At 53.0% G+C, this 57,671-nt stretch carries 55 protein-coding genes (2 of these 55 cut by a window edge); 40 read left to right on the top strand and 15 right to left on the bottom strand.

What is annotated here, in order from left to right; all coding sequences use genetic code 11:
* On the bottom strand, positions 1-552 hold the 5' portion of the coding sequence (locus K8W53_RS17170; RefSeq protein ID WP_000433131.1) for a LysE family transporter. 81 nt of this gene lie to the left of the window's left edge; 552 of the gene's 633 nt are visible here — the first part of the coding sequence; its start codon is at positions 550-552; its stop codon lies beyond the left edge, outside the window.
* 231 nt (positions 553-783) lie between these two features.
* Between K8W53_RS17170 and yahO the strand changes: the two genes are divergently transcribed.
* Positions 784-1,059: a DUF1471 family periplasmic protein YahO gene (gene yahO / locus K8W53_RS17165; RefSeq protein WP_000848026.1), complete on the top strand. Its 276-nt coding sequence runs from the start codon at positions 784-786 to the stop codon at positions 1,057-1,059.
* Between the two features lie 135 nt (positions 1,060-1,194).
* Here yahO and prpR read toward each other — a convergent pair whose 3' ends face one another.
* Positions 1,195-2,820, bottom strand: coding sequence for a propionate catabolism operon regulatory protein PrpR (prpR, locus tag K8W53_RS17160; protein ID WP_023224701.1), 1,626 nt, complete (start codon positions 2,818-2,820; stop codon positions 1,195-1,197).
* Positions 2,821-3,085: 265 nt separating this feature from the next.
* Here prpR and prpB point away from each other — a divergent pair, with 265 nt between their 5' ends.
* From prpB to prpE, 4 genes are all read left to right on the top strand, one after another.
* Positions 3,086-3,973, top strand: a complete 888-nt coding sequence (gene prpB, locus K8W53_RS17155) for a methylisocitrate lyase (protein ID WP_000052221.1) — start codon at positions 3,086-3,088, stop codon at positions 3,971-3,973.
* Positions 3,974-4,095: 122 nt separating this feature from the next.
* The gene (prpC, locus tag K8W53_RS17150) at positions 4,096-5,265 is read left to right on the top strand and encodes a 2-methylcitrate synthase (protein WP_001285878.1); all 1,170 of its coding nucleotides are present in this window, start codon (positions 4,096-4,098) and stop codon (positions 5,263-5,265) included.
* 39 nt (positions 5,266-5,304) lie between these two features.
* Entirely contained in the window at positions 5,305-6,756 is a 1,452-nt protein-coding gene (locus K8W53_RS17145) for a bifunctional 2-methylcitrate dehydratase/aconitate hydratase (RefSeq protein ID WP_000107068.1), read from the top strand.
* A 40-nt stretch (positions 6,757-6,796) separates the two neighbouring features.
* Positions 6,797-8,683 carry a propionate--CoA ligase gene (gene prpE / locus K8W53_RS17140; RefSeq protein WP_023224700.1) on the top strand — a complete coding sequence of 629 codons (1,887 nt, stop codon included), beginning with the start codon at positions 6,797-6,799 and terminating at the stop codon, positions 8,681-8,683.
* A 103-nt stretch (positions 8,684-8,786) separates the two neighbouring features.
* Here the strand turns inward: prpE and hemB are convergent, their stop codons facing one another.
* Positions 8,787-9,761, bottom strand: a complete 975-nt coding sequence (hemB, locus tag K8W53_RS17135; protein ID WP_023224699.1) for a porphobilinogen synthase — start codon at positions 9,759-9,761, stop codon at positions 8,787-8,789.
* A gap of 512 nt (positions 9,762-10,273) precedes the next feature.
* On the opposite strand from hemB, the gene K8W53_RS17130 reads away from it, so the two are divergent.
* Positions 10,274-13,096 carry an autotransporter outer membrane beta-barrel domain-containing protein gene (locus K8W53_RS17130; protein ID WP_023224698.1) on the top strand — a complete coding sequence of 941 codons (2,823 nt, stop codon included), beginning with the start codon at positions 10,274-10,276 and terminating at the stop codon, positions 13,094-13,096.
* A gap of 85 nt (positions 13,097-13,181) precedes the next feature.
* Positions 13,182-13,805, top strand: a complete 624-nt coding sequence (gene iprA, locus K8W53_RS17125) for a hydrogen peroxide resistance inhibitor IprA (RefSeq protein WP_000950242.1) — start codon at positions 13,182-13,184, stop codon at positions 13,803-13,805.
* A gap of 44 nt (positions 13,806-13,849) precedes the next feature.
* On the opposite strand, the gene ampH is transcribed toward iprA, so the two are convergent.
* Complete coding sequence (gene ampH, locus K8W53_RS17120) at positions 13,850-15,007, bottom strand: D-alanyl-D-alanine-carboxypeptidase/endopeptidase AmpH (protein WP_000830783.1); 1,158 nt, start codon at positions 15,005-15,007, stop codon at positions 13,850-13,852.
* 346 nt (positions 15,008-15,353) lie between these two features.
* Here ampH and sbmA point away from each other — a divergent pair, with 346 nt between their 5' ends.
* Together sbmA and yaiW are read left to right on the top strand one after the other, a co-directional pair.
* Entirely contained in the window at positions 15,354-16,574 is a 1,221-nt protein-coding gene (sbmA, locus tag K8W53_RS17115; RefSeq protein ID WP_000477024.1) for a peptide antibiotic transporter SbmA, read from the top strand.
* 14 nt (positions 16,575-16,588) lie between these two features.
* On the top strand, positions 16,589-17,683 hold the full coding sequence (gene yaiW, locus K8W53_RS17110) for a surface-exposed outer membrane lipoprotein YaiW (RefSeq protein WP_001271418.1): 1,095 nt from the start codon (positions 16,589-16,591) through the stop codon (positions 17,681-17,683).
* A gap of 37 nt (positions 17,684-17,720) precedes the next feature.
* Here the strand turns inward: yaiW and K8W53_RS17105 are convergent, their stop codons facing one another.
* Entirely contained in the window at positions 17,721-18,029 is a 309-nt protein-coding gene (locus K8W53_RS17105; RefSeq protein WP_000763139.1) for a YaiY family protein, read from the bottom strand.
* Between the two features lie 267 nt (positions 18,030-18,296).
* On the opposite strand from K8W53_RS17105, the gene K8W53_RS17100 reads away from it, so the two are divergent.
* The gene (locus K8W53_RS17100) at positions 18,297-18,512 is read left to right on the top strand and encodes a DUF2754 family protein (protein WP_023224697.1); all 216 of its coding nucleotides are present in this window, start codon (positions 18,297-18,299) and stop codon (positions 18,510-18,512) included.
* Between the two features lie 25 nt (positions 18,513-18,537).
* Here K8W53_RS17100 and ddlA read toward each other — a convergent pair whose 3' ends face one another.
* Complete coding sequence (gene ddlA / locus K8W53_RS17095; protein ID WP_023224696.1) at positions 18,538-19,632, bottom strand: D-alanine--D-alanine ligase; 1,095 nt, start codon at positions 19,630-19,632, stop codon at positions 18,538-18,540.
* A 77-nt stretch (positions 19,633-19,709) separates the two neighbouring features.
* Between ddlA and K8W53_RS17090 the strand changes: the two genes are divergently transcribed.
* The 5 genes from K8W53_RS17090 to adrA all read left to right on the top strand — a co-directional run bounded on the left by K8W53_RS17090 (position 19,710) and on the right by adrA (position 24,237).
* Complete coding sequence (locus tag K8W53_RS17090; RefSeq protein ID WP_000480788.1) at positions 19,710-20,423, top strand: extensin family protein; 714 nt, start codon at positions 19,710-19,712, stop codon at positions 20,421-20,423.
* 168 nt (positions 20,424-20,591) lie between these two features.
* Positions 20,592-21,803 (top strand): multidrug efflux MFS transporter, encoded by a 1,212-nt coding sequence (locus K8W53_RS17085; RefSeq protein WP_023224694.1) that lies wholly within the window; start codon positions 20,592-20,594, stop codon positions 21,801-21,803.
* Positions 21,804-22,099: 296 nt separating this feature from the next.
* On the top strand, positions 22,100-22,360 hold the full coding sequence (gene iraP, locus K8W53_RS17080) for an anti-adapter protein IraP (RefSeq protein WP_001518423.1): 261 nt from the start codon (positions 22,100-22,102) through the stop codon (positions 22,358-22,360).
* A gap of 352 nt (positions 22,361-22,712) precedes the next feature.
* Positions 22,713-23,033 (top strand): phosphate starvation-inducible protein PsiF, encoded by a 321-nt coding sequence (gene psiF / locus K8W53_RS17075; RefSeq protein ID WP_017441686.1) that lies wholly within the window; start codon positions 22,713-22,715, stop codon positions 23,031-23,033.
* 91 nt (positions 23,034-23,124) lie between these two features.
* Positions 23,125-24,237: a diguanylate cyclase AdrA gene (adrA, locus tag K8W53_RS17070; protein WP_058654830.1), complete on the top strand. Its 1,113-nt coding sequence runs from the start codon at positions 23,125-23,127 to the stop codon at positions 24,235-24,237.
* 14 nt (positions 24,238-24,251) lie between these two features.
* Here the strand turns inward: adrA and proC are convergent, their stop codons facing one another.
* Positions 24,252-25,061: a pyrroline-5-carboxylate reductase gene (gene proC / locus K8W53_RS17065; protein WP_023203012.1), complete on the bottom strand. Its 810-nt coding sequence runs from the start codon at positions 25,059-25,061 to the stop codon at positions 24,252-24,254.
* Between the two features lie 139 nt (positions 25,062-25,200).
* On the opposite strand from proC, the gene K8W53_RS17060 reads away from it, so the two are divergent.
* The 5 genes from K8W53_RS17060 (at position 25,201) to ppnP (ending at position 27,887) form a co-directional block, all read left to right on the top strand.
* Positions 25,201-25,656 carry a YaiI/YqxD family protein gene (locus tag K8W53_RS17060; RefSeq protein ID WP_000158137.1) on the top strand — a complete coding sequence of 152 codons (456 nt, stop codon included), beginning with the start codon at positions 25,201-25,203 and terminating at the stop codon, positions 25,654-25,656.
* A gap of 184 nt (positions 25,657-25,840) precedes the next feature.
* Positions 25,841-26,386 carry a shikimate kinase AroL gene (gene aroL / locus K8W53_RS17055; protein WP_000983570.1) on the top strand — a complete coding sequence of 182 codons (546 nt, stop codon included), beginning with the start codon at positions 25,841-25,843 and terminating at the stop codon, positions 26,384-26,386.
* Positions 26,387-26,412: 26 nt separating this feature from the next.
* Positions 26,413-26,604, top strand: a complete 192-nt coding sequence (gene yaiA / locus K8W53_RS17050; RefSeq protein WP_001143161.1) for a protein YaiA — start codon at positions 26,413-26,415, stop codon at positions 26,602-26,604.
* Positions 26,605-26,854: 250 nt separating this feature from the next.
* Positions 26,855-27,532 carry an AroM family protein gene (locus K8W53_RS17045; RefSeq protein ID WP_001276437.1) on the top strand — a complete coding sequence of 226 codons (678 nt, stop codon included), beginning with the start codon at positions 26,855-26,857 and terminating at the stop codon, positions 27,530-27,532.
* Between the two features lie 70 nt (positions 27,533-27,602).
* On the top strand, positions 27,603-27,887 hold the full coding sequence (gene ppnP, locus K8W53_RS17040) for a pyrimidine/purine nucleoside phosphorylase (protein WP_023224693.1): 285 nt from the start codon (positions 27,603-27,605) through the stop codon (positions 27,885-27,887).
* Between the two features lie 37 nt (positions 27,888-27,924).
* Here ppnP and rdgC read toward each other — a convergent pair whose 3' ends face one another.
* A complete protein-coding gene (rdgC, locus tag K8W53_RS17035; RefSeq protein ID WP_000964305.1) occupies positions 27,925-28,836 on the bottom strand; it encodes a recombination-associated protein RdgC in 912 nt (303 codons plus the stop codon).
* Positions 28,837-28,961: 125 nt separating this feature from the next.
* On the opposite strand from rdgC, the gene mak reads away from it, so the two are divergent.
* Positions 28,962-29,870 carry a fructokinase gene (mak, locus tag K8W53_RS17030; RefSeq protein ID WP_023203014.1) on the top strand — a complete coding sequence of 303 codons (909 nt, stop codon included), beginning with the start codon at positions 28,962-28,964 and terminating at the stop codon, positions 29,868-29,870.
* Positions 29,871-29,889: 19 nt separating this feature from the next.
* On the opposite strand, the gene araJ is transcribed toward mak, so the two are convergent.
* The 3 genes from araJ to sbcD form a co-directional block, all read right to left on the bottom strand.
* Entirely contained in the window at positions 29,890-31,062 is a 1,173-nt protein-coding gene (gene araJ / locus K8W53_RS17025; RefSeq protein WP_000755630.1) for an MFS transporter AraJ, read from the bottom strand.
* 172 nt (positions 31,063-31,234) lie between these two features.
* Entirely contained in the window at positions 31,235-34,375 is a 3,141-nt protein-coding gene (gene sbcC / locus K8W53_RS17020; RefSeq protein ID WP_023224691.1) for an exonuclease subunit SbcC, read from the bottom strand.
* On the bottom strand, positions 34,372-35,574 hold the full coding sequence (gene sbcD, locus K8W53_RS17015) for an exonuclease subunit SbcD (RefSeq protein ID WP_023224690.1): 1,203 nt from the start codon (positions 35,572-35,574) through the stop codon (positions 34,372-34,374). The genes sbcC and sbcD overlap by 4 nt, the downstream gene beginning before the upstream one ends.
* Positions 35,575-35,788: 214 nt before the next feature.
* On the opposite strand from sbcD, the gene phoB reads away from it, so the two are divergent.
* The 5 genes from phoB to malZ all read left to right on the top strand — a co-directional run bounded on the left by phoB (position 35,789) and on the right by malZ (position 42,995).
* On the top strand, positions 35,789-36,478 hold the full coding sequence (gene phoB / locus K8W53_RS17010) for a phosphate response regulator transcription factor PhoB (RefSeq protein WP_000113921.1): 690 nt from the start codon (positions 35,789-35,791) through the stop codon (positions 36,476-36,478).
* Positions 36,479-36,547: 69 nt separating this feature from the next.
* Complete coding sequence (gene phoR, locus K8W53_RS17005; protein WP_023224689.1) at positions 36,548-37,843, top strand: phosphate regulon sensor histidine kinase PhoR; 1,296 nt, start codon at positions 36,548-36,550, stop codon at positions 37,841-37,843.
* Between the two features lie 408 nt (positions 37,844-38,251).
* Positions 38,252-39,571 (top strand): branched-chain amino acid transporter carrier protein BrnQ, encoded by a 1,320-nt coding sequence (gene brnQ, locus K8W53_RS17000; protein WP_023224688.1) that lies wholly within the window; start codon positions 38,252-38,254, stop codon positions 39,569-39,571.
* Positions 39,572-39,645: 74 nt separating this feature from the next.
* Positions 39,646-41,016: a proline-specific permease ProY gene (gene proY / locus K8W53_RS16995; RefSeq protein ID WP_023224687.1), complete on the top strand. Its 1,371-nt coding sequence runs from the start codon at positions 39,646-39,648 to the stop codon at positions 41,014-41,016.
* Between the two features lie 161 nt (positions 41,017-41,177).
* Positions 41,178-42,995 carry a maltodextrin glucosidase gene (gene malZ, locus K8W53_RS16990; RefSeq protein ID WP_023224686.1) on the top strand — a complete coding sequence of 606 codons (1,818 nt, stop codon included), beginning with the start codon at positions 41,178-41,180 and terminating at the stop codon, positions 42,993-42,995.
* Positions 42,996-43,066: 71 nt separating this feature from the next.
* Here malZ and K8W53_RS16985 read toward each other — a convergent pair whose 3' ends face one another.
* Complete coding sequence (locus tag K8W53_RS16985) at positions 43,067-43,669, bottom strand: peroxiredoxin (RefSeq protein ID WP_000244731.1); 603 nt, start codon at positions 43,667-43,669, stop codon at positions 43,067-43,069.
* A gap of 209 nt (positions 43,670-43,878) precedes the next feature.
* Positions 43,879-44,460, bottom strand: a complete 582-nt coding sequence (acpH, locus tag K8W53_RS16980; protein WP_023224685.1) for an ACP phosphodiesterase — start codon at positions 44,458-44,460, stop codon at positions 43,879-43,881.
* Positions 44,461-44,553: 93 nt separating this feature from the next.
* Here acpH and queA point away from each other — a divergent pair, with 93 nt between their 5' ends.
* The 9 genes from queA (at position 44,554) to K8W53_RS23920 (ending at position 52,444) form a co-directional block, all read left to right on the top strand.
* Positions 44,554-45,618: a tRNA preQ1(34) S-adenosylmethionine ribosyltransferase-isomerase QueA gene (gene queA, locus K8W53_RS16975; RefSeq protein ID WP_001266530.1), complete on the top strand. Its 1,065-nt coding sequence runs from the start codon at positions 44,554-44,556 to the stop codon at positions 45,616-45,618.
* A 196-nt stretch (positions 45,619-45,814) separates the two neighbouring features.
* Complete coding sequence (tgt, locus tag K8W53_RS16970; RefSeq protein ID WP_023224684.1) at positions 45,815-46,942, top strand: tRNA guanosine(34) transglycosylase Tgt; 1,128 nt, start codon at positions 45,815-45,817, stop codon at positions 46,940-46,942.
* 22 nt (positions 46,943-46,964) lie between these two features.
* A complete protein-coding gene (gene yajC / locus K8W53_RS16965; RefSeq protein WP_000007628.1) occupies positions 46,965-47,297 on the top strand; it encodes a preprotein translocase subunit YajC in 333 nt (110 codons plus the stop codon).
* A 27-nt stretch (positions 47,298-47,324) separates the two neighbouring features.
* Positions 47,325-49,172 (top strand): protein translocase subunit SecD, encoded by a 1,848-nt coding sequence (gene secD / locus K8W53_RS16960; protein ID WP_000934811.1) that lies wholly within the window; start codon positions 47,325-47,327, stop codon positions 49,170-49,172.
* Between the two features lie 10 nt (positions 49,173-49,182).
* Entirely contained in the window at positions 49,183-50,154 is a 972-nt protein-coding gene (gene secF, locus K8W53_RS16955; RefSeq protein ID WP_000046629.1) for a protein translocase subunit SecF, read from the top strand.
* A 144-nt stretch (positions 50,155-50,298) separates the two neighbouring features.
* Positions 50,299-50,664 carry a VOC family protein gene (locus tag K8W53_RS16950; RefSeq protein WP_000793035.1) on the top strand — a complete coding sequence of 122 codons (366 nt, stop codon included), beginning with the start codon at positions 50,299-50,301 and terminating at the stop codon, positions 50,662-50,664.
* 25 nt (positions 50,665-50,689) lie between these two features.
* Positions 50,690-51,382, top strand: coding sequence for a helix-turn-helix transcriptional regulator (locus tag K8W53_RS16945; RefSeq protein WP_000198318.1), 693 nt, complete (start codon positions 50,690-50,692; stop codon positions 51,380-51,382).
* A 169-nt stretch (positions 51,383-51,551) separates the two neighbouring features.
* On the top strand, positions 51,552-51,899 hold the full coding sequence (yajD, locus tag K8W53_RS16940) for an HNH nuclease YajD (protein WP_000974818.1): 348 nt from the start codon (positions 51,552-51,554) through the stop codon (positions 51,897-51,899).
* Positions 51,900-52,336: 437 nt separating this feature from the next.
* Positions 52,337-52,444, top strand: coding sequence for a type I toxin-antitoxin system toxin Ldr family protein (locus K8W53_RS23920; RefSeq protein WP_000176312.1), 108 nt, complete (start codon positions 52,337-52,339; stop codon positions 52,442-52,444).
* An 83-nt stretch (positions 52,445-52,527) separates the two neighbouring features.
* Here the strand turns inward: K8W53_RS23920 and K8W53_RS16930 are convergent, their stop codons facing one another.
* Both K8W53_RS16930 and K8W53_RS16925 read right to left on the bottom strand, forming a co-directional pair.
* Positions 52,528-53,391, bottom strand: coding sequence for a nucleoside-specific channel-forming protein Tsx (locus K8W53_RS16930; protein ID WP_000752021.1), 864 nt, complete (start codon positions 53,389-53,391; stop codon positions 52,528-52,530).
* 299 nt (positions 53,392-53,690) lie between these two features.
* Positions 53,691-54,230, bottom strand: a complete 540-nt coding sequence (locus tag K8W53_RS16925; protein WP_000198488.1) for a DUF3251 domain-containing protein — start codon at positions 54,228-54,230, stop codon at positions 53,691-53,693.
* Positions 54,231-54,381: 151 nt separating this feature from the next.
* On the opposite strand from K8W53_RS16925, the gene nrdR reads away from it, so the two are divergent.
* From nrdR to thiL, 5 genes are all read left to right on the top strand, one after another.
* A complete protein-coding gene (nrdR, locus tag K8W53_RS16920) occupies positions 54,382-54,831 on the top strand; it encodes a transcriptional regulator NrdR (protein WP_000543533.1) in 450 nt (149 codons plus the stop codon).
* Between the two features lie 3 nt (positions 54,832-54,834).
* Positions 54,835-55,938, top strand: coding sequence for a bifunctional diaminohydroxyphosphoribosylaminopyrimidine deaminase/5-amino-6-(5-phosphoribosylamino)uracil reductase RibD (gene ribD / locus K8W53_RS16915; protein WP_001150218.1), 1,104 nt, complete (start codon positions 54,835-54,837; stop codon positions 55,936-55,938).
* 88 nt (positions 55,939-56,026) lie between these two features.
* Positions 56,027-56,497: a 6,7-dimethyl-8-ribityllumazine synthase gene (gene ribE, locus K8W53_RS16910; RefSeq protein ID WP_001021372.1), complete on the top strand. Its 471-nt coding sequence runs from the start codon at positions 56,027-56,029 to the stop codon at positions 56,495-56,497.
* 20 nt (positions 56,498-56,517) lie between these two features.
* Positions 56,518-56,937: a transcription antitermination factor NusB gene (gene nusB / locus K8W53_RS16905; RefSeq protein ID WP_000801129.1), complete on the top strand. Its 420-nt coding sequence runs from the start codon at positions 56,518-56,520 to the stop codon at positions 56,935-56,937.
* A gap of 78 nt (positions 56,938-57,015) precedes the next feature.
* Positions 57,016-57,671, top strand: partial view of a thiamine-phosphate kinase gene (gene thiL / locus K8W53_RS16900; protein WP_023224682.1) — the 5' portion only. 322 nt of this gene lie beyond the right edge of the window; 656 of the gene's 978 nt are visible here — the first part of the coding sequence; its start codon is at positions 57,016-57,018; the stop codon falls past the right edge of the window.

Here is a 57,671-nt window from a genome sequence, read left to right as displayed (position 1 = left end):
CTGTATTCGCCCATAAGCGCGGCGGACTGCGGGGAGCGAAAAGGCCTGGCTGAGAAAAATACGCCAGATAACGGATGACAGCACAATTCCGGCCCAGGCCATTAACCTTGCCCATGTGGGCGTTTCTGCGCTAAGCGTTACGGAAAAAATACTGATAAAAAACAGTACGGTTTGCGGATTGGATAAATCGGTCATTAATCCCCGGCGAAAGAAAATTGTCCACGGGGCGGCAATCGGCGTCTGGAGCGTGCTCATTTGCGGCGTCGCCTGGTGGCGAATACTGTTCCAGGCGAACCATAATAAATAGGCGCCGCCGACAATTTTGATAAGAGAAAATACCGCTTCGCATTGCGTAATGAGCGTCGCCAGACCGAAAAGCCCCAGCCCGGAATAAAAGGCGTCTCCCGTGGCGACGCCCAGGCCGGTGATGACTCCCGCCCGGCGTCCTGATGCGAGGCTGGTTTGCACCACCACAAACAGATTCGCGCCGGGATTAAAAAAGGTTAACACAAACAGACTGACGGTAAGCACAACGGCATGAAACGGCTCCATAGACAACTCTTCCCATAGCCTCAAGAAATAACGTTCATCTTATTAATAGTCAAACCAGATGATTGCGAGTGAGATCACAAAGCAGGGGCGTTTTAATCCGCGTTGTTACGCCGACTGAGCGGGGGCTGACTGGATTTTTCCAGCAATCTACACTACTTATTTAATCAGTCCGAACGGCCTTTTTGTTCTGATAAAGCGATGATGGCGTAATAATAAAACGAGGGTTTTGCTATGAAAACTGGCTACAAGGTTATGCTTGGCGCATTAGCGTTTGTCGTGACAAACGTTTATGCCGCAGAAATCATGAAAAAAACGGACTTTGATAAAGTCGCCTCCGAATACACGAAAATTGGCACGATTTCCACCACCGGGGAAATGTCGCCGCTGGACGCCAGAGAAGATTTAATCAAAAAGGCGGATGAAAAAGGGGCGGATGTGGTGGTGCTGACGTCCGGGCAGACAGAAAATAAAATTCATGGTACGGCTGATATTTATAAAAAGAAATAAAAGCGTTGCATCATAAAAATACCCGCCTGGGTTTCCGGCGGGTATATTTATTCCTGGCAACCGGCATCCGTTTTGCCGGATGACGGCCTGCAGTAAACGTAGCGCCATCAGGCATTCAGGACGCTGTCATTTGTCTTAATTACCCGACTGGTCTTTGGCTCCTGCTTTTAAACGACGCCACAGAGTGGTGCGGCTAATCCCCAGATAACGCGCCGCGGCGCTCTTATCGCCCTTAAAGCGCGCCAGTACATCCTGTAACGTGTGCGCATCCACGGTTGAAGGCGTCAGCTCTGCTGTGTTCACCATAAGCTCAGGTAATAACTGCCGCATAAATTGCCTGTCCAGCGTTGGCGCGGGATCGACGCTTAAAAAAAGCGCCAGGCGCTCCATCATATTACGCAGTTCGCGAATATTACCGGGCCAGCGCCAGGCCAGCAAAAGCGGCTGACACTGTGTCAATCCATGACGTATCGATTCGGTAAACGGAATTTCCATTGCCGCCAGCGACTGTTTTAAAAAGCTTTCCGCCAGCGGCAAAATATCAGCCTGCCGCTCGCGCAAAGGAGGAAGCGTCAGACGCAGAATACTCAGGCGATAAAAGAGATCGGGGCGAAAACGTCCTTGCATTATTTCCCGATCCAGATCGCAATGCGTAGCGCTGATCACCCGGACATCCACCGGGATCGGCTGGTGTCCGCCGACGCGAGTGACGGCTTTTTCCTCCAGTACGCGCAAAAGTCGGGTTTGTAACGGCAAGGGCATTTCGCCGATTTCATCCAGAAACAGCGTGCCGCCGTGTGCGATTTCAAATAGCCCCGCCCGGCCTCCTCGTCGTGAACCGGTAAACGCACCCTCTTCATAACCAAACAGTTCCGCTTCCAGCAACGACTCGGTAATCGCGCCGCAATTGACGGCGACAAAGGGAGGGGATGGCTTATTCTGACGGTGAGGCTGGCGGTGAAAAAACGTCTGGTGAATCGCCTGCGCCGCCAGCTCTTTTCCGGTCCCTGTTTCCCCCTGAATCAGCACTGCAGCACGGGAGCGGGCATAGAGCGTAATCGTCTGGCGGAGCTGCTCCATTTGCGGCGACTGGCCGCGTATATCGCCCAGTTCATACCGGGTTTGTAATCCCTTGCCGGATGGGTAATCCACGCGCTGTCGCCGTGTCAGACGGGTCATATCCAGCACATCATGAAAAGCCTGACGAACGGTCGCCGCGGAATAAATAAAGATGGCGGTCATACCCGCTTCTTCCGCCAGATCGGTAATTAATCCCGCGCCGACGACGGCCTCAATACCGTTGGCCTTAAGTTCGTTAATTTGCCCGCGCGCGTCCTCTTCGGTGACATAGCTTCGCTGTTCAAGACGGAGGTGAAACGTTTTCTGAAAGGCAAGTAAAGCCGGAATGGTCTCCTGATAGGTCACGATACCGATAGACGAGGTGAGCTTTCCCGCTTTCGCCAGCGCCTGTAATACATCGAATCCGCTGGGCTTGATGAGGATCACCGGTATTGACAGGCGACTTTTTAAATAGGCCCCGTTCGAACCCGCCGCGATAATCGCGTCGCAGCGCTCGGTCGCCAGTTTTTTGCGAATGTAGGTCACCGCCTTTTCAAAGCCGAGTTGAATAGGCGTGATGGTCGCCAGATGATCGAATTCCAGGCTGATATCCCGAAACAGTTCGAACAGACGCGTTACGGAGACCGTCCAGATCACCGGTTTATCGCTATTATCGCGCGGAGCGCTGTGAGCAGTCGTCATCGCAGTAGGTTCATCTTTAAGGGGCGATTTTTTGTTTTAAACGTGTTTCATAAATGTTGCAATGAAACGGAGCGATTCGTTTCATGAAACGTTAGCTGACACGTTTTTCTTTTCCCTTAATCGCGCTTATTCATAACAGGAATAACTGTAATTACCTGTTTTTAAATCTCATTGTATTTAATTTTCTCGCAGCCTCTTTGCCTGGCATAGCCTTTGCTTTGGTGAATACATTCTGAGTAACAATTTACTAACATGAGGACGAGATATGTCTTTACATTCGCCGGGGCAGGCATTTCGCGCCGCGCTCGCTAAAGAGAATCCATTACAAATTGTCGGCGCTATTAATGCCAACCATGCTCTGTTGGCCCAACGGGCCGGGTATCAGGCTATCTATCTTTCTGGCGGCGGCGTAGCGGCGGGCTCGCTCGGACTGCCGGATCTGGGGATTTCTACGCTGGATGATGTGTTAACCGATATCCGGCGCATCACGGATGTTTGCCCGCTGCCGCTGTTGGTGGATGCGGATATTGGCTTTGGCTCCTCCGCCTTTAATGTCGCGCGGACGGTAAAGTCCATAGCCAAAGCGGGCGCCGCCGCGCTGCATATTGAAGACCAGGTTGGCGCTAAGCGCTGTGGACACCGTCCAAACAAAGCGATCGTCTCGAAAGAGGAGATGGTAGACAGAATTCGGGCGGCAGTGGATGCGCGCACCGATCCGAACTTTGTGATCATGGCGCGTACCGATGCGCTGGCGGTGGAAGGGCTGGAGGCGGCTCTCGATCGCGCGCAGGCTTACGTGGACGCGGGGGCTGACATGCTGTTCCCGGAGGCGATCACCGAACTGTCGATGTACCGCCAGTTCGCCGACGTGGCGCAGGTGCCGATCCTCGCCAACATCACTGAGTTTGGCGCGACGCCGCTATTTACGACCGACGAGTTGCGCAGCGCACACGTGGCGATGGCGCTCTATCCGTTGTCGGCGTTTCGCGCCATGAACCGCGCCGCAGAAAAAGTCTATACCGTGCTGCGCCAGGAAGGGACGCAAAAGAACGTGATCGACATCATGCAGACCCGCAACGAGCTGTACGAAAGCATCAATTACTACCAGTTCGAAGAGAAGCTGGACGCGCTGTACAGGAATAAAAAATCGTAGCCTGTAGGCCTGATAAGGCGAAGCCGCCATCAGCCAATGCCGGATGGCACTACGTTTAACCCGCCTACGGTACGGCCTACACGCCTCAATACCCTACACATTAAAAAAATGACGAGGACACTATGAGCGACACCACGATCCTGCAAAATAATAACCATGTCATTAAGCCTAAAAAATCGGTCGCGCTTTCCGGCGTACCTGCCGGAAATACCGCTCTGTGTACCGTGGGAAAAAGCGGTAACGATCTGCACTATCGCGGTTACGACATTCTCGATCTGGCGGAGCACTGCGAATTTGAAGAAGTCGCGCATTTACTGATCCACGGAAAATTACCGACCCGCGACGAGCTGAACGCGTATAAAAGCAAGTTAAAAGCGCTGCGCGGATTACCCGCCAATGTCCGTACCGTTCTGGAAGCGTTACCGGCGGCCTCGCACCCGATGGACGTGATGCGTACCGGCGTTTCTGCGCTGGGCTGCACCCTGCCGGAAAAAGAGGGACATACCGTCTCCGGCGCGCGCGATATTGCCGATAAGCTGTTGGCCTCGCTCAGCTCTATCCTTCTTTACTGGTATCACTACAGCCACAACGGCGAACGTATTCAGCCGGAAACCGACGATGATTCCATCGGCGGCCATTTCCTGCATCTGCTGCATGGTGAAAAGCCAACCCAAAGCTGGGAAAAGGCGATGCATATTTCGCTGGTGCTGTATGCCGAGCATGAGTTCAACGCCTCGACGTTTACCAGCCGGGTGATTGCCGGGACCGGCTCGGATGTTTACTCCGCGATTATCGGCGCGATTGGCGCGCTGCGCGGCCCGAAACACGGCGGGGCGAATGAGGTGTCGCTGGAAATTCAACAGCGTTATGAAACGCCGGACGAGGCAGAGGCGGATATCCGTAAACGCGTGGAAAACAAAGAGGTGGTGATTGGCTTTGGACATCCGGTTTACACCATCGCCGACCCGCGCCATCAGGTGATCAAACGGGTGGCGAAACAGCTTTCAGAAGAAGGCGGCTCGCTGAAGATGTACCACATCGCCGACCGTCTGGAAACGGTGATGTGGGAGACCAAAAAGATGTTCCCGAATCTCGACTGGTTTTCGGCGGTCTCCTACAACATGATGGGCGTCCCTACCGAAATGTTCACCCCGCTGTTTGTCATCGCCCGCGTTACCGGCTGGGCGGCGCACATTATTGAACAGCGTCAGGACAACAAAATTATTCGCCCCTCTGCCAACTATACCGGGCCGGAAGATCGTCCGTTTGTCTCGATAGACGATCGTTGCTAACTCACTCTTATTAAAAATAAAACGCAGGAAACGTACCCTATGTCTACCCAAGAACTGAACATCCGCCCAGACTTTGACCGTGAAATCGTTGATATCGTTGATTACGTTATGAATTACGACATCACCTCAAAGGTGGCGTACGACACCGCGCATTACTGCCTGCTCGACACGCTCGGCTGTGGTCTGGAAGCGCTGGAATACCCGGCCTGTAAAAAATTGCTTGGGCCAATCGTGCCAGGCACGGTGGTGCCCAACGGCGCACGCGTGCCGGGCACCCAGTTTCAGCTCGATCCGGTACAGGCAGCCTTTAACATTGGCGCGATGATCCGCTGGCTCGATTTTAACGATACCTGGCTTGCCGCCGAGTGGGGCCATCCTTCTGATAACCTCGGCGGTATTCTGGCGACGGCTGACTGGCTGTCACGCAACGCCGTCGCCGCCGGCAAAGCGCCGCTGACCATGAAACAGGTATTGAGCGGGATGATCAAAGCCCATGAAATTCAGGGCTGCATCGCGCTGGAAAACGCCTTCAACCGTGTCGGGCTTGACCATGTGCTGCTGGTGAAAGTGGCCTCGACTGCGGTGGTCGCTGAAATGCTGGGGCTGACGCGCGATGAGATCCTCAACGCGGTATCGTTGGCGTGGGTCGACGGCCAGTCGCTGCGTACCTATCGTCATGCGCCGAATACCGGTACGCGCAAATCCTGGGCGGCGGGAGATGCGACTTCGCGCGCGGTACGTCTGGCGCTGATGGCGAAAACCGGCGAGATGGGCTATCCCTCGGCGCTCACCGCCAAAACCTGGGGCTTCTACGACGTTTCATTCAAAGGTGAAACGTTCCGTTTCCAGCGTCCTTACGGCTCCTACGTGATGGAAAACGTGCTATTCAAAATTTCTTTCCCGGCCGAATTCCACTCGCAAACCGCCGTCGAAGCGGCGATGACGCTGTACGAGCAGATGCAGGCCGCGGGCAAAACGGCAGCGGATATCGAGAAAGTGACCATCCGTACCCACGAAGCCTGTCTTCGCATTATCGATAAAAAAGGCCCACTCAATAACCCGGCGGACCGCGATCACTGTATCCAGTATATGGTCGCCGTGCCGCTGCTGTTCGGACGGTTAACCGCGGCGGATTATGAAGACGAGGTGGCGCAGGACAAGCGTATTGACGCCCTGCGCGAGAAAATCGTGTGTTATGAGGACCCGGCGTTTACCGCCGACTATCACGACCCGGAAAAACGTGCTATCGGCAATGCGATCACCGTGGAGTTTACTGATGGCTCACGCTTTGGCGAGGTTGTCGTGGAGTATCCGATTGGTCATGCGCGTCGCCGCGCCGACGGTATTCCGAAGCTTATCGAAAAATTTAAAATTAACCTGGCGCGTCAGTTCCCGACTCGCCAGCAGCAACGCATTCTGGATGTCTCCCTGGACAGAGCCCGCCTGGAGCAGATGCCGGTTAACGAATACCTCGATTTATATGTCATCTGAACCAGCCAGCAGTAAGGCGTAAGTTCAACAGGAGAGCGTGATGTCTTTTAGCGAATTTTATCAGCGTTCCATTAACGAACCGGAGGCGTTCTGGGCCGAGCAGGCCCGACGTATCGACTGGCGACAGCCGTTTACGCAGACGCTGGATCATAGCCGTCCACCGTTTGCCCGCTGGTTTTGCGGCGGCACCACTAACTTATGTCATAACGCCGTTGACCGCTGGCTGGATAAACAGCCGGAGGCGCTGGCGCTGATTGCCGTCTCATCAGAGACCGATGAAGAGCGTACATTTACCTTCAGCCAGTTGCATGATGAAGTCAACGCTGTGGCCGCTATGCTGCTGTCGCTGGGCGTGCAGCGTGGCGATCGCGTATTGGTCTATATGCCGATGATTGCCGAAGCGCAGATAACCCTGCTGGCCTGCGCGCGCATTGGCGCGATCCATTCGGTGGTCTTTGGCGGTTTTGCCTCGCACAGCGTGGCGGCGCGCATTGATGATGCCAGACCGGCGCTGATTGTGTCGGCGGATGCCGGAGCGCGGGGCGGTAAAATCCTGCCGTATAAAAAGCTGCTTGATGACGCTATTGCGCAGGCGCAGCATCAGCCGAAACACGTTCTGCTGGTGGACAGAGGGCTGGCGAAAATGGCGTGGGTGGATGGGCGCGATCTGGATTTTGCCACGTTGCGCCAGCAGCATCTCGGCGCGAGAGTGCCGGTGGCGTGGCTGGAATCCAATGAAACCTCATGCATTCTTTACACCTCCGGCACTACCGGCAAACCGAAAGGCGTCCAGCGCGACGTCGGCGGTTATGCGGTGGCGCTGGCAACCTCGATGGACACCATTTTTGGCGGCAAGGCGGGCGGCGTATTCTTTTGCGCATCGGATATCGGCTGGGTCGTCGGCCACTCCTATATCGTTTACGCGCCGCTGCTGGCAGGCATGGCGACTATTGTTTACGAAGGACTGCCGACGTACCCGGACTGCGGGGTCTGGTGGAAAATTGTCGAGAAATACCAGGTTAACCGGATGTTTTCCGCCCCGACCGCGATTCGCGTGCTGAAAAAATTCCCGACGGCGCAAATCCGCAATCACGATCTCTCCTCGCTGGAGGCGCTTTATCTGGCCGGTGAGCCGCTGGACGAGCCGACGGCCAGTTGGGTGACGGAGACGCTGGGTGTGCCGGTTATCGACAATTATTGGCAGACGGAGTCCGGCTGGCCGATCATGGCGCTGGCGCGTGCGCTGGATGACAGGCCGCCGCGTCTGGGAAGTCCCGGCGTGCCGATGTACGGTTATAACGTCCAGCTACTCAATGAAGTCACCGGCGAACCTTGCGGCATAAATGAAAAGGGGATGCTGGTGATCGAGGGGCCGCTGCCGCCGGGCTGTATTCAGACTATTTGGGGCGACGATGCGCGTTTTGTGAAGACTTACTGGTCGCTGTTTAACCGTCAGGTTTATGCCACCTTCGACTGGGGGATCCGCGACGCCGAGGGGTATTACTTTATTCTGGGCCGTACCGATGATGTGATTAATATTGCGGGTCATCGGCTGGGAACGCGAGAAATAGAAGAAAGTATCTCCAGCTACCCGAACGTAGCGGAAGTGGCGGTAGTGGGGATAAAAGACGCTCTGAAAGGGCAGGTAGCGGTGGCGTTTGTCATTCCGAAGCAGAGCGATACGCTGGCGGATCGCGAGGCGGCGCGCGATGAGGAAAACGCGATTATGGCGCTGGTGGACAACCAGATCGGTCACTTTGGTCGTCCGGCGCATGTCTGGTTTGTCTCGCAGCTCCCCAAAACGCGTTCCGGAAAGATGCTTCGCCGCACGATCCAGGCGATCTGCGAAGGCCGCGATCCGGGCGATCTGACAACCATTGACGATCCCGCGTCGTTGCAGCAAATTCGCCAGGCGATCGAGGAATAGCCGTAAGCCGGATAAGCCGCGTCCGGCAACGGGTTAGCGTTTGCGACTGAATAGTGGGGTGTAAAGTCGGGAAAGGGCGGCAGCGCGCCGCCCTGTAACAGAATTAACGCAGAATATTTTTCTCAGCCAGATCCAGCGCGAAGTAACTGAAAATCAAATCGGCGCCGGCGCGTTTAATCGAGCCCAGACTTTCCAGCACGACCTTTTCTTCATCGATGGCGCCAGCCATAGCAGCAAATTTAATCATGGCATATTCACCGCTCACCTGGTAAGCGCCAAGCGGCAACTCTGTGCGTTCGCGGATTTCACGCAGCACGTCCAGATACGCGCCGGCCGGTTTCACCATTAAGCAATCCGCGCCCTGGGCTTCGTCGAGCAGTGATTCGCGAATCGCTTCACGGCGGTTCATCGGATTCATTTGATACGTCTTGCGGTCGCCTTTTAACGCGGTACCCGCTGCTTCACGGAAGGGGCCGTAGAAAGAAGAGGCGAACTTGGTGGAGTAGGACATTATTGCCGTATCGGTAAAACCGGCGGCATCCAGCGCCTGGCGGATAGCCTGGACTTGTCCATCCATTGCCGCGGAGGGCGCAATAAAATCTGCTCCAGCCGCCGCCGCGATAACGGCCTGCTTGCCGAGGTTGGCCAGCGTCGCATCGTTATCCACACCGTGTTCGCACAACACGCCGCAGTGGCCGTGCGAGGTGTATTCGCAGAAGCAGGTGTCGGACATGACGATCATCTCCGGCACGGTTTGCTTACAGATGCGGGACATTCTTGCCACCAGGCCGTCTTCTCTCCAGGTATCGCTGCCGGTGTCATCAGTATGGTGGGAAATGCCGAAGGTCATAACGGAACGAATGCCAGCATTTGCGATACGTTCAATCTCTCGCGCCAGCTGCTTTTCCGGGATACGCATTACGCCGGGCATGGCATCAATAGCTTTGTAATCGTCGAGTTCTTCTTCAACAAAGATCGGCAACACCAGGTCGTTCAGGCTAAGTGTTGTCTCTTCAAACATAGCGCGCAGCGCAGCGGATTTGCGCAGGCGGCGAGGGCGATGGATAAGGTCTGTCATGGTCTGCCTGATGTTTGTGGAATCGAAGGCCCAGTATACCTGAATCTGCAGGCAGATGTTTTACGAAAACGGTCCTTAACGTAGCAGGCGCAGCCCCGGCGGCGGCAGAACATGGCGCTTCTTTTATATACCGAAGATTAATACCTCAGGCACTATATCATTTTAAATAAGAATTAGTTTTACGTTGTTTTTAGTTTTATTTCATCGTCATTTAAGTAAATGTGGGTTTTAACATTATTCATGTTTATTTTGTTTTTCTTTAATCCATATTTATCTTATATGTGTTTTGTTTTTTTATTTTCTTGTAAGGCCATGAAAAAGAATGCTTTTCAATTATAAATTTTCCTTTTATTACGTCCTTTTAATTCATGTCCGAATCCGGACTGAGGATAAAGAATAATTGAACCTTTTAGCAATGACGCCGCATAATCCTTCTTGCTAAACATCTCTATGTTTTTATGCATTGATAATTGATGGATCAACTATATTACGTCCCTGAGGAGGGATGACAAATGCACTCCTGGAAAAAGAAACTTTTAGTCTCACAATTAGCATTGGCTTGCACTCTGGCAATCACTTCTCAGGCGAATGCTCAAGATATTTCTGGCACAACCTACAACACGTTTGGTTACGACAGTGTAACTAACCATGATGGTTGGTTGTATGATGGCTATGTAAACTGGAATAACACTTCTGCTGATTCTACCAACATCTGGAATGCCGATATTTATCCAGTAATCAATAAAAGTACTGTGAATGGCGTTATTTCTGCATACTATCTGGACGATGGTTTTGATGGTACAGCGAACTCAATGTCCATTTCTAACAGCACAATCAATGGCATGGTTACTACTCTGTGCATGACTGATGAATGTGATGATGGTGTCGATGAAGATGGTACGAATCATTCTCAATACGATCGTTTTAGCCTGACCGTTGATAATTCAACTATCAACGATACCTATGAACATTATTATTATGATGTTGTTGATGGCGATACCACCACGACTAAAGTTGTTGATACTTACGATATTGGTAATGCTATCACTGTTGATGAAGAGTCAGACATCGTCATTCAGAATAACTCTCATGTTGCAGGTATCACTTTCTTACAGGGCTATCAGACGCTTGATAATACCCCGTATGATAATGTTGAAGGTATAGCGAATAGCGATAATATCTTCACTAACACACTGGTTGTTAAAGACTCTGTCCTGACTTCTGGTGCCTATAGCGATCTGGGAACTGATGGTTTCTACGGTCAGGGCGAGAAGCCAAGCGACTACAATGGCACTGCAGATTACTGGTTTAGCTACAATGATGATGATCCCCTTGATGATGCCGCGTTAATTGTTAGCGATAATACTAACGCAGACAACTCAATGCAGACTACCGCTACGTTTGATCATTCCACTATCACTGGTGACATTCTCTTTAGTAGCACCTTCGACAACAACTTCTATGAGAATGGTGATCCTGCAACGGATACTACGGATGATGGTGTCTATAATCCAACAACGAATGGTTGGGATGATACTGACTCTTTAACCGTGACGCTGACCAATGGCTCGAAATGGGTTGGCGCGGCTCAATCTGAAGTTGAGGCAATCGGCACTGGTAAGATGTACGGTTGGGGATATACCGATGCTGATTGGCGTGCTTTAGTACCAAACAGCATTTGGCCGTCTTCAACTTACTATTCTGATGATGAGCATCTTGCTGGCGCAGAGGTTTATCAGAGCGGTATCTTTAATATTGCGCTGGATAACGGCTCTGAATGGGATACTCGCAAGCTTTCCAATATTGACGACCTGACAGTGAATAATGTCTCTCAGGTAAATGTTGAAAACTCTGGTTTAATCGCCGACAGCATTACGCTGGGTAATTCTTCTTCTCTGAACATTGGTGACACCGGTGGTGTGGCGACAAATAGTCTGTATCTGGATAGCTACAGTACCGCTTCTCTGACAGAAGAGACCGCTTCTCTGTATGCTAATACCATTACTGTTGATAATGGTGCCCAGCTGAACCTGGGTCTGGGTCAGGTTGATACCCATAATGTGATTTTGACTGATGGTGGCGTACTGAATGTCGCCAGCCGTGATTATGTGTTGAACTCTGATCTGAACAACGCACGTTATATTACCAACGACGTTTACGATGCTAATTATGACTACGGTGTGGTTGCATTGAACTCTGATGGTCATCTGGCGGTTAATGGGGACGTTGCAGGTAACTATAAAGTCCGCATTGATAACGCTACTGGTGCAGGTTCTGTTGCTGATTACAAAGATAAAGAAATTGTCCGTGTTTATGACGATAACGCTGACACTACTGCTAGTTTTACTGCAGCTAACAAAGCTGACCTCGGCGCTTACACCTATCAGGCGCAGCAGCAGGATAACTCCGTTGTTCTGCAGCAGATGGAACTGACCGACTACGCTAACATGGCGCTGAGCATTCCTTCTGCGAACACCAATATCTGGAACCTGGAACAAGACACCGTTGGTACTCGTCTGACCAACGCTCGTCATGGCCTGGCGGATAACGGCGGCGCATGGGTAAGCTACTTCGGCGGTAACTTCAACGGCGACAACGGTACCATTAACTACGATCAGGATGTTAATGGCATCATGGTCGGTGTTGATACCAAAGTTGACGGTAACAACGCTAAGTGGATCGTTGGTGCGGCAGCAGGCTTCGCGAAAGGCGATCTGAGCGATCGTACCGGTCAGGTGGATCAGGACAGCCAGTCTGCCTACATCTACTCTTCCGCTCGTTTCGCAAACAACATCTTTGTTGATGGTAACTTGAGCTACTCTCACTTCAACAACGATTTGTCTGCTAACATGAGCGACGGTACTTACGTTGACGGCAACACCTCTTCTGACGCCTGGGGCTTCGGCTTGAAACTGGGTTATGATCTGAAGCTGGGTGATGCAGGCTACGTAACGCCTTACGGCAGCGTATCCGGTCTGTTCCAGTCTGGCGACGACTACCAGCTGAGCAACGACATGAAAGTTGACGGTCAGTCTTACGACAGCATGCGTTATGAACTCGGTGTAGATGCAGGTTATACCTTCACTTACAGCGAAGATCAGGCGTTGACCCCGTACTTCAAACTGGCTTACGTTTACGACGACTCCAACAACGATGCTGACGTAAACGGCGACTCTATCGACAACGGCGTAGAAGGTTCTGCGGTACGTGTTGGTCTGGGTACTCAGTTCAGCTTCACGAAGAACTTCAGCGCCTACACCGATGCTAACTACCTCGGCGGCGGTGATGTTGATCAAGACTGGTCTGCAAACGTTGGTGTTAAATATACCTGGTAATCATTTTCTCTCAGGAGAAATAAAGGTAATTTAAACTGAAAAATGCCCGTCAAGGACTTGACGGGCATTATTGCAAGGAATGCATATGTTATCTTTAAGCAAGCCACTACAGGAATTCTACAGACTCGATAAATGCCTTTCTAAGCATGGTACGCGTTTCGAGTTTGTTAATGATAAAGAGATTATCTGTTCACCTGATGAAAGTAATACCCATACCTTTGTTATTTTAGAGGGGGTTGTTTCGTTAGTTCGCGGTGATAAAGTTCTTATTGGTATTGTGCAGGCCCCCTTTATTTTCGGCTTAGCCGATGGTGTGGCGAAAAAAGAGGCACAATATAAATTAATTGCGGAGAGCGGTTGCATCGGTTATCGCCTCTCATCATCACAAACTCTTGCCATCATTGAGCAGAACCAACTGTGGCGTGAAGCCTTCTGTTGGATAGTATGGAAAAGTCAGGTACTGGAACTTCGTGACAAGCAGCTCATTGGTAATAATTCCTACGACCAAATTCGTGCGACATTAATGACAATGATTGAGTGGGATGAAGAACTTCGCTCACGTATTGGTGTTATGAATTATATTCATCAACGAACGCGCGTATCGCGATCGGTGGTGGCGGAAGTTCTCGCGGCCCTGCGTAAGGGTAATTACATTGAAATGAATAAAGGCAAACTGATCAGTATTAACCGTTTGCCCTCCGAATATTAACAAGAATGTTGCGCCTCGTCTGATATAGCGCGAGGCGCGACGACTCAGGATGCAGGAATAGCAATCGGTTTATTGCCGCTTAGCTCAGTAACCAAATCGTTAATCCCGTCGCTCATATTGGTAAAACGCGTGAGGGGGGAACGGGTTACGACCACAAAAGCGCCAATATTATATTGCGGGATCATCGCCATATAGGTAATAAAACCGCCGCCGCCTCCTGTTTTCTGGATAATGCCAGGACGTCCGTCTTTTGGCGCCATATAGACCCAGCCCAGACCGAGCGCGTCGGCTTTACCCGGTACGTCCATCCCGATGATTTTCTTTAACTGTGTGCGCTGATAAATCAACGTTTGCATACGATCGGCCTGTTGGCTACGGTGATAGAAATCTGACGACAGATACTGTTGCATCCAGCGCATCATATCTCCTGGCGTAGAATAGACCCCGCCGCTGCCAATGGCTGCCAGCGTATTATTACAGGGGCTTGCGCCTTTTTCTGCCACCATCAGACGCTTACACTGATCGGGAGAAGGGGTAAACGTGGTGTCTTTCATTCCCAGCGGGCGGGTAATCTTTTCTTCAAACAGTTGCGTATAAGGTTTGCCGGAGGCGGTCGCCAGCGCGTCGGCTAACAGGTCGAACGCCAGATTGGAATAGGCCGCCTGCGAGCCTGGCGCGACTTTTAACGTTGCTGTGGAGAGCCAGCTCCAGCGTTGTTCGCGGGTTGGCCAGACAAATACCGGACGATGCGCCGCGCCGCCTGGCTGTTCTCGCGGAAGCGCGCTGGTGTGGGTTGCTAAGTTGACCAACGTAATCGGCGTGCCTTGATACGTCGGGACATGCGCGCCGGGAGGCGCATATTTGCTGAGAGGATCGTTTAATTTTACCGTTCCCTGATCGAGCAATTTTACCAACATTTCACTGGTCATGAGCTTGGTGAGAGAAGCGATACGAATGACCGAATCAAGCTGTGGACGAACATTATTGCCCGGTCTGGTGTCACCGAAACTACGAAACACGCGTTGATTGCCGTCGATCACCACCAGCGCCATGCCCGTGGCGCCGCTACCATAAAAGATATGCTCGGCATAACGATCAACGATATCAGAGGCAAAAACCGGATCGGCAATCGGCTGAGCCGCCTGGACAGAAGTAAGTGATGCCGCAAACAGCATGGCAGTAAAAAGCAGACTACGTTTCAACGGTGATGTCCATAAGTGAAATAACGGTGGTTATGCGTATTTATACTACCCGGCGGCACATTGCAAAACGTTAAAGAGAAAAAAGTGGGTGAAAAAACGTAACGGCGGGTTTTCGTGATGGAGAATGTTTACTTTTGTGATAGAGCGCTTGTGATAACCTGATAGCGTCAGCATGCCTGCTTAGGATGAAACTCGTCGAAACAATTCTGTTGAGCAGAAGTGCGAACTAAGCGTCACAACGTAGGTCACAATGCCTGGTTTAACCCTTTCATTTGCGTGGGCATGGCGTGATATTGCCGTCATCACAGCAGCCGTAATAAAGAGAAGAAGTTAGCAGGAGAGCATGATGTTTAAATCTTTTTTCCCAAAGCCAGGGCCGTTTTTCATGTCGGCGTTTGTTTGGGCGCTGATCGCCGTCATTTTCTGGCAGGCAGGAGGAGGAGATTGGGTGGCGCGACTTGTAGGGGCATCCGATGAAGTGCCTATCAGCGCAGCGCGCTTCTGGTCGCTGGACTATCTGATTTTTTATGCTTATTACCTGATTTGCGTGGGATTATTTGCAACGTTCTGGTTCATCTATAGCCCGCACCGCTGGCAGTACTGGTCGATACTTGGCACCTCGCTCATTATTTTTGTCACCTGGTTTTTGGTGGAGGTTGGCGTTGCGGTTAACGCCTGGTACGCGCCGTTCTATGATTTGATTCAAACGGCGCTCAGCTCGCCGCACAAGGTCACTCTTGGTCAATTTTATCATGAAGTGGGGGTGTTTCTCGGTATTGCGCTTATCGCCGTGGTGATCGGCGTGCTGAACAACTTCTTTGTCAGCCACTATGTATTTCGCTGGCGTACCGCAATGAATGAGCACTATATGGCACACTGGCAGTACCTGCGCCATATCGAAGGGGCCGCCCAGCGTGTGCAGGAGGACACCATGCGTTTTGCCTCTACACTGGAGAATATGGGCGTGAGTTTTATCAATGCCATCATGACGCTCATCGCCTTTCTGCCGGTGTTAGTCACCCTGTCAGCGCATGTGCCGAATTTACCCATCGTAGGGCATATCCCTTACGGCCTGGTCATTGCCGCCATAGTCTGGTCATTAATGGGGACGGGCCTGCTGGCGGTCGTCGGGATCAAATTGCCGGGGCTGGAATTTAAAAATCAGCGAGTGGAAGCAGCTTATCGTAAGGAGCTGGTCTACGGTGAAGATGACGCCAGCCGCGCCACGCCGCCCACCGTCCGTGAACTGTTTAGCGCGGTGCGCCATAACTACTTCCGTCTCTACTTTCACTATATGTATTTCAACATCGCGCGCATTCTCTATTTGCAGGTCGATAACGTTTTCGGTTTGTTCCTGCTGTTTCCTTCCATTGTTGCCGGTACGATTACGCTGGGGCTGATGACGCAAATCACCAACGTGTTTGGCCAGGTGCGCGGTTCGTTCCAGTATTTGATTAACTCCTGGACGACTCTGGTGGAGCTGATGTCTATTTATAAACGTTTGCGTAGCTTTGAACGCCAGTTGGATGGTCAGCCAGTTCAGGAAGTGACTCACTCTTTTAGCTAACAGAAGGAAACGTTATGTCGGCGGCGTCCCGTCTTTATCCTCTGCCTTTTCTGGCGGTCGCCATATTGGCTGGCTGTAGTAGTCAATCCGGGCAGCCGGTGAGCAAAGGCGAGAAGCCTGTCGACGTGGCAAGCGTAGTACGTCAGAAAATGCCGGCCAGTGTCAAAGACAGAGAGGCCTGGGCGAAAGATATCGCGACAACGTTTAAGAGCCAGGGGCTGGCGCCGACGGTAGAAAATATCTGTTCGGTGCTGGCTGTCGCCCAGCAGGAGTCCGGTTATCAGGCGGATCCTGTCGTGCCGGGGCTAAGTAAAATCGCCTGGCAGGAGATTGATCGCCGCGCTGAACGACTACACATTCCGCTGTTTCTTGTGCACACCGCGCTGAAAATTAACTCCCCCAACGGCAAGAGCTATAGCGAACGCCTGGACACGGTAAAAACCGAAAAACAGCTTAGCGCTATTTTTGATGATTTTATCAATATGGTTCCTATGGGGCAGACGCTATTTGGCTCATATAACCCGGTGCATACGGGCGGCCCGATGCAGGTCAGCATTGCCTTTGCCGAACAGCACGCGAAAGGTTATCCGTGGAAGATGGCGGGTACGGTACGTCAGGAGGTCTTTACGCGCCGTGGCGGATTGTGGTTTGGAACCTACCATTTGCTGAATTACCCGGCGAACTACAGCGCGCCTGTTTTCCGCTTCGCCGACTTCAACGCGGGATGGTACGCCAGCCGTAACGCTGCGTTCCAGAATGCCGTCAGTAAAGCCAGTGGGGTAAAACTGGCGCTGGATGGCGATCTGATTCGTTATAACAGCAAGGAACCGGGCAAAACAGAGTTAGCGGTGCGCAAACTGGCAGGGCAGTTGGGAATGAGTGAGCGTGAAATTCGCAGCCAACTGGAGAAAGGCGATAGCCTGGCGTTTGAAAAAACGGCGCTCTACAAGAAAGTCTATAAACTGGCCGAGGCCAAAACGGGTAAGACGCTTGCGCGGGAAATGTTGCCCGGTATTCAACTGGAAAGTCCGAAGATCACGCGTAAGCTGACGACCGCCTGGTTTGCTAAACGAGTTGATGAGCGGCGGGCGCGGTGTATGGGGCGATAAATTTCGCGCTGGGATATTTTCTCCAGCGCGCTAAGGTTTATTGGTGACGGTGACGCCAGCGTAAAAACGCGGCGATAACGGCGAAAATGAGGCAGCCTGTGAGGAAGGGCACCAGGCCAAAAATCGTCCCGACGCCCAGCCCAATCTCTACCCGCGGTCGACCTGTATCCTGTACCTGCATCAGATGCTCATAGATGCCCGGCGCATGAACCAGCAGGTTTAAGAGTTGTGCTCCGGCCCAGAAGCAAAACAGTACAAATATGGCGTAAGCAATATTTCCGGGCGTAGAGGAGGTTTCTCGATGCTTCCCGCTGAACAGCGATTTTGAGAGAGTGAAATCAGCCATAAAGACCTCCAGGATGATCGGCTACGATCTGGCGTTATGCCATCGGCTTACTGTGAAGTCTGACAGGTCATTGTGTTTGTCAATATCAGAATCATGGTAATTTCACATACGGAATGTATCCATCGCGTAAATTTTTGTTAGTTGTCACAAAACGATCACTTTTATCAAAATCAATTAACATTTAAGAAATTCCGTATCCCCCACAGACTCGCTCGCCAGAAGTATGCAAAAATACGTTTTTGTTGCTGTTAATACGTCGGAGTCGTTATGCGTTTGCCTGTAAAAATTCGTCGTGACTGGCACTACTATGCCTTCTCTATTGGCCTTATCTTTATTTTGAATGGCGTCGTAGGATTGCTGGGTTTTGAGGCGAAAGGATGGCAAACCTATGGCGTTGGGCTGGTAACGTGGATTATTAGCTTCTGGCTGGCGGGGTTCATCATTCGCCGACGCAAAGATGATGAGGTAAAAGACGCCCGATAAACGTTGCGCTATCGGGCGTGCGCTATTACATCGTGGTTTTTAAGGCGTTATTCGCCGTATGGCGTTCCAGCGCCAGCTCAATCAGGCGACTAATCAAATCGGTATAGCCCAATCCGCTCGCCTGCCAGAGTTTTGGATACATACTGATATTGGTAAAACCTGGCAGCGTATTAATCTCGTTAATCACGACCTCATTGTCTGCCGTTAAGAAGACATCGACACGCGCCATACCCGCGCACCCCAGCGTCTGATAAGCCTGGATCGCGATCGCGCGGATCTTGTCATTCACCCCGGAAGGGATCTGCGCAGGCACGACAACTTGTGCGCCGTTATCATCAATATACTTAGTATCGTAGGCGTAAAATTCGCTATTCAGTACGATTTCGCCGCAGGTACTGGCCTGTGGGTTATCGTTACCTAATACGGCGCATTCGATCTCGCGCCCTTTGATCCCTTGCTCCACCACCACTTTATGATCGAATTCGAAAGCCAGCGCGACCGCCTGCTGATATTGCGCTTCGTTAGCGACTTTACTGACGCCGACCGAAGAGCCCTGATTGGCGGGCTTAACGAACAGCGGCAGTCCCAGACGGGATTCAACCTCGGCAAAACTAAACGCGTGACGATTCGTTCGGGTGAGTGTAATAAACGGGGCGATATTCAGTCCTGCATCGCGTAGCAGTCGTTTGGCGACGTCTTTATCCATGCAGGCTGCGGAGCTCAGCACGTCTGAACCGACAAACGGTATGTTTGCGACGCGCAGCATCCCCTGCAATGAGCCGTCTTCGCCCAGCGTACCGTGGACGATAGGAAAAATAACATCTACCGTCGGTAGCGGCTGCCCGTTCTGAGCGTTAATCAATTGGTGTTGGTGTTTGCCAGGCACCTGGGCCAGACTGATTGCCGAAGGACGTAGCGCGATATGTGCCGGATCGTCTGCATTCTGCAAATAATTTTCCGCATCGTTAACATGCCATTGTCCTGCCTTATCTATCCCTAACAGCACCACGTCGAAGCGGGTTTTATCGATCGCATCAACGATATTTTTCGCTGATTGCAAAGACACTTCATGTTCCGCCGACTTACCGCCAAATACTATTCCTACCCGCAATTTCGCCATCTTAAAAACCCATTCCATCGAATGCAAAGCGTATACATTACCACGACAAAACGCGGGTTTCGCGGGCTTCTGCCATAATGTTTATGGGATGTGAGAACGGAGGCCGCGTGAGAGGTAAGGGTTTTCTGATTATTGTGCTGTTGGGCGGCATTGGCGGACTGGGATATCGTTATCTTCCCTCTTATTATAATCCTTTTGCTCCGCTACAACTTGCCGATCCGCCAGGCTGGATCACGACCTTCAAACTACAGCGCCTTACGCTGTCGCAGTGCCGGGAGCTTTTGACGGCGGCCAATCAACAGGGATTAATTTCATCACAACCTGTTGCGGATAGCACTGGTGAATGTCCCTTGTCCCATGTTGTGCGCGTCAGAGATTTTGGCCAGGTCAAACTGAGCAGCAGTTTTTTAGCCTCCTGCCCGTTGGCGCTGCGCTCCGCGCTGTTTGTCGAACAGCAGGCAAAACCTTTAACAGAAACGTGGATGAAGCGCCGCCTGACCCGCATCGAACATCTGGGCAGCTATGCCTGCCGTAATATTTATCACCGCCCGGATGCGCGTCGCAGTGAACATGCCAGCGCAGAAGCGCTGGATGTCAGCGGGTTTCAGCTATCAGATGGCCGAAAAATCACTGTTCTGCGCGGCTGGGGGCGTCAGGAGACGGGGCCCTGGTTACGCGCTATGTTAAACGCCAGTTGCCATTATTATGGCAATGGGCTCGGGCCTGACTATAACGCTGCTCATGCTAACCATTTTCATCTTGGAATGCGGGGCTACGGCGTGTGTCGTTAAAGCATAAACGTCTGCCTTGCGCGGCTATATAATGTGACATGTTTCACAAAAATGATGAACGGGGAGACAAAATAGCAAAGTGTGACGTATCGCACCTCTGGAACCACCAGGAAAAAGAGAACTTGCTAAGCTAACGCGTATTTTCAGCTACTTACCGTTACGAGTCTTATGGAATCCTGGAAAGTTAATCTAATTTCCGTTTGGTTTGGATGTTTTTTTACCGGGCTGGCAATCAGCCAAATCCTGCCATTCTTACCCCTTTATATTTCCCAGCTTGGCGTCTCTTCCCATGAAGCGTTATCAATGTGGTCCGGGTTAACGTTTAGCATCACGTTTCTTATTTCCGCCATTGTGTCGCCGATGTGGGGCAGTCTCGCCGATCGTAAAGGGCGTAAACTGATGCTATTGCGCGCGTCGCTCGGGATGGCGATAGCTATTCTACTGCAGGCATTTGCGACCCATGTCTGGCAACTTTTCCTGTTGCGCGGAATCATGGGGTTAACGTCAGGCTATATCCCCAATGCCATGGCGCTGGTAGCCTCTCAGGTACCACGCGAACGTAGCGGCTGGGCGCTCAGTACGCTTTCTACCGCGCAGATCAGCGGCGTTATCGGCGGGCCGTTAATGGGCGGCTTTGTCGCGGATCATATCGGGCTGCGGGCGGTATTTCTGATTACCGCCATGCTGTTGGTGGTGAGCTTTCTGGTCACGCTATTTTTAATTAAAGAAGGTGTGCGTCCGGTCATCAGGAAAAGCGAACGCCTGAGCGGTAAAGCCGTTTTTGCGTCGTTACCTTATCCTGCGCTGGTGATCAGTTTGTTTTTTACCACGATGGTCATTCAACTCTGTAATGGTTCCATCAGTCCAATCCTGGCGCTGTTTATCAAATCAATGATGCCGGACAGTAATAACATCGCCTTTCTTAGCGGGTTAATCGCCTCGGTGCCCGGTATCTCCGCGCTTATCTCCGCGCCTCGCCTGGGAAAACTTGGCGACAGAATCGGCACGGAAAGAATTCTGATGGCCACGCTTATCTGCGCAGTGCTGCTTTTCTTCGCGATGTCCTGGGTCACCACGCCGTTCCAGTTGGGGCTGTTGCGTTTCTTGTTAGGCTTTGCCGATGGCGCGATGTTACCCGCCGTACAAACGTTATTGGTGAAATACTCCAGTGACCAAATTACCGGACGTATTTTTGGCTACAACCAGTCATTTATGTACCTGGGCAACGTGGTTGGGCCGTTGATGGGCGCGACGGTATCGGCGATGGCCGGTTTCCGCTGGGTTTTTATCGCTACGGCGGCGATCGTGTTGATCAATATCGGGCAACTGACCCTGGCGTTACGTCGTCGGCGTAACGCGCAAAAAGCGAAAGTCCAATAGCGGTGCATCGTAACGGCGCTTCTGCCGTTACGATATGGTTTAAATTAAAAGATATATTCTTTATCCGTGAAGTTTTTCTATAGATGGCATAACCTTAAATTATGATATAGCGTGATTATTGTTTTTTGATGGTTTATTATCGTCTCGTTTTCGGTCTGAGAAACGTTTCGCTGCGGCGACAGTGATAATTATTTGTGTAAAGTTCTTCCTGTATCATAAAAATAGTACTTTCAGCCTCTAGGCAGTGGTTCTTCATAGTGATAACGTCACCCTGGAACTAATAAGGAAATATGGTCATGAAAAATCTCATAGCAGAGTTGTTGCTTAAGCTAGCCCAAAAAGAAGAAGAGTCGAAAGAACTGGTTGCTCAGGTAGAAGCGTTAGAGATTATCGTCACAGCAATGTTACGTAACATGGCGCAAAACGAGCAGGAGATGTTGATACGTCAGGTAGAGGGGGCACTTGAAGGCGTAAAGCCGGATGCCAGCGTTCCTGATCACGATACGGAATTGCTGCGCCAATATGTAAAAAAGTTGCTGAGACACCCCCGGCACTAATCGTATTTTAAAACAATACAGTTGTTATAACGTTACTTTTATGAAATACCATAGCCGCTTCGTTTTTATTTTCTTCTGGTTAATACAGAGCAAAATAAAAACGAAGCGGCTATGGTAATAACAGTGTAACGTTATGCGCTGTTCTTCTGCATCCTGCCAGTGTGACTGTGGATAATCGAATTGCACATTAGCCTACGGTTTGTCAATCAATAAAACATCTATTGCTAACGGTAAGTAATACTTTTACAGCCGGGTGGTATTTTTGCCAGTAACAGCCAGACTTATATAAAGTCCCTGGGATATTTCCCAAAGGGACAACGTGTAATGCGTACACTGACAAAAGGATGGTGCTATGAAAATAACATTACTGGTGACTTTACTTTTTGGCCTGGTCTTTTTAACGACCGTTGGTGCAACCGAAAAACCGTTAACGCCGCAACAGCAGCGCATGACGACCTGTAATCAGCAGGCGACAGCGCAAGCGTTGAAAGGCGATGCGCGTAAAACCTACCTTAGCGACTGCCTGAAAAACAGTCAGTCAGCCCCTGGCGAGAAAAGCCTGACGCCGCAACAGCAGAAAATGCGTGAATGCAATGTTCAGGCGACGGAACAATCCCTGAAAGGCGATGACCGTAGCAAGTTTATGAGCGCCTGCCTGAAAAAAGCGGCGTAGTGCTATCGGGTGAGCCCTGAAAAACACTCACCCGAAATTTCATACTTCCTCCATGCGCTCTGTTTCTATAATTTGGGAAAATTGTTTCTAAATGTTCCCAAAAATAATGAATGATGAAAATTTTTACCGAAAAGCGGTTGAGCAGGCGGTAGCGCCGCCTGACCCTTCTGATGATCGTCAGCGCTCCGGATTGCGCTTCGCCCGGCGCATCAGGCTACCGCGCTCGGTGGGGTTAGGGGGGATGTTTTTACCGGTGGCCGCCGTGTTAGTGTCGCAACCTGTCTTTGGCGGCTGGTGGCTATTGCTGGTCGGCTGGTCTTTTGTCTGGCCGCATCTGGCGTGGCAGTGGGCGGCGAAAGCCCTTGATCCGCTACGCCAGGAAATTTACAACCTGAAAGTGGATGCGATCCTCTCCGGCATGTGGATCGCGTTGATGGGCGTCAATATGTTGCCTGCCGCCGCGCTGTTTATGATGATGAGCATGAATCTGATGGGGGCTGGCGGGCGGCGGCTATTCACTGTCGGAATGGGCCTTTTGCTGGCGTCATGTCTGGTGACGTTGCAGCTTACCGGGCTACCCGTCGCGATGCGAAGCTCGTCGCTGGAAGTCACGCTCTCTTTGCCCGTCATTATGTTGTATCCGCTTCTGTTCGCCTGGGTAAGTTATCAAACGGCCATTAAATTAGCGGAACATAAGCGACGCTTGCAGGCGATGAGCTCGCGGGATGGCATGACCGGCGTCTATAACCGACGCCACTGGGAAATTTTATTACGTAATGAATTCGATCACAGCCGACGCCACCATCGGGAGGCGACATTGTTGATTATCGACATCGATCATTTTAAGAGCATTAACGACACCTGGGGGCATGATGTTGGGGATGAGGCTATTATCGCCCTGACGCGTCAATTACAGATAACGCTACGCGGGAGTGATATTATCGGGCGCTTTGGCGGCGACGAATTTGCGGTGATTATGTGCGGAACGCCGGCAGACAGCGCGATTACCGCCATGTCGCGAGTGCATGAACGGCTAAATACCTTACGCTTGCCGGGCGCGCCGCAGGTCATGTTACGTATCAGCGTGGGCGTGGCGCCGTTAACGCCACAAATCGGTCATTATCGGGAATGGTTAAAGTCTGCGGATATGGCGCTTTACAAAGCAAAGAATGCCGGACGTAACCGCACCGAAGTGGCGGCATGACGTCCAGCCGGGCTTCAGGATTTACTGAGCGCCTCTGATTTTTCCATACACTTCGTCATCGCTTCTATTACCGCAGCGCGGAAGCCACGTTCTTCCAGAACGCGTACGGCTTCAATCGTCGTTCCGCCAGGCGAGCACACCATATCTTTCAGTTCGCCGGGATGCTTTCCGGTTTCGAGTACCATTTTCGCCGACCCCATGACGGCCTGCGCGGCGAATTTATAAGCCTGAGCGCGAGGCATACCGCCAAGAACGGCTGCGTCCGCCATCGCCTCGATAAACATAAAGACATAGGCCGGCGAAGATCCGCTCACGCCAACCACCGGATGGATCATCGGCTCAGCAATCACTTCCGCCTCGCCAAAGCAGCGGAAAATATTCAGCACATCAGCCGTATCTTCCGGTGTGACCAGCGCGTTGGGCGTGACGGAGGTCATTCCTGCGTTGACCAGCGACGGCGTATTCGGCATAGCGCGAATGATTTTACGGTCGTGTCCCAGCGCGCGCGCAAGCTGATCAAGCGTTACGCCTGCGGCGATAGAGACCACCAGTGAGTCTTTGTTCAGGCTGGAGGAGATTTCACTGAGCACTTTCACCATAATGCCCGGTTTTACCGCGCCGAAAACGATATCCGCGACCTGAGCGACCTCCTGCGCGCTTTGCGCCGCATTAATGCCGTACTGGTCATGCAGGGCGGCAACTTTATCGTGGGAGGGGGTGTAGACCCAGATCTGACCGGGAAGTACCTGACCGCTAGCAATCAGTCCGCCAAGAATAGCCTTGCCCATATTACCGCAGCCAATAAAACCGATTTTCTTCTCCATCTCGTCACTCCCTATGTTTGTGTGTTATGGGGAATGGTTAGCTTAACGCGGATTGAAAACGGGCAGAAGGAGAAACAGCACTTTGATGAAAGACAAAAGCGCGAGACAATAAAAGATTGTATACCGTACGGGAGACATTATGACCATCTGGGTGGATGCGGATGCGTGTCCGAATGTCATTAAAGAAATTTTGTATCGCGCCGCCGAGCGGATGCAGTTGCCGCTTATTCTGGTTGCCAATCAGGCCTTGCGCGTGCCGCCTTCGCGTTTTATCCGCACGCTCCGCGTGGCCGCCGGGTTTGACGTGGCGGATAACGAAATCGTGCGTCAATGCGAAGCGGGCGATCTGGTGATTACCGCGGATATTCCGCTGGCGGCTGAAGTACTGGAAAAAGGCGCTGCGGCTCTTAATCCCCGGGGAGAACGCTATAGCGACGCCACGATTCGCGAACGTCTGACGATGCGTGACTTTATGGACACGCTACGCGCCAGCGGCGTACAAACGGGGGGGCCAAACACTCTCTCGCCGCGCGATCGTCAGCATTTTGCCGCCGAGCTGGATAAGTGGTGGCTGGAAAGCCAGCGTAAAAAATAAATCCTGTAATGAAAAATTTACAGTTTATTCATTTCTGATTCTTGCTATAGTACTAATATTGTGACTTTAGTACCTTTGTGTAAATTATTATTTACATTTATGCGTTGTACTAGTTAGATGATATGATTATAACATTGCTGATATCAAATCCTGCGTATGCGCAGTTCCTGGGGGAACGCCTGCTATGATGCAACCTCTTTATCTTGTTGGCCCGCGGGGCTGTGGGAAAACCACCATCGGTATGGCGCTGGCGCAGGCAACCGGTTTTCGGTTTGCAGATACCGACCGCTGGCTGCAATCGCACGTGCAGATGAGCGTCGCTGATATCGTTGAAAAAGAAGGCTGGGGAGGGTTCCGCGCCCGGGAAACCGCGGCCCTGGAGGCGGTAAGCGCGCCTTCGACTGTCGTGGCGACAGGGGGCGGTATTATTCTCACGGAGTATAACCGACGTTATATGCACCGTGTTGGCGTAGTGATTTATCTGTGCGCGCCGGTATCCACGCTGGTTAACCGGCTTGAGGCTGAACCTGAAGCGGATCTGCGCCCGACCCTCACCGGCAAGCCGTTGAGCGAAGAGGTTCGGGAAGTGCTTGAGCAGCGTGACGCGTTGTATCGCGAAACGGCACATTACATTATTGACGCGACGAAAACGCCGGCCCAGGTCGTTTCTGAAATTATTGCGGCGCTGCCGCCGTCGACGCAACGGTTACAGGGAGATGTCTATACTTAACGCTCACCCAGAATAAAGGAAACGCTATGCCAACCAGACCACCTTATCCGCGGGAAGCTTATATCGTCACCATTGAAAAAGGCACGCCGGGCCAGACGGTGACGTGGTATCAGCTACGGGCTGACCATCCGAAACCTGATTCGCTCATCAGCGAGCATCCGACCGCAGAAGAAGCGATGGATGCGAAAAAACGTTACGAAGATCCGGATAAATCATAGACGCATGAACCACTCGGAAGGGATTCTGAGTACCCCTAAATTGTATCTCCATCACATTCTTGAAACATTTATACTGGCAACTAAAACCGTAAATTAAGCGATAACAATACAATATTGGAGTTATTTAGAATCTTTACACAATACGTTGCTCATCTGCTGCTACGCTTTCTGAGATTTGTAGGGCAGGTAGCGCGGTGAGCGTGTGAATATTTGCCCGGGAATTACGACGAAGTAATAAGGTGGAATAAAAATGAGTGCGTCGTTGGCAATCCTCACAATCGGCGTTGTGCCAATGAGCGAAGTGTTACCGCTTCTGACGGAATACATCGACGAACAACACATCACCCATCATAGCCTGCTGGGAAAAATGAGCCGGGAAGACGTTATGGCGGATTACGCTGTAGAGCCTGGCGACGATCCGCTTTTGACGTTGCTGAATGATAACCAGATAGCCCATGTTTCCCGTCAGAAAGTGGAGCGAGATTTACAGAGCGTTGTCGAGGTGCTGGATAACCAGGGTTATGATGTCATTATACTGATGAGCACCGCGGCGATTAAAAGTATGGCAGCCCGTAATTCTATTTTGCTTGAACCGCTGCGTATTATTCCACCGCTTGTCGCCTCTATTGTGGATGGGCATCAGGTGGGCGTGATTGTGCCTGTTGCAGAACTTCTGGCGGCCCAGGAGAAAAAATGGCAGGTATTGCAAATGCCGCCGGTGTATTCGCTGGCGAATCCGGTTCACGGTTCTGAGCAACAGTTAATTGATGCCGGACAGGCGCTACTGGATCAAGGCGCGGACGTCATTATGCTGGATTGTCTGGGTTTTCATCAGCGTCATCGGGATATTTTACAGCAGGCGCTGGATGTGCCGGTTTTACTCTCTAACGTTTTGATTGCGCGGTTAGCTTCAGAACTGCTTGTCTAATTTTACGTGACAGGCCGAACGTCAGGACTCTATATTGGGTGTTAATTTAATAATGAGACGGGGCCTGATTATGCTACAAAGCAATGAATACTTTTCCGGGAAAGTGAAGTCTATTGGATTTACCAGCAGTAGCATCGGCCGGGCCAGCGTTGGTGTGATGGCGGAAGGGGAGTATACATTTGGCACCGCCGAACCCGAAGAGATGACGGTTGTGAGCGGCGCGTTGAAGGTACTGTTGCCGGGAGCTGTCGAATGGAAAGTGTATACAGCCGGTGAGGTGTTTAACGTGCCTGGCCACAGCGAGTTTCATCTCCAGGTTGCTGAGCCCACCTCGTATCTGTGCCGCTATTTGTAACGGTGAGTCCCCTCTCCGGCGGAGAGGGACCCTCTGGTTAGCGCTGCGCTTCGCCGCCTAATCCTTCCACCAGGCTTTGAATCAGCGCCGCCAGCTCGCCGGTCATCAGGATAAAGTCCGCGTCAAAACGTTGGGCAAAATCTTCCCGGTCGATATCTTCGTTCTGATCGCGCAGCTCATCGCAGAATTTCAGACGCTTAATGGAGCCGTCGTCGCACATGACGAATTGAATGCGCTGCTGCCAGTCGAGCGCCAGCTTCGTGACCACTTTACCCGCTTCAATATGAACGGCGATCTCGTCGCTGACCAGATCCTGCTTTTTCGCGCGGATCACGCCGCCATCTTCCAGCATCGCTTTCAATTCGGCTTCGTCCAGCAACTGGAAACCCTGAGCGACCGTACCGGAGCGCACCCACTCGGTGAGCGTCAGCTCAATCGGATTTTCCAGCGCCAGCGGGACGACCGGCAGCGAGCCAAGACTTTTACGCAGTAGCGCCAAAGTATCTTCCGCTTTTTTCGCGCTGGCGCAGTCAACCATAATCAGGCCGTTAACGGTATCAATCCACATCATTGTCTGACTGAAGCGGCTAAACGCGCGCGGCAGCAACGAATGCAACACTTCATCCTTCAGGGAATCTTTTTCCGTCTTCTTCAGCTTGCGTCCCTGATCGGCTTCCAGTTTCTGGATTTTCGCCTCCAGTGCCTGTTTGATCACTGGCGATGGCAGGATTTTCTCTTCTTTGCGCGCGCAAATAATAATTTGGCCATTGGCGGTGTGCGTTAACGCATCGCTGTGAGAGCCCATCGGCGGAACCCAGCCCATTTTGGCCATATCCTGGCTACCGCATGGGGTAAACGTCATTGAGGCGAGCTGTTTCTCCATCTCTTCGGCGCGTAATGTAATATCGCGGCTAAGACGGTAAACCATTAAATTTTTGAACCACAGCATGATAATTTCCACGGCCTTGTCGTTAAATCAAGGCGGTATAGTAACGAATTGTCGGCAGGCTTGCATTGCCAATCAGAACGGTGAATTCTACCCTGTTGATATTCCCAAAAAATGAGGAGCGGTATGTGCGTATTGGTATCGATTTAGGCGGCACAAAAACGGAAGTCATTGCGCTTGATGATGCAGGAGAGCAGCGGTTTCGCCATCGTCTGCCTACGCCGCGGGAGGATTATCAGCAAACGATAGAAACCATCGCTACGCTGGTCGACATGGCGGAACAGGCGACCGGCCAGACCGGTAGCGTTGGCATTGGCATTCCCGGTTCTCTCTCGCCTTACACCGGCGTGGTAAAAAACGCTAACTCTACGTGGCTTAACGGCCAGCCGTTCGATAGCGATGTGAGCCGTCGTCTGAAGCGTGAAGTGCGGTTAGCCAACGATGCCAATTGCCTGGCGGTATCGGAAGCGGTAGATGGCGCGGCGGCGGGGGCGCAAACGGTATTTGCAGTGATTATCGGTACCGGGTGCGGCGCGGGCGTAGCGCTAAATGGCCGGGTGCACATCGGCGGCAACGGTACGGCAGGTGAATGGGGTCACAATCCGTTGCCGTGGATGGATGACGATGAGTTGCGTTACCGCGAAGAAATTCCCTGTTATTGCGGTAAACAAGGCTGTATCGAAACCTTTATTTCCGGTACGGGATTTGCCACGGATTACCAGCGTTTGAGCGGTAACGCGCTAAAAGGCGATGAGATTATTCGTCTGGTCGACGCGCAGGACGCCGTGGCGGAACTGGCGTTAAGCCGTTATGAGCTGCGGCTGGCGAAAGCATTATCTCATGTCGTGAATATTCTGGATCCGGATGTCATTGTGCTGGGCGGCGGTATGAGCAATGTTGAGCGCCTGTACAAGACGGTTCCGTCGCTGATGAAATCGTTTGTTTTTGGCGGCGAGTGCGAGACGCCGGTACGTAAGGCGCGGCATGGCGATTCAAGCGGCGTGCGCGGCGCGGCCTGGCTGTGGCCGCTGGCGTAATGTTTTTAGCCGGATGGTGTCATCCGGCAACCGGCGTGACCGATGGCTGCTTGTGTTTTAGACGTCCGTATACCAGCAACGACGACATGGCGGAAAACGAGAGCAGGGCGGCGGGAAGCGCCACATAGTGGTACGCAAAACCTAGCGTCAGCATCAGCCCGCCGCACCAGGCGCCAATCGCGCTACCGAGATTAAACGCGATTTGCCCTCCCGCCGCGCCCAGCAGTTCGCCGCCTTTGGCGTTTTGCAGTAGCAGGATTTGCAGCGGCGCAGAGAGCGCAAACAGACCAGCGCAGCAGATAAACGCGAAAGTCAGCGATGCCGTTTTGTATCCGCTGAAGAAAAAGAGCGCCATGAGAGAGAGCACGATAACGAGGTCTGTCACTACCGCGATGCGCAGCGGAGTATATCTGCCGGAGAGTTTGCCGCTTAACAGATTGCCTAACACCATCCCTAGCCCGACCAGCATCATAATAAACGTCATGCTCGTCTCCGAAAAACCGGAGATGTACATCATAAATGGCTTGATATAGCTGAACCAGGCAAAAACGCCCGCATTGCCGAACATCGTGGCGGCGAAAATGAGCCACGGCGCGGGACTACGCAAGAAGTGGAACTGCTCGCGCAGGCTGCCTTGGGCTTTGTCGCGAATATCCGGCACCCAGAAGAAAATTGCGGTGAGCACGGCGATGTTGAAAACCGCGATCAATAAAAAGGTGTAGCGCCAGCTAAATTCCTGGCTCAGGTAAGTGCCGACCGGAATGCCCACCAGATTCGCCACCGTCATTCCTGAAACCATACCCGCGACGGCGGCGGTGACTTTCCCGGGGCGGATAATCTTTGACAGGACAATGGCGCCGACGCCAAAAAAGGCGCCGTGCGGAAAGCCGGAAACCAGTCTGCCGACGGCGAGCATCAGATATGACGAGGAAAAGGTAAATATGGCATTGCCCATCACGCACAGCGTGACCAGAAACAGCAGTATATGTTTAAGCGAAAAGCGGCTGGAAAAGAGCGCCATAACAGGCGCGCCCAGCACGACGCCGAAGGCGTAAAACGAGATCATATGCCCGGCGGCGGGAATCGTTATCCCGACATCGCGTGCCAGCTCCGTCAGCACGCCCATAATGCCAAACTCGGCCATCCCCAGTCCGAACGTACCCAGCGCCAAAGAAAAAATAACTTTTTTCATACCACCTGCCGAAAATAAAGGCGCATGTTGCGCGCTGTGGCTGTGAATTGTCACAGCCAATCAACGTATAGCTTGCGGATAAGCGCGAGGTAATACCATTCCTTATCCGTCTTTGTGTATTCATTATTATGCTATGTCATGACAGTATGCTGTGCGCAGGATGACACTCGCGTTACTCCACAGCAAACGCTTTGTCCAGTTTGCTATAACCAAGCCCATTGATTTTTTTCACTTTTATCTGCACGGGGATACGTTCTTTCATGGCTTCCACGTGGCTAATCACACCGATGGTCTTCCCGCTGGCATTCAGCGCGTCGAGCGCATCCAGCGCGGCGTCCAGCGTTTCGCTATCAAGCGTGCCGAAGCCTTCGTCGAGGAACAAAGAATCAATGCGCGTTTTATGGCTGACCAAATCTGATAACGCCAGCGCCAGCGCCAGGCTGACCAGGAAACTTTCGCCGCCTGATAACGTTCGCGTATCGCGCACGGCGTCGGCCTGCCAGGTATCGACAACCTCCAGTTCCAGCGCGTCGCTGGCTTTGCGCTGCAATAAATAGCGGCCATGCAGGCGGGTGAGCTGATGATTCGCCAGCCAGACCAGATTATCCAGCGTCAGTCCCTGGGCGAATTTGCGGAACTTATCACCTTCTTTAGAGCCGATCAGCGCATTGAGATAGCCCCAGTCTTCCACTTGCTGAGAGGCTTGTTTCATTTCCGCCATCAGCGCCCGTTGGCGCTGCCGATTATCTGCATCCTGTTTAATTTGCTGGCGGATTTCCCCCTGGCGTGTCGTGTTTTCACGCAGTTGTTGCGCCAACTGCGCCAGCCGCTGCGCGAGCTGCTCCGCCGTACACGTTGGGTCCAGACCGGCGGGCGGCTGTTGCTGATGGTCAGCCAGCGCCTGCGCGGACTGCGCGCTTAACGCCTTCGCTTGTTGTAGCTGACTTTCCAGCGTTTGTTGTTGTTTTTCCAGACGGGTCACGGTCTCTTCATCCAACAACGCCGCCAGGAACGTTGCCTGGCTGTCAAACGGGCTATTTTTTAACGCCGCATCAAAGTGCGCTATCGCCTCGGCGGCGCGCTGCTGCTCCTGCGTCGTCTGTTCCTGCAGGGTTTGCAACTGGCTTTGTAATGACACGCACTCATCATGCGCCTGCCGCCAGTTATCCAGCGGCACGTCGTCGTCGGAATCCGCGGTATCCGTTTGCGGTAGCGTCTCCAGCAACGGGGCAAGCCTGTCGATCTGCGTTTGCAAATCCGCGAACTCGGTCTGACGCTGTTGCCATATTTTCGCTTCGTCGGCGCGCTCATTCAGCCACGAAGCCTCGTCTTCTGGCGCTGGAAGGGAAAGCGTATACTGCGCCAAATCAGCCGTCAGCGAGGCCTGACGCTGCGCAATCTGCGCGGTAAAGCGCGCTACTTGTTCAGTATGCGCCGCGATTTGCGTTTGTAGAGCATGACGCTGGCTGAGCTGATCCAACTGTTGCTCATGCTCTTCCGCGGCGGTCAACCAGCCCGCGAGGTCTTCTTGCGGCTGGAGCTGAACGCCCAGCGTAGCGCACAGCGTTTGCCATTCCTCAGTAAGCGCTTGCTCCTCCTGCAACAACGACTGCGCCTCGCTTTCATCCCGCTGTAATTGTTGCGTTAAGGCATCTAACTGTCCTCGCAGCGCCGCGCCTTCTTCCGCCAGCGTTTTGACCTCTTTTTCCAGCGCGTCGCGGCGGGTTTGATTCGCGCTCAGCTCCAGCGCCTGATAGGCGGCGATGGCGGGGTGTGTCGTCGAGCCGCAAAGCGGACACGGCTGGCCGGACTGTAAGTACGCCCGCTGGCTTTCCAGATCTTTGATGCGCGCCTCCTGCTCGCAAATAGTGCGAACGTCCGCAAGCTCCTGCGCTTTAGTCTTATAACTCAGGCGTTTATCCGCCAGACGTTGGGTGTATTGCGCCTGCTCCTGATGATGACGCGCGATAGCTGCCTGTAGCTGCGCCTGACGCTTTTGTTTCGGGACAATTTGCCCCTGAAGCGCGGCGAGACGATGGCGTAGCGGACGCTGTCGGGTATGCAATGCTCTGGCTTCCGCCAGCGCCTGTGGCGTGAGGTCGAGCGTGAGCGGCGGTAGCGCATCACGCTGACGCGTATCGCTCAGCAACTGCTGTTGCCATTGGCTCAGTTGCGCCCGGTCGTGGGATTGTTGTGTTAACAATGCTCGCCAACCCGCCAGTTCGCTGCGCCAGACGCGGATGCCGTCGTGTTCCGCCAGCCATGTCTTCAACCGCTGCCCTGTGGCGTTCAGTTGGGTGAATTGTCGATGCGCGCAGGCGCGGATACGCTGGCGCAGGCGATACGCACTTTGTAAGCGAGCATTCACTTCATCACTGTGTTGGCGAACACGCTCAACGGCGCGGGTTTGTTCCTGAATGCGCTCCCAATGCGGGCGCAACTGGCGAGCAGGTTGCGCCAGCGTCAGCGCCGCGAGCTGCGGCTGCGCTTTTTCTCGCGCCTCTTGCGCCGCGTACAGCGCCTGCTGCCGGGCGTGTAATTCAGTGTGGAGTTCGTTTTTTCGGGTCAGCCAGTGAAGGTGTTGCTGCTGTCCCTGCTGGCTGGCCAGCAGGCGTTTCTCTTCGTCAGTAAGCGCCTGCAAACTGGCTTCCAGTTGCTGTAACTGTTCGTCCGCCAATAGGGCGACGCCGCTGGCCTGCGCTTGTAGCTTTTCCAGTTCGAGACGGGCTGATTTATGTTTTTCAAATACCTGTGCGGAGATCTGCCCGTAAATCTCAGTGCCGGTGAGCTCCTCCAGAAGCTCTGCGCGCTCTTTCGCTTTGGCGTTAAGAAAGGCGGCGAACTGCCCCTGTGATAACAACATCGAACGGGTGAAGCGCCCGTAGTCCAGCCCGGTCAACGTGGCGATCATCTCCAGTTTATCCTTTACCTTATCGGCAAAGATCTTTCCGTCTGAACACCGCGCCAGCTCCACGCGTGGGGCCTGGAGATTGCCGTCAGGCTGATTTCGGGCTCGGTTCTGGCTCCAGAACGCGCGCCAGGCTTCGCCTTTTACCTCAAACTCCACTTCGGCCAGACATTCCGCCGTATCGCGCGTCATCAAATCGTTTTGCGACTGCGATACCGTATTCAGGCGCGGCGTTTCGTGGTACAGCGCCAGGCAGATGGCGTCAAGCAAGGTGGTTTTTCCCGCGCCGGTCGGGCCGGTAATGGCGAATAGCCCGTTACTGGCAAACGGTTCGGCGGTAAAATCGACCTTCCATTCTCCTTTCAGCGAGTTCAGGTTTTTCAGACGCAAACTGAGAATTTTCATGCCTCATGCTCCTCATTCAACGCGTAGAGCGTGCTGGAAAAGAGCTGATTCAGGCGCTCGCGCTGCGGGGTATCTAACGCTTCCAGCGCCAGACGCCGCGCAAAAACCTCTTCCACGCTAAGCTCGCTTAATGTTTCCCGCCGTTCGTTCGCCAGCGAGCGCTCACGCTGTTCGCGGCTACGGCGCACCAGTAATACCTCTACGGGTAGCGACTCCGTTAGCGTCTGTATTCTGCGCTGGATATCATGCAGATAATCATCGGTGGTGATTTCAATATCCAGCCAGACGGGGGGCGATTGCTCAACGCCGCGCCACTGCTCAAGCTGTTCGGTAATTGACGCCAGGTCGCCTTTTAAAACCGCCAGCGGTTGAGTCACGGGGACAGCCAGACTTTCGGTACTTTGCCATTTCCCCTGCTCGAAGGTCACCAGATGCACGCATTTGCTTTTGCCGCACTCATCAAAGCTGAGGGCGATGGGCGAGCCGCAATAGCGGATATGCTCTGTGCCGCCGACACATTGCGCGCGGTGAATGTGTCCTAATGCGATATAATCCGCTGGGGGGAAATGCTGCGCCGGAAAGGCATCCAGCGTACCGATATAAATGTCGCGAACCGCATCGCTTTTGCTGGCGCCGACGGTGGTTAAATGCCCCGTCGCGATAACCGGCAGCTTTCGTTCGCCGCGTAGCTGGCACGCTTCCCGATATTGCTGTTGATAATAATCGGCAATCGCATGAAGAAGTTGCTGCTGTTTCTCGCTGCCGGATAACCCCGCCTGACTGGTAATAATGTCGCGCGGGCGCAAAAAGGGAATGGGGCACAGTACGGCGCCCGGAGAACCGTCGCGACGATGAAGTAGCCGCGGCGCATAGCCCGCGCTGGCGATCACGGTTGTATTGAGAAACGCCAGAATGTCGCGTGACTCGTTTAGTGTGGCGACGGAATCATGATTACCGGCCAGCACCACCAGATGACAGCCCGTTTGCTGTAAATTAACGACGAAACGGTTATAAAGTTCTCGGGCATAGCTTGGCGGCGAACCGGTATCAAAAATATCGCCAGCGACAATAATGGCATCCACCTGATGGGCCTGCGCGGTCTCCAGCAGCCAGTCCAGAAAAGCCTGATGCTCCGCGGCGCGGCTTTTACTGTAGAAATTTTGTCCCAGATGCCAGTCAGAGGTGTGGAGGATGCGCATAATTGTTCCATGCAAAAAAAGCGTGAACGGGATTATACACGTCATCCCCTCCATTTTTGGGCGCAATTTACCGCCGGTACACGGTAATGCACGGTTTCACCGGTGTCATAAATCATCAACATGCTGTCAATGCCGCCTTTTTTTTTCATAAATCTGTCATAAATCTGACGCATAATGGCGCGGCATTGATAACTAACGACTAACAGGGCAAATTATGGCGAGACGTATTCTGGTCGTAGAAGATGAGGCGCCGATCCGTGAAATGGTGTGCTTCGTGCTCGAACAAAATGGCTTTCAGCCCGTAGAAGCCGAAGATTATGACAGTGCGGTGAATAAACTTAATGAACCCTGGCCGGATCTCATCCTTCTTGACTGGATGTTGCCCGGCGGGTCAGGGTTACAGTTTATTAAACATCTCAAACGTGAGGCCATGACCCGGGATATTCCTGTGGTTATGCTGACCGCGAGAGGTGAGGAAGAAGATCGTGTGCGCGGGCTGGAAACCGGCGCTGACGATTACATTACCAAGCCGTTTTCCCCCAAGGAGTTGGTGGCGCGCATTAAAGCCGTTATGCGGCGTATCTCGCCGATGGCGGTCGAAGAGGTGATCGAGATGCAGGGATTGAGCCTTGATCCTGGCTCTCACCGCGTGATGACCGGCGACAGCCCGCTGGATATGGGGCCGACCGAATTTAAATTACTCCATTTCTTTATGACGCACCCGGAACGGGTTTACAGCCGCGAACAGCTACTCAATCATGTCTGGGGCACCAATGTGTACGTTGAAGACCGGACGGTCGACGTGCATATTCGCCGTTTGCGTAAGGCGCTGGAGCACAGCGGCCATGACCGGATGGTGCAAACGGTACGCGGGACAGGGTATCGTTTTTCGACCCGCTTTTAATGCCTTTTCCGCCAGTAGAACACAGGTTTCTGGCGGAGAAGGCTTTCCATTCTTGAGGGAGTATGACGCGTGCTGGAACGGCTGTCATGGAAAAGGCTGGTGCTGGAGCTGGTGCTCTGTTGCATCCCCGCGCTTATCCTTAGCGCTTTTTTTGGTTATCTGCCGTGGTTTTTACTGGCGGCGGTGACGGGACTGCTTGTCTGGCATTTCTGGAATTTATTACGCCTCTCCTGGTGGCTTTGGGTCGACAGAAGTATGACGCCGCCGCCGGGGCGGGGAAGTTGGGAACCGCTGTTATACGGTTTACACCAGATGCAGTTGCGAAATAAGAAGCGTCGCCGCGAGCTGGGGAACCTGATTAAACGTTTTCGCAGCGGCGCGGAGTCGCTGCCTGATGCCGTGGTACTGACCACAGAAGAGGGCGGCATTTTTTGGTGTAACGGTTTGGCGCAACAGATACTGGGGCTACGCTGGCCGGATGACAACGGGCAGAATATTCTCAATCTACTGCGTTATCCGGAGTTTACCCAGTATTTAAAAACGCGTGATTTCACCCGTCCGCTTCATTTGGTGCTCAATACCGGGCGGCATCTGGAGATCCGCGTCATGCCTTATACCGATAAACAACTCCTGATGGTGGCGCGCGATGTGACGCAAATGCATCAGCTTGAAGGCGCCAGACGTAACTTTTTCGCCAACGTTAGCCATGAGTTGCGTACGCCCCTGACGGTATTGCAAGGCTATCTGGAAATGATGCAGGAACAGGCGCTGGAAGGGGCGACGCGAGAGAAAGCGCTGCATACGATGCGCGAGCAAACGTATCGTATGGAAGGGCTGGTAAAACAACTGCTTACGCTGTCTAAAATTGAGGCGGCCCCGGCGCTGTTATTAAATGAAAAAGTGGATGTACCGATGATGCTACGGGTCGTGGAGCGTGAAGCGCAGACGCTCAGCCAGCAGAAACACACCTTTACGTTTGAGGTCGACGATAGTCTTAGCGTTCTGGGCAATGAAGAGCAGCTACGTAGCGCGATCTCAAACCTGGTGTATAACGCGGTAAACCATACGCCGGCGGGAACGCATATTAAGGTGAGCTGGCGACGTGCCGCGCATGGCGCTGAATTTTGCATTCAAGATAACGGTCCGGGGATTGCTGCCGAGCATATTCCTCGTCTGACCGAACGCTTCTACCGCGTCGATAAAGCGCGTTCGCGGCAAACGGGTGGCAGCGGCCTGGGATTGGCGATTGTGAAACATGCGTTGAATCACCATGAAAGCCGCCTTGAAATCGACAGTTCGCCTGGCAAAGGAACGCGATTTAGCTTTGTGCTGCCGGAACGTTTAATTGCCAAAAATAGCGATTAATTGCCTTTCGTAAGTATAACTTTCCATAAGCCAGCGGATGCTGGCTTATTTTCTTTGCAGTTAAGACGGGCTCGTTGAAACATTCAACGTTTGGTGATTTTTTGTTCGCATGATTAGCCATAACTTTTTCATGAGAATGGTGTTTTATTCTGGTTGTAAATTTCATATCGCTATATTCATCTGGTTTTTAGATCCCACCTTGCTTTAAAACATTATAAGCGTTTAAATTGCGCTTCAGGTGCTGTCATTACGACTGCATTTGCGCGGTAAATCGAAAAACAATTCTTCGCCGCATCGGTCCGGGAGCTTTTCCCGCTGAAATTGATAAAAAACGCCGCTTTATAATCCTCCGGGAAAGGCAAAAATTTTAATGTTTACAACATCACCATCCACAGGCAGTAAGACTTTATGACCCATCAGTTAAAATCGCGCGATATCATCGCCCTGGGCTTTATGACATTTGCGCTGTTCGTTGGCGCAGGCAATATTATCTTTCCTCCTATGGTCGGTTTGCAGGCGGGTGAACACGTCTGGACAGCCGCTATTGGCTTTCTGATTACCGCCGTGGGGCTACCGGTTCTTACTGTTGTGGCGCTGGCGAAAGTCGGCGGCGGGGTAGACAGCCTCAGTACGCCGATTGGTAAAGTGGCGGGACTCCTGCTGGCGACCGTTTGCTATCTGGCCGTCGGGCCGTTATTTGCGACGCCGCGTACCGCGACGGTGTCGTTTGAGGTCGGTATCGCTCCGTTGACCGGCGATTCTGCAATGCCGTTGCTGATTTACAGCGTGGTCTATTTCGCTATTGTTATTCTGGTTTCCCTCTATCCGGGTAAGCTGCTGGATACGGTAGGGAATTTCCTGGCGCCGTTGAAAATTATTGCGCTGGTCATCCTGTCCGTCGCGGCTATCGTTTGGCCTGCCGGTCCAATCAGCAACGCCCTGGACGCTTATCAGAATGCGGCCTTTTCTAACGGATTTGTGAACGGCTATCTGACGATGGATACGCTGGGCGCGATGGTGTTTGGTATCGTTATTGTGAACGCGGCGCGTTCTCGCGGCGTTACCGAAGCGCGCCTGTTGACGCGTTACACGGTCTGGGCCGGCCTGATGGCGGGTGTGGGGCTGACGCTGCTTTACCTTGCCTTGTTCCGCTTAGGTTCTGATAGCGCGACGCTGGTCGATCAGTCAGCGAACGGCGCGGCGATTCTTCATGCCTACGTTCAGCATACCTTTGGCGGCGCGGGAAGCTTCCTGCTGGCGGCGCTGATCTTTATCGCGTGTCTGGTGACGGCGGTGGGGCTGACCTGCGCCTGCGCTGAGTTTTTCACGCAGTATATTCCGCTGTCTTACCGCACGCTGGTCTTTATTCTCGGCGGCTTCTCTATGGTGGTATCAAACCTCGGACTGAGCCATCTGATTCAAATCTCCATTCCGGTGCTGACGGCTATCTATCCGCCGTGTATCGCACTGGTTGTATTAAGTTTTACCCGCTCATGGTGGCATAATTCCACCCGTATCATCGCGCCGGCAATGTTTATCAGTCTGCTTTTTGGTATCCTTGACGGCATCAAAGCATCTGCTTTTGGCGATATGCTGCCAGCCTGGAGTCAGCGTTTGCCGCTGGCGGAACAGGGACTGGCGTGGTTGATGCCAACGGTGGTGATGGTGATCCTGGCGATTATCTGGGATCGCGCGGCGGGTCGGCAGGTGACCTCCAGCGCTCACTAAAATCGCTGACATATGTGTACACCACGGGGCTTAACGCCCCGTGGTTTTTTATTGTGTTGATAGGTCAGAAATTGATGGAAAGCAATAATAAGCTAAAGCGTGGGCTGAGCACCCGGCACATTCGCTTTATGGCATTAGGTTCGGCAATCGGCACCGGCCTGTTTTACGGCTCGGCGGACGCCATCAAAATGGCGGGGCCGAGCGTGCTGTTGGCCTATATTATTGGCGGGGTCGCGGCATATATCATTATGCGCGCATTGGGGGAAATGTCCGTTCACAACCCTGCCGCCAGCTCATTTTCGCGCTATGCGCAGGAAAACCTCGGCCCGCTTGCGGGCTATATTACCGGCTGGACCTACTGTTTTGAGATCCTGATCGTCGCCATTGCCGACGTGACCGCGTTCGGCATTTACATGGGAGTCTGGTTCCCCGCCGTGCCGCACTGGATTTGGGTGCTTAGCGTGGTGCTGATCATTTGCGCCATCAACCTGATGAGCGTCAAGGTGTTCGGCGAGCTGGAGTTTTGGTTCTCCTTCTTCAAAGTCGCCACCATTATTATCATGATTGTCGCGGGTATCGGCATCATTGTGTGGGGAATTGGCAACGGCGGGCAGCCGACCGGCATTCATAACCTGTGGAGCAACGGCGGCTTCTTCAGCAATGGCTGGCTGGGAATGATCATGTCGCTGCAAATGGTGATGTTCGCTTACGGCGGGATTGAGATTATCGGTATCACCGCCGGGGAAGCGAAAGACCCGGAGAAATCCATTCCGCGCGCCATTAACTCAGTACCGATGCGTATCCTGGTATTTTATGTCGGCACGCTGTTCGTCATTATGTCTATCTATCCGTGGAATCAGGTCGGCACAAACGGCAGCCCATTTGTGCTGACGTTCCAGCATATGGGGATTACCTTCGCCGCCAGCATTCTGAACTTTGTGGTATTGACCGCCTCGCTTTCCGCTATCAACTCCGATGTGTTTGGCGTAGGCCGTATGCTGCATGGTATGGCGGAGCAGGGGAGCGCGCCGAAAATCTTTGCCAAAACGTCACGCCGTGGTATTCCGTGGATTACTGTACTGGTGATGACGATTGCGCTGCTGTTTGCGGTTTACCTGAACTACATCATGCCGGAAAACGTCTTCCTGGTGATTGCTTCGCTGGCGACGTTTGCGACGGTATGGGTATGGATTATGATCCTGCTGTCGCAAATCGCCTTCCGTCGTCGTTTACCGCCGGAAGAGGTAAAAGCGCTGAAGTTTAAGGTGCCGGGCGGTGTCGTAACGACGATAGCGGGCCTGATTTTCCTGGTCTTCATTATTGCGCTTATCGGCTACCATCCGGATACCCGCATCTCACTGTACGTGGGCTTCGCCTGGATAGTTCTGCTGTTGATTGGCTGGATGTTTAAACGCCGTCGCGACCGTCAATTGGCGCAGGCGTAGTCGTTTTTCTCTGCCTTATCCGGTCTGCAGGCAACGGTAGGCCGGATAAGCGGAGCCGCTTCTCCTCCTGGAGTCTCCTCCCCTAATAAACCCCTGGATGATGAGTTATCCTTTAAATCTCTATGGCAAGGTGGCCCCATTTTCAGTAGAGGGGATACGAGATGTTGAATGCCTGGCACTTACCGGTTGCCCCATTTGTGAAGCAACATAACGATAAATTAACCATTACGCTGTGGCTGAGCGGAGAAAATCCGCCGTTTCGCGTGACGTTGCGCTCAGAATTCGATAATGAAGAAATCTCACTGGCGATGCGCAAACAGCGCCGCCAGCCGCAGCCGGGCGTGACGGCGTGGCGGGCGACGCTCAATATCGCGTTAGGGCAGCCCCGTCGCCGTTACAGCTTTAAATTGCTTTGGCATGACCGCCAGCTTTGGTTTACGCCGCAGGGTTTTAACCGCTTCCCACCGGCGCGGCTGGAACAGTTTGCCGTTGATGTTCCGGACAGCGGGCCGCAGTGGGTCGCCGATCAAATTTTTTATCAGATCTTCCCGGATCGTTTTGCCCGCAGCGCGACGCGTGAAGCCGATCAGGACCGGGTGTACTACCATCATGCCGCGGGTCAGGAGATTGTGCTGCGCGACTGGGACGATCCTTTAACCCCCCAGGCGGGCGGTTCCACCTTTTACGGCGGTTGTCTGAATGGCATTTGTGAGAAGCTGCCGTATCTGAAAAAACTGGGCGTCACAGCGCTATATCTGAATCCGGTATTTACCGCGCCAAGCGTCCATAAGTACGACACGGAAGATTATCGCCATGTCGATCCGCAATTTGGCGGCGATCGGGCACTGCTACGCCTGCGGCGTGAAACCCAGGCGCAGGGCATGAGGCTGGTGCTGGATGGCGTGTTTAATCATAGTGGCGACTCGCATGCGTGGTTTGACAGGCATAACCGCAGCACTGGCGGCGCGTGTCATCACCCGGACTCGCCGTGGCGCGACTGGTACTCCTTTTCACCACAAGGCGTGGCGCTGGACTGGCTGGGTTATCCGAGCCTGCCGAAACTCGATTATCAATCAGAAACGCTGGTGGATGAGATCTATCGCGGTGAGGACAGTATCGTTCGTCACTGGCTAAAGGCACCGTGGAATATGGACGGCTGGCGGCTGGATGTCGTACATATGCTGGGCGAGGCGGGCGGGGCGCGCCACAATTTGCAGCACGTCGCCGGCATTACCCGGGCGGCAAAAGAAGCGCAGCCCGAAGCCTATATTGTGGGGGAACATTTCGGCGATGCGCGGCAGTGGCTACAGGCCGATGCGGAAGATGCCGCCATGAATTATCGCGGCTTCACCTTCCCGCTATGGGGATTTCTCGCCAATACTGATATCGCTTACGAACCACAGCATATTGATGCCCGGACCTGTATCGCGTGGATGGATAACTACCGCGCCGGGCTGTCACATCAGCAACAACTGCGCATGTTTAATCAACTCGACAGTCATGATACTGCGCGCTTTAAAACCCTGCTGGGTAAAGACGCGGCGCGCCTGCCGCTGGCGGTGGTCTGGCTGTTTACCTGGCCCGGCGTGCCATGTATTTATTACGGCGATGAAGTCGGCGTGGACGGCGCAAATGACCCCATGTGCCGCAAACCGTTCCCGTGGGATGAACGCAAGCAGGACGGCAACTTGCTGGCGCTGTACCAGCGTATGGCGAAACTGCGTCAGCGCAGCCTGGCGCTGCGTCGTGGCGGATGCCAGGCGCTGTATGCCGAAGGTGACGTAGTGGTATTCGTGCGAGTTTATCAGCAGCAGCGGGCGCTGGTGGCGATTAACCGGGGCGAGGCCTGTGAAGTGGCGCTGGAAGCGTTACCGTTGCTGAACGTGGCCGGATGGCAATGTAAAACGGGAAGCGGTGACATCCGCGAGGGAAGGCTTCGTTTACCCGCGATTTCCGCGACGGTATGGATGAATCGTTGAGGCGAGGTGGTTCGTAACACCTCACGCATAAAAAAGGCTCGCATTCGCGAGCCTTTTATCAATGTACTGACTTACAGGCTGGAAATGTTCTCAGCCAGGTATTTAGCCACGCCGTCCGGAGAGGCGTTCATGCCTTCTTTGCCTTTTTCCCACTGCGCCGGGCAGACATCGCCGTGCTCTTCGTGGAACTGCAGCGCGTCGACCATACGCAGCATTTCGTCGATGTTACGACCCAGCGGCAGATCGTTTACGACCTGGTGGCGAACAATACCGTTTGCGTCAATCAGGAAAGAGCCGCGCAGCGCAACGCCTTCGTCCGGATGTTCGATACCGTAAGCTTTTTGAATTTCACGCTTCACGTCGGCGACCATTGCGTATTTCACCGGGCCAATGCCGCCTTTATCGACAGGGGTGTTACGCCATGCGTTGTGAACGAACTCAGAGTCGAAAGAAACGCCGACCACTTCAACGCCGCGCTTCTGGAATTCTTCATAACGTTTATCAAAGGCGATCAGCTCAGACGGGCAAACAAAAGTGAAGTCCATCGGCCAGAAGAACAGAACGGTCGTTTTACCATTGGTGTGCTGTTTGAAGTTGAATTTATCAACAATCTCACCGCTACCCAGTACCGCCGCAGCGGTGAAATCCGGGGCCTGACGAGTAACCAGTACCATAATAATTCTCCTGCAATATTAAGGGTTTTAGAACGCAACGCGGGCAGTATAGGGAGGGCGAAGCGACAAAACAATGCGGTCTTGACAATCAATGAGACAGCTTTTGCCTATCGATCGGGTCATTATAAATCGTAATGATGACCCCTTTATGACAGCGAACCATCTTTCTGCCAACGGCGGATCTGACGCACGCCCTCGCTATCAGGCCGTCACAGCGCTTTGCGGGCGGCCTGTGCCATCATACGCGGATAAAAATGCCAGAAGCGCTCTTCTAACGCGTCGTAGTGCGCGTCCAGATCGTACCAGGAATCACGCAAGGCATCCAGCCGGGGACGGCGATTCGCCATGCCATTCAGCACGTTTTGAATGAAATCCATATCGCGATACCGCTCTAACCATTTTTCTGACCAAAGATAATCATTCAGGTTGACAAAGCGCGGCGGGGAGTCGGGCAGAATCGTCGCGACCTGCGCATGGGCGTAGCCGACAAACGCCTGAAGTGGAAAATCAGGAGAGATTTGCGTCCAGTGGCGCGATAAAAAATGATCCCACATGACGTCCAGCGTAATGGGCGCCACGCGCCGCGTTTCATGGCGGAACCACTCTCGCGCCTCACGAACTTCCGGCAGGTTGTCGGTCATGACGTCAATACGCCGATGCATATAAATACCCTCTACCACGTCAGGAGGATAATGCGTTGCCGGGTTACCGCGGACAAAATCGGCCAGAAGATTACCGGAAAGCGAGCTGTTGGCAAGGTGCGCCAGATGCAGGTGAGCAAGAAAATTCATTATTGATTCTCTGTCCAAAAAGCGGGTAACGGTTGCAGCGGGAACGCCCCGGCACTAGACTACCCGCCTCTTATTTTAGTCTGAGTCAGAGTCATGCGCGTTACCGATTTTTCCTTTGAACTACCCGAATCCCTGATTGCCCACTACCCACAGCCGGAACGCAGTCGCTGCCGTTTGCTGTCATTAGAGGGGCCGACGGGCGCGCTGACGCACGGTACTTTCACCGATCTGCTCGATAAGCTCAACCCTGGCGATTTGCTGGTCTTCAATAATACCCGCGTGATCCCGGCGCGGCTCTTTGGCCGTAAAGCCAGCGGCGGCAAGATAGAAGTGCTGGTCGAACGTATGCTCGATGATAAACGCATCCTGGCGCATATTCGCGCTTCTAAAGCGCCAAAACCGGGTACGGAACTGCTGCTGGGCGACGACGAAAGTATTCACGCGACCATGACCGCGCGTCACGGCGCTCTGTTTGAAGTTGAGTTTAATGACCCGCGTCCGGTGCTGGATATTCTTAACGCCATCGGCCATATGCCGTTGCCGCCGTATATCGACCGTCCGGACGAGGACGCCGACCGCGAACTGTACCAGACGGTCTACAGTGAAAAACCGGGCGCCGTCGCCGCGCCGACCGCGGGGCTGCACTTTGATGAGCCGCTGCTGGCGGCGCTTCGTGAGAAAGGTGTCGAAATGGCGTTTGTTACGCTACACGTAGGCGCGGGCACTTTCCAGCCGGTGCGTGTCGATACCATTGAAGATCACATCATGCACTCCGAATATGCTGAGGTGCCGCAAGAGGTGGTCGACGCGGTGCTGGCGGCGAAAGCGCGCGGCAACCGCGTGATTGCGGTCGGCACCACCTCGGTACGCTCGCTGGAAAGCGCGGCGCAGGCGGCAAAAAGCGATTTGATAGAGCCGTTCTTCGGCGATACGCAAATCTTTATTTATCCAGGTTATCAATACAAAGTGATTGATGCGCTGATCACCAACTTCCATCTGCCGGAATCGACGTTGATTATGCTGGTTTCCGCATTTGCCGGTTATCAACACACCATGAATGCCTATAAGACTGCGGTAGAACAAAAATATCGCTTTTTTAGCTACGGGGACGCGATGTTTATCACGTACAATCCGCAGGCTATTTCTGAGCGTCCGTAAGAAGGCTATCTCACTTGCCATTTTGACGCCGGGCAGTGCTCGCCATCCTCACGTACTGCGTGTACGCTCCGGTGGTTGTGCGCTGGTCGACCCCAAACTGGCTGCGCCGATGACGCCTTCGGGAATTTATTAGCTATGGAATCATTCCGTAGCGAGTCGTTAAACGTCGGACTGTTTTTCTGACGCAGGAGTGATAATGAAATTTGAGTTAGATATCACCGATGGTCGCGCGCGTCGCGGTCGTCTGGTGTTTGATCGTGGCGTAGTGGAAACGCCAGCCTTTATGCCTGTGGGTACTTACGGTACGGTAAAAGGCATGACGCCGGAAGAAGTGGAAGCGACCGGCGCGCAGATTATTCTCGGCAACACTTTCCACCTGTGGCTGCGCCCGGGTCAGGAAATCATGAAGCTGCATGGCGACTTGCACGATTTTATGCAGTGGAAAGGGCCTATTCTCACCGATTCCGGCGGCTTCCAGGTTTTCAGCCTCGGCGATATTCGTAAGATTACCGAGCAAGGCGTGCACTTCCGTAACCCGATCAACGGCGATCCGATTTTCCTCGATCCGGAAAAGTCGATGGAGATCCAGTACGTTCTCGGTTCCGATATCGTGATGATCTTTGATGAATGTACGCCGTATCCGGCAGACTGGGACTATGCTAAACGCTCGATGGAGATGTCGTTGCGTTGGGCGAAGCGTAGCCGCGACCGTTTTGATAGCCTTGGCAATAAGAATGCGCTTTTTGGCATCATTCAGGGCAGCGTTTACGAAGATTTACGCGATATCTCGGTGAAAGGTCTGGTAGAGATTGGCTTTGATGGCTACGCTGTCGGCGGTTTGGCTGTCGGTGAGCCGAAAGCAGATATGCACCGCATTCTGGAGCACGTTTGCCCGCAGATCCCGGCTGACAAACCGCGTTACCTGATGGGCGTGGGTAAACCGGAAGATCTGGTGGAAGGGGTGCGTCGCGGTATTGACATGTTTGACTGTGTCATGCCAACGCGAAATGCCCGTAATGGTCATCTGTTTGTGACCGACGGCGTGGTGAAGATTCGTAATGCAAAGCATAAAAGCGACACCAGCCCGCTTGACGCCGAGTGCGATTGCTACACCTGTCGCAATTATTCACGCGCTTACTTGCATCATCTCGACCGTTGCAACGAAATATTAGGTGCGCGTCTCAATACCATTCATAACTTGCGTTACTACCAGCGTTTGATGGCGGGTTTACGCAAGGCTATTGAAGAGGGTAAATTAGAGAGCTTCGTAACCGAGTTTTACCAACGTCAGGGGCGACCCGTTCCACCTTTGAACGTTGATTAATTTTAATAATGAGGGAATTTGAATGAGCTTTTTTATTTCTGATGCGGTAGCGGCAACAGGTGCTCCAGCGCAGGGCAGCCCGATGTCTCTGATTTTAATGCTGGTGGTGTTTGGTCTGATTTTCTATTTCATGATCCTGCGCCCGCAGCAGAAGCGCACCAAAGAGCACAAAAAGCTGATGGACTCCATTGCGAAAGGTGATGAAGTTCTGACGAATGGCGGTCTGGTCGGTCGAGTGACCAAAGTAGCGGAAGCCGGCTACATTGCCATCGCGCTGAATGACACCACGGAAGTGGTTATCAAACGTGACTTCGTAGCTGCCGTTCTGCCGAAAGGCACCATGAAGGCGCTGTAATATTTCGTTTTCCCAAAGGGAACTGCCGTGTTAAACCGTTATCCTTTGTGGAAGTACATCATGCTGGTCGTCGTGATTATCGTCGGCCTGCTTTACGCACTTCCCAACCTGTATGGTGAGGATCCGGCTGTTCAAATCACTGGCGTGCGCGGCGTCGCCGCCAGTGAGCAAACGCTGATCCAGGTCCAGAAAACGTTACAAGAAGAAAAAATTCCCGCTAAGTCTGTGGCACTGGAAGAGGGCGCTATTCTTGCGCGCTTCGACACCACCGATACCCAGCTACGCGCCCGTGAAGCGCTGATGAGCGTGCTGGGGGATAAATATGTCGTGGCGCTTAACCTTGCGCCGGCTACGCCGCGCTGGTTGGCGGCTATTCACGCCGATCCGATGAAGCTCGGTCTTGATCTGCGCGGCGGCGTTCACTTCCTGATGGAAGTGGATATGGATACCGCGTTAGGTAAACTCCAGGAACAAAATATCGATAGTCTGCGCAGCGATCTGCGTGAAAAAGGCATTCCTTATACCACCGTTCGTAAAGAAAATAATTATGGGCTGAGCATCACGTTCCGTGACAGCAAAGCGCGTGATGAGGCGATCGCCTATCTGACGCCGCGTCATCGTGACCTGGTGATTTCCAGCCAGAGCGGTAATCAACTTCGCGCGGTAATGACCGATGCGCGCCTGAGCGAAGCGCGTGAATACGCCGTTCAGCAGAACATTAATATTCTGCGTAACCGTGTTAACCAACTGGGCGTCGCGGAGCCTGTCGTACAACGCCAGGGCGCAGACCGTATTGTGGTTGAGCTGCCGGGTATCCAGGATACCGCTCGCGCGAAAGAAATTCTCGGTGCGACCGCGACGCTGGAATTCCGTCTGGTGAATACCAACGTTGACCAGGCCGCCGCTGCTGCCGGGCGCGTACCGGGCGATTCCGAAGTGAAACAGACCCGCGAAGGTCAGCCGGTGGTATTGTACAAACGCGTGATCCTCACCGGCGACCATATCACCGACTCGACGTCTAGCCAGGATGAATATAACCAACCGCAGGTTAACATCTCGCTGGATAGCGCAGGCGGCAATATCATGTCTAACTTCACTAAGGACAATATCGGCAAACCGATGGCGACCCTGTTTGTGGAGTATAAAGACAGCGGTAAGAAAGACGCTAACGGTCGCGCCGTACTGGTGAAACAGGAAGAGGTGATTAACATTGCCAACATCCAGTCTCGGCTGGGTAACAGCTTCCGTATTACTGGTATCAGCAACCCGAACGAAGCGCGTCAGCTCTCGTTGTTGCTGCGTGCGGGTGCCCTGATTGCGCCGATTCAGATCGTTGAAGAGCGCACCATTGGCCCGACTTTGGGTATGCAAAATATTAAGCAGGGCCTGGAAGCCTGTCTGGCCGGCCTGGTGGTCTCCATCCTGTTCATGATCTTCTTCTATAAGAAGTTTGGTCTGATTGCGACCAGCGCGTTAGTGGCTAACCTGGTGTTGATTGTCGGTATCATGTCGCTGTTGCCGGGGGCAACGCTCAGTATGCCGGGGATTGCGGGTATCGTGTTAACCCTTGCGGTGGCGGTCGACGCCAACGTTCTGATTAACGAACGTATCAAAGAAGAGTTGAGTAATGGCCGCACGGTACAGCAGGCGATAAACGAAGGCTATGCCGGCGCGTTCAGTTCCATCTTCGATGCGAACATCACGACGCTGATTAAAGTCATCATTCTGTATGCTGTCGGTACCGGGGCAATTAAAGGGTTCGCGATTACGACCGGTATCGGTGTGGCGACGTCGATGTTTACCGCGATTATCGGTACGCGTGCTATCGTAAACCTGCTATATGGCGGCAAGCGCGTCACTAAGCTGTCAATCTGAGGAGTGCGATGTGGCACAGGAATACACTGTTGAACAACTAAACCACGGCCGTAAAGTCTATGACTTTATGCGCTGGGACTTCTGGGCATTCGGCATCTCCGGGCTGTTGCTGATCGCGGCCATTGTCATTATGGGCGTACGCGGGTTTAACTGGGGGCTGGATTTCACCGGTGGCACGGTAATTGAAATCACGCTGGAAAAACCGGCTGAAATGGACGTGATGCGCGAAGCGCTGCAAAAAGCGGGCTATGAAGAGCCGCAGTTGCAGAACTTTGGCAGCAGTCACGACATTATGGTGCGTATGCCGCCAACCGAAGGTGAAACCGGCGGTCAGGTACTGGGTAGCAAAGTGGTGACGATCATTAATGAAGCCACCAACCAGAACGCGGCCGTGAAGCGTATTGAATTCGTGGGGCCAAGCGTGGGCGCCGATCTGGCGCAAACCGGCGCCATGGCGCTGCTGGTGGCGTTGATCTCTATCCTCGTTTATGTCGGTTTCCGCTTTGAGTGGCGACTGGCGGCAGGGGTGGTCATCGCGCTGGCGCACGACGTGATCATTACGCTGGGGATACTGTCGCTTTTCCATATCGAGATTGACCTGACCATTGTGGCATCATTGATGTCGGTGATCGGTTACTCGCTGAACGACAGTATCGTGGTCTCTGACCGTATTCGTGAAAACTTCCGCAAAATCCGTCGCGGGACGCCTTACGAAATCTTTAACGTGTCGCTGACCCAGACGCTACACCGTACGTTGATTACCTCCGGTACGACGTTAGTGGTAATTCTGATGCTGTACCTCTTCGGCGGTCCGGTACTGGAAGGCTTCTCGCTGACGATGCTGATCGGTGTCTCTATTGGTACGGCATCTTCTATCTATGTCGCATCGGCGCTGGCGCTGAAACTCGGTATGAAGCGCGAGCATATGCTGCAGCAGAAAGTCGAAAAAGAAGGGGCGGATCAGCCGTCCATTCTGCCGTAAACACGTATTTAAGTGTTATCTGAATCCCGGTCATACGATCGGGATTTTTTTTATGTACCATGACGATAAACATTACTGACAGTATGCTGTCAGGAGCCCTGTCATACACTCCTCATGAATTAACCCACACACGCAGGAGGATGTATGAAAAACTTGATTAACTGGTTTGAAATTCCAGTTACTGATATGGCGCGTGCAATCGCCTTTTATGAGCAAGTGATGCAGATATCGTTACGTCGGGAAACCATGGATGGGGCGGACCTGGCCGTATTTCCGTATGCTGAACCCGGACCCGGCGGAGCGCTGATAAAGCAGGATGATGTCGCTCCAGTTGCGCAGGGAGTCGTTATTTATCTGCATACCGCCGATTTGTTAGCCTCGATTGAACGTGTCGTCCTTGCCGGTGGCAAGTGTGTTCTGGAACCCATGGTTCCCGGAGATGACATTGGAACCATCGCGTTGTTTATTGACAGCGAAGGCAACCGAATAGGTTTACATCAACCTGCGTGATATTTGCTAAATGTAGAGAGTCAATATGACCAGACGCGCTGACCGTTTGTTTCAGATCGTGCAAATTTTGCGGGGTAGACGACTGACGACGGCAGCGCTGTTGGCACAGCGGCTTGCGGTTTCTGAACGGACGATTTATCGCGATATTCGCGATCTGTCGTTATCCGGTGTGCCTGTCGAAGGTGAAGCGGGGAGCGGATACCGTTTAATGGCAGGTTTTGATCTGCCACCCTTGATGCTTACCCATCGTGAATCGGAAGCACTGATGGTGGCTATACGGTTATTGAAAACCTGGGGCGGCGATTCGCTATCGCGCGAGCTTGAATCCGCCCAGGAAAAAGTGTTGGCCATTTTGCCGGAAGAGAGCCGCCGTAAAGCGGAGCAGACACGGATTTACGCTCCGGATTTGGGTACATCTCCACATTCGCGCAGCGCGTTTGATCTTATCCATCAGGCCGTTTCGGCGCAGCAGGTGTTGGCGCTACATTATCGTGATGAAGCGGGGCATCTCTCTTCGCGGGATATACAACCGCTGGGATTGTTTTTCTGGGGAGAGCACTGGCTGCTGGTTGCCTGGTGTGAGAGACGGGAAGACTATCGGTGTTTTCGCCTCGATCGCTGTTTACAAATTACTCCGCTTAACCGGCGATTTCGTGAAACAATCGACCGTTCTTTGCGTGATTTTTTGCGAAAAGTCGAGCACGAAAAAATGCCGTAAGATGTGATAGCGATACCTCTAACGCTTGTAAAACGGGTTGATTGGTCATCAGTTTGCCTGAAATAGCCTTGCTTACCTGGATATATAAGTTGCACAGAATCATTGCTAAAAGCCCGGCTTCGCGGGAAACTGCGCATAACCCTTTGTATTATTCAGGTACCTGTTAATTATGGCTATCATCCCAAAAAACTACGCGCGCCTGGAAAGCGGCTATCGTGAAAAAGCGCTGAAGCTGTTTCCGTGGGTGTGCGGACGTTGTTCCCGTGAGTTTGTGTATTCAAATCTGCGTGAGCTGACGGTGCATCATATCGATCATGACCACACCAATAACCCGGAAGACGGCAGCAACTGGGAGCTATTGTGCCTCTACTGCCACGATCATGAGCATTCTAAATATACCGAAGCCGATCAGTACGGTTCGACGGTCATTGCCGGGGAAGATGCGCAAAAAGATGTCGGCGAGGCGACTTATAACCCGTTTGCCGATCTGAAAGCGATGATGAACAAAAAGAAATAAGCAGACTGCTGACAAAGCTGTTGGTGCTGTTGAATGTTAGGTTACGCTTCGCTCCACCCAACGGAATCCGCAATATAAATGAATTATTGGTTTTCGTAGGTCGGATGCAATCTGGCATTTTTTCAGCCCCGGAGTTTGTCGCCAGCCCCAAATGTCCTGTAACGCATACATTGTCACTGGAATCCCGATCGCAAGGTTGGGATTTTTTTGTTTTTAAGTCCTGCCGATACTGGCGAGCAGAGTAGAATCAGCGGTAAGCCGGGGCAACCCGGTGAGGCGCAATGTTGCGGGGGCTTGATCCCCGGTGGCCTTGTCGCTGGAAAGAGAAAACCCCCGCACATTGTTCGGTATTCACCGGCAACATTACGGGGGCTAACTTGACTCCAGACAAGTTGAGGATAGCCGCGAACCGTTGCCATTGCAACAAAGGCGGCAATATGACGCTCACAGAGTTGAGCATTACTATCTGGCACGATCTGGCGGCACCAACGCTGGTCGGGATTGCGACAGGTCTGTTTTTAGGCTGGTGGCATCGCCGGAAGTAATGTGAAGTGGGCGCGACTCGCCGCCGCATGGCAGCATGCGCCCGAAACGGGCCAGAGGACGACCTCTGGCCTTTTTTGCAGGTTTAGAAGTTGTAACCCACGACCAGGTAGCCGCCCCAGCCGGTAGATTTCGCGCTGAAATCGCCGTCGCCCCAGTTCAGTTTTGCGCCATTCTGCCACTGTCCGCCGTTATGGAAGTAACGCGCAACGACCGAGTAGTGCCAGTGATCGTAGTTCAGCGCCAGGATATGGCTGGAAGCGATGGAGTTGCTGGTACGGTTCGGATCGTCGCCTAAATCAGATCCCCAGTCAAAGTTGGTAAAGCCGATATAGCTCAGTTTACCGCCCCACAGATCGGTGATGGGGACGAAGTATTTCACTTTGAAACGGTAGCCGTCCCATTCGTTTTCATTGGAAGCACCGTAGTTTTGCCACTGATATTTCGCATACACGTTCAGCGACAGGCCCATCGGCAGGCCGGTGTCGATATCGGTCCCCAGACCCATATACCACGTGCTCTGGCGGCTGGCTTTGTTATCGCCCATATCGTAGATGTAGTTGTTGGCGAAATACCACTCTTTAAACGGGCCGAAGCTCAGGTCTGCGCCGGTCAGCTTATCAATCGAGAAACGCGGTTCGATTTCCATGAACAGCGGAGAACCGTCGGACCAGATACCTTTATCGTTGCCGTTACCCCAATCAAAGGTTTTGGGAATATCGATATAGCCGTAGAAATCAAACCAGTCTTTTTTGGCAAATGCTTCATATTCCAGATAGACGTCGTTGTTCAATTTCGGCGAGAAACGGGTATGGTAGCTGCCTACCACGTTTACGCTCTGGTGCCACCAGTCGGACAAATACTGCGGCTGATCATTTTCTGCTGCGTTAGCAGTAAAAGATGAGGTGAGCGCCAGCGCTGCGCTGACTGCGAGTAAAGTTTTTTTCATATGTATGCCACTGTTTGAAATCCCTTGCGGGAGTGAAAAGAACGCAATTTGCGTTTCTAAATATTTCGTGTTTCTGCGGAGCCTATTATAAAAATCATTGCTCACAAAAATATGTCTTGTTTCACATATCTATCATTTACGTAATCGATTGCGTTCACGTTTGCGCACTTTAGGCGCGGCGACAGTACTATCTTTCATGAATATTACCAATCCATGTCATAAATGACGAAAATGTCAGTAGGGCAACAAAAGTCGCGCGGGAGATGTTGCGGAACGCACAAAACGCTCCGCCAGAACGTTTATTGATTAACAGGCTGAATATCATGGATGCGAATGAAGCCTAACTGCGCCGGTGTGATCCCCTTCAACGGTAACGAAATATTGACATCACTGGGCGCCAGCAAACTGGCAGGGGCATTTACCAGAAGGCTCTGTGCATTCACCTCCTGATAGTTCTCCGTAGTGCCCTGAAGTTGCCCGTACTCTACGGTAGCGCTGAATGCCGGCAGCGGATCGCGGGACTCGCCCTGAATGCGTAACGTTGCGTGAGCGCCGTCTGCGACAGGCGTAATCTCCAGCAATGTCATACGTAGCGTACCGATCTGACTCTCCAGCCGGGCAGGCGTATTGGCGCCAGGCAACAAATAGACGCCGCGGGTTGACTCCGCATTCAGCTTATTTTGTTGGGTAATTTTTACTGTTTCCTGATTCAGTTGGGTCATCTCTTTATTCAGGGTGCTAATGCTTTGATGCATCTGGCGAACTTCGCTCTGCGGCGCGCAGGCGGTCAGGCTCAAGAGACTTCCCACCAGGAGAATTCTTAGGTAACGTCTTGTCATGTCGATCATTTCCTTCATGGTTCGATAGCGTAATGGTAGTGCGCTATACGCACAAAGGCACCGATCCTTTATCTCAAAAGCGCTCCGCCTTTGTTGTCGCGCCAGTTCAGGGTAAAATAGTGTTTTCTAAATCATCTGGTCAGGACGCCGTATGCATTGCCCATTTTGTTTCGCCGTAGATACCAAAGTCATTGACTCTCGTCTTGTAGGCGAGGGCTCGTCCGTGCGCCGCCGTCGGCAGTGCCTGGTGTGTAATGAACGCTTTACGACCTTTGAAGTGGCTGAACTGGTCATGCCGCGCGTGATAAAAAGCAACGATGTGCGCGAACCCTTTAATGAGGATAAGCTGCGTAGCGGCATGTTGAGAGCGCTGGAAAAAAGACCCGTCAGCGCAGATGATGTTGAAATGGCATTGAACCATATTAAGTCACAATTACGTGCCACTGGGGAGCGTGAAGTTCCCAGCAAGATGATTGGCAACCTGGTCATGGAGCAGCTGAAAAAACTCGATAAAGTCGCATATATTCGCTTTGCCTCCGTCTATCGCAGTTTCGAAGATATCAAAGACTTTGGCGAAGAAATCGCTCGCCTACAGGACTAAGCCATGCAGGATGAGTTTTACATGGCGCGAGCGCTCAAACTGGCGCAGCGTGGACGTTTCACCACTCACCCGAACCCTAATGTCGGCTGTGTCATTGTTAACAATGGCGACATCGTCGGCGAAGGTTATCACCATCGCGCCGGAGAGCCGCACGCCGAGGTCCATGCGCTGCGGATGGCGGGCGCAAAAGCCAAAGGCGCAACCGCCTATGTCACGCTTGAACCCTGTAGCCATCATGGGCGAACGCCGCCATGTTGTGATGCGCTGATTGCGGCCGGCGTCGCGCGCGTGGTCGCCGCGATGCAGGACCCGAACCCACAGGTCGCCGGGCGTGGGCTGTATCGCCTGCAACAGGCGGGTATTGCGGTCAGCCACGGGTTAATGATGAGTGAAGCGGAGGCGCTCAATAAAGGCTTCCTCAAGCGGATGCGTACCGGATTCCCTTATCTTCAGCTTAAACTGGGCGCCTCCGTGGATGGACGGACGGCGATGGCCAGCGGCGAAAGCCAGTGGATCACCTCGCCGCAGGCCCGGCGCGACGTTCAGCGCTTGCGTGCGCAAAGTCACGCTATCTTAACCAGTAGCGCGACGGTATTGGCTGACGATCCGGCCTTGACGGTGCGTTGGGCGGAGTTAGACGCCTCTACGCAGGCGTCTTACCCGCAGGAAAATCTGCGCCAGCCGGTGCGAATTGTTATCGACAGCCAAAACCGGGTAACGCCTGCGCATCGTATTGTGCAGCAGCCTGGCGAAACGTGGATTGCGCGTACCCAGGAAGATAGCCGCGCGTGGCCCGATTCGGTTCGTACTATCAGCGTGCCGGCGCACAACGGACATTTGGATCTGGTTGTGCTGATGATGCAGTTAGGCAGGCAGCAGATTAATAGCATATGGGTTGAAGCCGGACCGGGACTGGCGGGCGCGTTGCTGCAAGCCGGGCTGGTGGATGAACTGATTGTCTATGTCGCGCCTAAATTGTTGGGAACCCAGGCGCGGGGATTATGCGAATTGCCGGGGCTTGAGAAGCTCGCCGACGCGCCGCAATTTACCTTCAGCGAAATACGTCATGTCGGCCCGGATGTTTGCCTGCATATGGTGAGCGCATGAGTTCTCCCGTCGAAAGGGGAGCAGCGCTCAAATTATTATGATAAAATCCGCCCCCCTGCGGGGCCAAATGAACCCTGGAAGAGAGAATATGAACATTATTAAAGCTAACGTTGCAGCCCCTGACGCTCGTGTTGCCATCACTATTGCGCGTTTCAATCAGTTTATCAACGACAGCCTGCTGGATGGCGCGGTTGATGCCCTGACGCGTATTGGTCAGGTAAAAGATGATAATATTACCGTAGTGTGGGTGCCTGGCGCCTATGAACTGCCGCTGGCGACCGAAGCGCTGGCGAAAAGCGGTAAATATGACGCCGTGGTTGCGCTGGGAACCGTGATTCGCGGGGGGACTGCGCACTTTGAATATGTGGCAGGCGGCGCCAGCAATGGCCTGGCAAGCGTTGCCCAGGACAGCGGCGTGCCGGTAGCCTTTGGTGTTCTGACCACCGAGAGTATTGAACAAGCCATCGAACGTGCTGGTACAAAAGCCGGTAATAAAGGCGCAGAAGCTGCGCTGACCGCGCTTGAAATGATTAATGTATTGAAAGCCATTAAGGCCTGATTTTTTGTAAGGGGAATTCCGTGAAACCTGCTGCTCGTCGCCGCGCCCGTGAGTGTGCCGTCCAGGCGCTTTACTCCTGGCAGTTGTCCCAGAACGACATCGCTGATGTTGAATACCAGTTCCTGGCGGAACAGGACGTAAAAGACGTCGACGTTCTCTATTTCCGTGAACTGCTATCCGGGGTGGCGACTAACAGCGCGTACCTGGATGGTTTAATGAAACCGTATCTGTCCCGCCTGCTTGAAGAGCTGGGACAGGTTGAAAAAGCCGTGCTGCGTATTGCGTTGTTTGAGCTGTCAAAACGCAGCGATGTGCCTTATAAAGTGGCCATCAACGAAGCGATTGAACTGGCGAAAACCTTTGGCGCTGAAGACAGCCACAAATTCGTCAACGGCGTACTGGATAAAGCAGCTCCGGTGATTCGTCCCAACAAAAAGTGATTCACAGGCCGGAAAGATAGCGGGCGATCGATACCCGCCGTCTCCGGCCTTTTCTTTTTTTCTGCTGAGGCATAACGTATGGCATGTGGCGAGTTTTCCCTGATTGCCCGTTATTTTGACCGTGTAAGAAGCTCTCGTCTTGATGTTGAAACCGGTATTGGCGACGATTGCGCGCTCCTGAATATTCCTGAAAAGCAGACCCTGGCGATCAGTACCGATACGCTGGTGGCGGGCATCCATTTCTTACCCAATATCGATCCTGCCGATCTGGCGTATAAAGCGCTGGCGGTGAATTTAAGCGATCTGGCGGCGATGGGCGCCGATCCGGCATGGTTAACGCTGGCGCTCACGCTTCCTGACGTCGATGAGGCGTGGCTGGAGGCTTTTAGCGACAGTCTGTTTGCGCTATTGAATTACTACGATATGCAGCTCATTGGCGGCGACACCACGCGTGGACCGCTGTCGATGACGCTGGGTATCCACGGTTATATCCCGGCAGGGCGCGCGCTCAAGCGATCTGGCGCGAAGCCGGGCGACTGGATTTATGTCACCGGTACGCCGGGCGACAGCGCTGCCGGGCTGGCGGTTTTGCAAAACCGGCTACAGGTGTCGGAGGAGACAGACGCTCACTATTTAATTCAACGGCATTTACGCCCGACGCCGCGTATTTTACACGGCCAGGCGCTGCGTGATATCGCCAGCGCGGCTATCGATCTTTCCGATGGTTTGATTTC

The organism is Salmonella sp. A29-2, assembly GCF_020150755.1.
GTDB classification, from domain to species: Bacteria; Pseudomonadota; Gammaproteobacteria; order Enterobacterales; family Enterobacteriaceae; genus Salmonella; species Salmonella enterica.
The sequence above is the reverse complement of the archived record's forward strand: the minus strand, read 5'-3'. Positions and strand labels throughout refer to the sequence as shown.

What these genes read in the sequence shown, in the direction of transcription:
- yahO (WP_000848026.1), top strand. Translation starts at nt 784, where the DNA reads ATGAAAACTGGCTACAAGGTTATGCTTGGCGCATTAGCGTTTGTCGTG.
- prpR (WP_023224701.1), bottom strand. Translation starts at nt 2,820, where the DNA reads ATGACGACTGCTCACAGCGCTCCGCGCGATAATAGCGATAAACCGGTG.
- prpB (WP_000052221.1), top strand. Translation starts at nt 3,086, where the DNA reads ATGTCTTTACATTCGCCGGGGCAGGCATTTCGCGCCGCGCTCGCTAAA.
- prpC (WP_001285878.1), top strand. Translation starts at nt 4,096, where the DNA reads ATGAGCGACACCACGATCCTGCAAAATAATAACCATGTCATTAAGCCT.
- K8W53_RS17145 (WP_000107068.1), top strand. Translation starts at nt 5,305, where the DNA reads ATGTCTACCCAAGAACTGAACATCCGCCCAGACTTTGACCGTGAAATC.
- prpE (WP_023224700.1), top strand. Translation starts at nt 6,797, where the DNA reads ATGTCTTTTAGCGAATTTTATCAGCGTTCCATTAACGAACCGGAGGCG.
- hemB (WP_023224699.1), bottom strand. Translation starts at nt 9,761, where the DNA reads ATGACAGACCTTATCCATCGCCCTCGCCGCCTGCGCAAATCCGCTGCG.
- K8W53_RS17130 (WP_023224698.1), top strand. Translation starts at nt 10,274, where the DNA reads ATGCACTCCTGGAAAAAGAAACTTTTAGTCTCACAATTAGCATTGGCT.
- iprA (WP_000950242.1), top strand. Translation starts at nt 13,182, where the DNA reads ATGTTATCTTTAAGCAAGCCACTACAGGAATTCTACAGACTCGATAAA.
- sbmA (WP_000477024.1), top strand. Translation starts at nt 15,354, where the DNA reads ATGTTTAAATCTTTTTTCCCAAAGCCAGGGCCGTTTTTCATGTCGGCG.
- yaiW (WP_001271418.1), top strand. Translation starts at nt 16,589, where the DNA reads ATGTCGGCGGCGTCCCGTCTTTATCCTCTGCCTTTTCTGGCGGTCGCC.
- K8W53_RS17105 (WP_000763139.1), bottom strand. Translation starts at nt 18,029, where the DNA reads ATGGCTGATTTCACTCTCTCAAAATCGCTGTTCAGCGGGAAGCATCGA.
- K8W53_RS17100 (WP_023224697.1), top strand. Translation starts at nt 18,297, where the DNA reads ATGCGTTTGCCTGTAAAAATTCGTCGTGACTGGCACTACTATGCCTTC.
- ddlA (WP_023224696.1), bottom strand. Translation starts at nt 19,632, where the DNA reads ATGGCGAAATTGCGGGTAGGAATAGTATTTGGCGGTAAGTCGGCGGAA.
- K8W53_RS17090 (WP_000480788.1), top strand. Translation starts at nt 19,710, where the DNA reads ATGTTTATGGGATGTGAGAACGGAGGCCGCGTGAGAGGTAAGGGTTTT.
- K8W53_RS17085 (WP_023224694.1), top strand. Translation starts at nt 20,592, where the DNA reads ATGGAATCCTGGAAAGTTAATCTAATTTCCGTTTGGTTTGGATGTTTT.
- iraP (WP_001518423.1), top strand. Translation starts at nt 22,100, where the DNA reads ATGAAAAATCTCATAGCAGAGTTGTTGCTTAAGCTAGCCCAAAAAGAA.
- psiF (WP_017441686.1), top strand. Translation starts at nt 22,713, where the DNA reads ATGAAAATAACATTACTGGTGACTTTACTTTTTGGCCTGGTCTTTTTA.
- adrA (WP_058654830.1), top strand. Translation starts at nt 23,125, where the DNA reads ATGTTCCCAAAAATAATGAATGATGAAAATTTTTACCGAAAAGCGGTT.
- proC (WP_023203012.1), bottom strand. Translation starts at nt 25,061, where the DNA reads ATGGAGAAGAAAATCGGTTTTATTGGCTGCGGTAATATGGGCAAGGCT.
- K8W53_RS17060 (WP_000158137.1), top strand. Translation starts at nt 25,201, where the DNA reads ATGACCATCTGGGTGGATGCGGATGCGTGTCCGAATGTCATTAAAGAA.
- aroL (WP_000983570.1), top strand. Translation starts at nt 25,841, where the DNA reads ATGATGCAACCTCTTTATCTTGTTGGCCCGCGGGGCTGTGGGAAAACC.
- yaiA (WP_001143161.1), top strand. Translation starts at nt 26,413, where the DNA reads ATGCCAACCAGACCACCTTATCCGCGGGAAGCTTATATCGTCACCATT.
- K8W53_RS17045 (WP_001276437.1), top strand. Translation starts at nt 26,855, where the DNA reads ATGAGTGCGTCGTTGGCAATCCTCACAATCGGCGTTGTGCCAATGAGC.
- ppnP (WP_023224693.1), top strand. Translation starts at nt 27,603, where the DNA reads ATGCTACAAAGCAATGAATACTTTTCCGGGAAAGTGAAGTCTATTGGA.
- rdgC (WP_000964305.1), bottom strand. Translation starts at nt 28,836, where the DNA reads ATGCTGTGGTTCAAAAATTTAATGGTTTACCGTCTTAGCCGCGATATT.
- araJ (WP_000755630.1), bottom strand. Translation starts at nt 31,062, where the DNA reads ATGAAAAAAGTTATTTTTTCTTTGGCGCTGGGTACGTTCGGACTGGGG.
- sbcC (WP_023224691.1), bottom strand. Translation starts at nt 34,375, where the DNA reads ATGAAAATTCTCAGTTTGCGTCTGAAAAACCTGAACTCGCTGAAAGGA.
- sbcD (WP_023224690.1), bottom strand. Translation starts at nt 35,574, where the DNA reads ATGCGCATCCTCCACACCTCTGACTGGCATCTGGGACAAAATTTCTAC.
- phoB (WP_000113921.1), top strand. Translation starts at nt 35,789, where the DNA reads ATGGCGAGACGTATTCTGGTCGTAGAAGATGAGGCGCCGATCCGTGAA.
- brnQ (WP_023224688.1), top strand. Translation starts at nt 38,252, where the DNA reads ATGACCCATCAGTTAAAATCGCGCGATATCATCGCCCTGGGCTTTATG.
- proY (WP_023224687.1), top strand. Translation starts at nt 39,646, where the DNA reads ATGGAAAGCAATAATAAGCTAAAGCGTGGGCTGAGCACCCGGCACATT.
- malZ (WP_023224686.1), top strand. Translation starts at nt 41,178, where the DNA reads ATGTTGAATGCCTGGCACTTACCGGTTGCCCCATTTGTGAAGCAACAT.
- K8W53_RS16985 (WP_000244731.1), bottom strand. Translation starts at nt 43,669, where the DNA reads ATGGTACTGGTTACTCGTCAGGCCCCGGATTTCACCGCTGCGGCGGTA.
- acpH (WP_023224685.1), bottom strand. Translation starts at nt 44,460, where the DNA reads ATGAATTTTCTTGCTCACCTGCATCTGGCGCACCTTGCCAACAGCTCG.
- queA (WP_001266530.1), top strand. Translation starts at nt 44,554, where the DNA reads ATGCGCGTTACCGATTTTTCCTTTGAACTACCCGAATCCCTGATTGCC.
- tgt (WP_023224684.1), top strand. Translation starts at nt 45,815, where the DNA reads ATGAAATTTGAGTTAGATATCACCGATGGTCGCGCGCGTCGCGGTCGT.
- yajC (WP_000007628.1), top strand. Translation starts at nt 46,965, where the DNA reads ATGAGCTTTTTTATTTCTGATGCGGTAGCGGCAACAGGTGCTCCAGCG.
- K8W53_RS16950 (WP_000793035.1), top strand. Translation starts at nt 50,299, where the DNA reads ATGAAAAACTTGATTAACTGGTTTGAAATTCCAGTTACTGATATGGCG.
- K8W53_RS16945 (WP_000198318.1), top strand. Translation starts at nt 50,690, where the DNA reads ATGACCAGACGCGCTGACCGTTTGTTTCAGATCGTGCAAATTTTGCGG.
- yajD (WP_000974818.1), top strand. Translation starts at nt 51,552, where the DNA reads ATGGCTATCATCCCAAAAAACTACGCGCGCCTGGAAAGCGGCTATCGT.
- K8W53_RS23920 (WP_000176312.1), top strand. Translation starts at nt 52,337, where the DNA reads ATGACGCTCACAGAGTTGAGCATTACTATCTGGCACGATCTGGCGGCA.
- K8W53_RS16930 (WP_000752021.1), bottom strand. Translation starts at nt 53,391, where the DNA reads ATGAAAAAAACTTTACTCGCAGTCAGCGCAGCGCTGGCGCTCACCTCA.
- K8W53_RS16925 (WP_000198488.1), bottom strand. Translation starts at nt 54,230, where the DNA reads ATGACAAGACGTTACCTAAGAATTCTCCTGGTGGGAAGTCTCTTGAGC.
- nrdR (WP_000543533.1), top strand. Translation starts at nt 54,382, where the DNA reads ATGCATTGCCCATTTTGTTTCGCCGTAGATACCAAAGTCATTGACTCT.
- ribD (WP_001150218.1), top strand. Translation starts at nt 54,835, where the DNA reads ATGCAGGATGAGTTTTACATGGCGCGAGCGCTCAAACTGGCGCAGCGT.
- ribE (WP_001021372.1), top strand. Translation starts at nt 56,027, where the DNA reads ATGAACATTATTAAAGCTAACGTTGCAGCCCCTGACGCTCGTGTTGCC.